Annotated in this window: 49 protein-coding genes, 1 tRNA gene and 1 riboswitch (1 of these 51 running past the window's edge); of the genes, 15 read left to right on the forward strand and 35 right to left on the reverse strand. The window is 71.9% G+C overall.

Going from position 1 to position 57,164, the window contains the following annotated elements; genetic code table 11:
* A protein-coding gene (gene hutU, locus E5082_RS14915) for a urocanate hydratase (protein ID WP_135791745.1) crosses the window boundary here: on the reverse strand, positions 1-1,273 show its 5' portion. It extends 392 nt beyond the left edge of the window; 1,273 of the gene's 1,665 nt are visible here — the first part of the coding sequence; it begins with the start codon at positions 1,271-1,273; its stop codon lies beyond the left edge, outside the window.
* Positions 1,274-1,419: 146 nt separating this feature from the next.
* Here hutU and E5082_RS14920 point away from each other — a divergent pair, with 146 nt between their 5' ends.
* From E5082_RS14920 to E5082_RS14940, 5 genes are all read left to right on the forward strand, one after another.
* A complete protein-coding gene (locus tag E5082_RS14920) occupies positions 1,420-2,820 on the forward strand; it encodes a type III PLP-dependent enzyme domain-containing protein (protein WP_135791746.1) in 1,401 nt (466 codons plus the stop codon).
* Between the two features lie 196 nt (positions 2,821-3,016).
* Positions 3,017-3,406: a hypothetical protein gene (locus tag E5082_RS14925; RefSeq protein ID WP_078858580.1), complete on the forward strand. Its 390-nt coding sequence runs from the start codon at positions 3,017-3,019 to the stop codon at positions 3,404-3,406.
* Positions 3,403-4,233 carry a transcriptional regulator gene (locus tag E5082_RS14930; RefSeq protein ID WP_135791747.1) on the forward strand — a complete coding sequence of 277 codons (831 nt, stop codon included), beginning with the start codon at positions 3,403-3,405 and terminating at the stop codon, positions 4,231-4,233. The genes E5082_RS14925 and E5082_RS14930 overlap by 4 nt, the downstream gene beginning before the upstream one ends.
* A gap of 31 nt (positions 4,234-4,264) precedes the next feature.
* Positions 4,265-4,765, forward strand: a complete 501-nt coding sequence (locus E5082_RS14935) for a roadblock/LC7 domain-containing protein (RefSeq protein ID WP_135791748.1) — start codon at positions 4,265-4,267, stop codon at positions 4,763-4,765.
* 23 nt (positions 4,766-4,788) lie between these two features.
* Positions 4,789-5,160, forward strand: coding sequence for a roadblock/LC7 domain-containing protein (locus tag E5082_RS14940; protein WP_135791749.1), 372 nt, complete (start codon positions 4,789-4,791; stop codon positions 5,158-5,160).
* Between the two features lie 120 nt (positions 5,161-5,280).
* Here E5082_RS14940 and E5082_RS14945 read toward each other — a convergent pair whose 3' ends face one another.
* Together E5082_RS14945 and E5082_RS14950 are read right to left on the reverse strand one after the other, a co-directional pair.
* On the reverse strand, positions 5,281-6,123 hold the full coding sequence (locus tag E5082_RS14945) for a MurR/RpiR family transcriptional regulator (protein ID WP_135787595.1): 843 nt from the start codon (positions 6,121-6,123) through the stop codon (positions 5,281-5,283).
* Positions 6,124-6,270: 147 nt separating this feature from the next.
* Positions 6,271-7,608, reverse strand: a complete 1,338-nt coding sequence (locus tag E5082_RS14950; protein ID WP_135791750.1) for an aminotransferase-like domain-containing protein — start codon at positions 7,606-7,608, stop codon at positions 6,271-6,273.
* 114 nt (positions 7,609-7,722) lie between these two features.
* Between E5082_RS14950 and E5082_RS14955 the strand changes: the two genes are divergently transcribed.
* Entirely contained in the window at positions 7,723-8,373 is a 651-nt protein-coding gene (locus E5082_RS14955; RefSeq protein ID WP_135791751.1) for a LysE family translocator, read from the forward strand.
* 331 nt (positions 8,374-8,704) lie between these two features.
* Here the strand turns inward: E5082_RS14955 and E5082_RS14960 are convergent, their stop codons facing one another.
* Complete coding sequence (locus tag E5082_RS14960; RefSeq protein WP_030814288.1) at positions 8,705-10,096, reverse strand: cystathionine beta-synthase; 1,392 nt, start codon at positions 10,094-10,096, stop codon at positions 8,705-8,707.
* A 161-nt stretch (positions 10,097-10,257) separates the two neighbouring features.
* Between E5082_RS14960 and E5082_RS14965 the strand changes: the two genes are divergently transcribed.
* The 3 genes from E5082_RS14965 to E5082_RS14975 all read left to right on the forward strand — a co-directional run bounded on the left by E5082_RS14965 (position 10,258) and on the right by E5082_RS14975 (position 13,745).
* Positions 10,258-11,277: an SGNH/GDSL hydrolase family protein gene (locus E5082_RS14965; RefSeq protein ID WP_190045334.1), complete on the forward strand. Its 1,020-nt coding sequence runs from the start codon at positions 10,258-10,260 to the stop codon at positions 11,275-11,277.
* A gap of 169 nt (positions 11,278-11,446) precedes the next feature.
* Positions 11,447-12,667 (forward strand): acetyl-CoA C-acetyltransferase, encoded by a 1,221-nt coding sequence (locus tag E5082_RS14970; protein WP_135791752.1) that lies wholly within the window; start codon positions 11,447-11,449, stop codon positions 12,665-12,667.
* A gap of 295 nt (positions 12,668-12,962) precedes the next feature.
* Entirely contained in the window at positions 12,963-13,745 is a 783-nt protein-coding gene (locus E5082_RS14975) for a hypothetical protein (RefSeq protein WP_135791753.1), read from the forward strand.
* Positions 13,746-13,771: 26 nt separating this feature from the next.
* On the opposite strand, the gene E5082_RS14980 is transcribed toward E5082_RS14975, so the two are convergent.
* Complete coding sequence (locus E5082_RS14980) at positions 13,772-14,053, reverse strand: hypothetical protein (protein ID WP_167514081.1); 282 nt, start codon at positions 14,051-14,053, stop codon at positions 13,772-13,774.
* Positions 14,054-14,181: 128 nt separating this feature from the next.
* Between E5082_RS14980 and E5082_RS14985 the strand changes: the two genes are divergently transcribed.
* Positions 14,182-14,412: a DUF4287 domain-containing protein gene (locus E5082_RS14985; RefSeq protein ID WP_086690129.1), complete on the forward strand. Its 231-nt coding sequence runs from the start codon at positions 14,182-14,184 to the stop codon at positions 14,410-14,412.
* Between the two features lie 73 nt (positions 14,413-14,485).
* Here the strand turns inward: E5082_RS14985 and E5082_RS14990 are convergent, their stop codons facing one another.
* The 5 genes from E5082_RS14990 to E5082_RS15010 all read right to left on the reverse strand — a co-directional run bounded on the left by E5082_RS14990 (position 14,486) and on the right by E5082_RS15010 (position 18,906).
* Positions 14,486-15,346, reverse strand: coding sequence for a Bax inhibitor-1/YccA family protein (locus tag E5082_RS14990; protein WP_130338584.1), 861 nt, complete (start codon positions 15,344-15,346; stop codon positions 14,486-14,488).
* Positions 15,347-15,592: 246 nt separating this feature from the next.
* A complete protein-coding gene (locus E5082_RS14995; RefSeq protein ID WP_135791754.1) occupies positions 15,593-16,264 on the reverse strand; it encodes a hypothetical protein in 672 nt (223 codons plus the stop codon).
* A gap of 86 nt (positions 16,265-16,350) precedes the next feature.
* Positions 16,351-18,291 carry a zinc metalloprotease gene (locus tag E5082_RS15000; protein WP_135791755.1) on the reverse strand — a complete coding sequence of 647 codons (1,941 nt, stop codon included), beginning with the start codon at positions 18,289-18,291 and terminating at the stop codon, positions 16,351-16,353.
* A gap of 124 nt (positions 18,292-18,415) precedes the next feature.
* The gene (locus E5082_RS15005) at positions 18,416-18,634 is read right to left on the reverse strand and encodes a hypothetical protein (RefSeq protein WP_135791756.1); all 219 of its coding nucleotides are present in this window, start codon (positions 18,632-18,634) and stop codon (positions 18,416-18,418) included.
* 56 nt (positions 18,635-18,690) lie between these two features.
* A complete protein-coding gene (locus E5082_RS15010) occupies positions 18,691-18,906 on the reverse strand; it encodes a hypothetical protein (protein WP_030814257.1) in 216 nt (71 codons plus the stop codon).
* Positions 18,907-19,145: 239 nt separating this feature from the next.
* Here E5082_RS15010 and E5082_RS15015 point away from each other — a divergent pair, with 239 nt between their 5' ends.
* Both E5082_RS15015 and E5082_RS15020 read left to right on the forward strand, forming a co-directional pair.
* A complete protein-coding gene (locus E5082_RS15015) occupies positions 19,146-19,553 on the forward strand; it encodes a helix-turn-helix domain-containing protein (protein ID WP_135791757.1) in 408 nt (135 codons plus the stop codon).
* A gap of 171 nt (positions 19,554-19,724) precedes the next feature.
* Positions 19,725-19,985, forward strand: a complete 261-nt coding sequence (locus E5082_RS15020; protein ID WP_229918912.1) for a hypothetical protein — start codon at positions 19,725-19,727, stop codon at positions 19,983-19,985.
* Positions 19,986-20,022: 37 nt separating this feature from the next.
* Here E5082_RS15020 and E5082_RS15025 read toward each other — a convergent pair.
* Positions 20,023-20,106, reverse strand: a tRNA-Leu gene (locus E5082_RS15025).
* Positions 20,107-20,495: 389 nt separating this feature from the next.
* On the opposite strand from E5082_RS15025, the gene E5082_RS15030 reads away from it, so the two are divergent.
* Both E5082_RS15030 and E5082_RS15035 read left to right on the forward strand, forming a co-directional pair.
* The gene (locus E5082_RS15030) at positions 20,496-21,266 is read left to right on the forward strand and encodes an ABC transporter ATP-binding protein (protein ID WP_135791758.1); all 771 of its coding nucleotides are present in this window, start codon (positions 20,496-20,498) and stop codon (positions 21,264-21,266) included.
* Positions 21,266-23,794 carry an ABC transporter permease gene (locus E5082_RS15035; protein WP_135791759.1) on the forward strand — a complete coding sequence of 843 codons (2,529 nt, stop codon included), beginning with the start codon at positions 21,266-21,268 and terminating at the stop codon, positions 23,792-23,794. The genes E5082_RS15030 and E5082_RS15035 overlap by 1 nt, the downstream gene beginning before the upstream one ends.
* 56 nt (positions 23,795-23,850) lie before the next feature.
* On the opposite strand, the gene E5082_RS15040 is transcribed toward E5082_RS15035, so the two are convergent.
* The 18 genes from E5082_RS15040 to E5082_RS15125 all read right to left on the reverse strand — a co-directional run bounded on the left by E5082_RS15040 (position 23,851) and on the right by E5082_RS15125 (position 44,092).
* Positions 23,851-25,146, reverse strand: coding sequence for a class I SAM-dependent methyltransferase (locus E5082_RS15040; protein ID WP_135791760.1), 1,296 nt, complete (start codon positions 25,144-25,146; stop codon positions 23,851-23,853).
* 209 nt (positions 25,147-25,355) lie between these two features.
* The gene (locus tag E5082_RS15045) at positions 25,356-26,738 is read right to left on the reverse strand and encodes an NAD(P)/FAD-dependent oxidoreductase (RefSeq protein WP_078858577.1); all 1,383 of its coding nucleotides are present in this window, start codon (positions 26,736-26,738) and stop codon (positions 25,356-25,358) included.
* Between the two features lie 476 nt (positions 26,739-27,214).
* Positions 27,215-28,156, reverse strand: a complete 942-nt coding sequence (locus tag E5082_RS15050) for a Ppx/GppA phosphatase family protein (RefSeq protein ID WP_135791761.1) — start codon at positions 28,154-28,156, stop codon at positions 27,215-27,217.
* A complete protein-coding gene (locus E5082_RS15055; protein ID WP_135791762.1) occupies positions 28,153-28,710 on the reverse strand; it encodes a DUF501 domain-containing protein in 558 nt (185 codons plus the stop codon). The genes E5082_RS15050 and E5082_RS15055 overlap by 4 nt, the downstream gene beginning before the upstream one ends.
* A gap of 46 nt (positions 28,711-28,756) precedes the next feature.
* Entirely contained in the window at positions 28,757-29,233 is a 477-nt protein-coding gene (locus tag E5082_RS15060) for an FtsB family cell division protein (RefSeq protein WP_130338602.1), read from the reverse strand.
* Between the two features lie 153 nt (positions 29,234-29,386).
* Positions 29,387-30,673: a phosphopyruvate hydratase gene (gene eno, locus E5082_RS15065; protein ID WP_135792113.1), complete on the reverse strand. Its 1,287-nt coding sequence runs from the start codon at positions 30,671-30,673 to the stop codon at positions 29,387-29,389.
* A 331-nt stretch (positions 30,674-31,004) separates the two neighbouring features.
* Entirely contained in the window at positions 31,005-31,715 is a 711-nt protein-coding gene (locus tag E5082_RS15070) for a LysM peptidoglycan-binding domain-containing protein (protein ID WP_135791763.1), read from the reverse strand.
* Positions 31,716-31,719: 4 nt separating this feature from the next.
* Positions 31,720-31,898, reverse strand: a riboswitch (cyclic di-AMP (ydaO/yuaA leader).
* Between the two features lie 194 nt (positions 31,899-32,092).
* A complete protein-coding gene (locus E5082_RS15075; RefSeq protein ID WP_135791764.1) occupies positions 32,093-33,115 on the reverse strand; it encodes a LysM peptidoglycan-binding domain-containing protein in 1,023 nt (340 codons plus the stop codon).
* A 123-nt stretch (positions 33,116-33,238) separates the two neighbouring features.
* Positions 33,239-34,594: a cytochrome P450 family protein gene (locus E5082_RS15080; RefSeq protein ID WP_135791765.1), complete on the reverse strand. Its 1,356-nt coding sequence runs from the start codon at positions 34,592-34,594 to the stop codon at positions 33,239-33,241.
* 122 nt (positions 34,595-34,716) lie between these two features.
* Positions 34,717-35,712, reverse strand: a complete 996-nt coding sequence (locus E5082_RS15085) for a nucleoside triphosphate pyrophosphohydrolase (protein ID WP_135791766.1) — start codon at positions 35,710-35,712, stop codon at positions 34,717-34,719.
* 138 nt (positions 35,713-35,850) lie between these two features.
* Positions 35,851-36,489: a SurA N-terminal domain-containing protein gene (locus E5082_RS15090; RefSeq protein WP_167514062.1), complete on the reverse strand. Its 639-nt coding sequence runs from the start codon at positions 36,487-36,489 to the stop codon at positions 35,851-35,853.
* Positions 36,490-36,640: 151 nt separating this feature from the next.
* The gene (locus E5082_RS15095; protein ID WP_135791768.1) at positions 36,641-37,234 is read right to left on the reverse strand and encodes a hypothetical protein; all 594 of its coding nucleotides are present in this window, start codon (positions 37,232-37,234) and stop codon (positions 36,641-36,643) included.
* A gap of 172 nt (positions 37,235-37,406) precedes the next feature.
* Positions 37,407-39,173 (reverse strand): peptidase M16 family protein, encoded by a 1,767-nt coding sequence (locus E5082_RS15100; RefSeq protein ID WP_135791769.1) that lies wholly within the window; start codon positions 39,171-39,173, stop codon positions 37,407-37,409.
* Positions 39,170-40,153, reverse strand: a complete 984-nt coding sequence (locus E5082_RS15105; protein ID WP_135791770.1) for a DUF4034 domain-containing protein — start codon at positions 40,151-40,153, stop codon at positions 39,170-39,172. The genes E5082_RS15100 and E5082_RS15105 overlap by 4 nt, the downstream gene beginning before the upstream one ends.
* A gap of 40 nt (positions 40,154-40,193) precedes the next feature.
* A complete protein-coding gene (locus E5082_RS15110; protein ID WP_135791771.1) occupies positions 40,194-41,312 on the reverse strand; it encodes a hypothetical protein in 1,119 nt (372 codons plus the stop codon).
* 218 nt (positions 41,313-41,530) lie between these two features.
* On the reverse strand, positions 41,531-42,007 hold the full coding sequence (locus E5082_RS15115) for a hypothetical protein (RefSeq protein WP_135791772.1): 477 nt from the start codon (positions 42,005-42,007) through the stop codon (positions 41,531-41,533).
* Between the two features lie 329 nt (positions 42,008-42,336).
* On the reverse strand, positions 42,337-43,053 hold the full coding sequence (locus tag E5082_RS15120; RefSeq protein ID WP_229918913.1) for an HNH endonuclease family protein: 717 nt from the start codon (positions 43,051-43,053) through the stop codon (positions 42,337-42,339).
* Between the two features lie 154 nt (positions 43,054-43,207).
* A complete protein-coding gene (locus E5082_RS15125) occupies positions 43,208-44,092 on the reverse strand; it encodes an SCO6745 family protein (RefSeq protein WP_135791773.1) in 885 nt (294 codons plus the stop codon).
* Between the two features lie 114 nt (positions 44,093-44,206).
* On the opposite strand from E5082_RS15125, the gene E5082_RS15130 reads away from it, so the two are divergent.
* Positions 44,207-44,800: a TetR/AcrR family transcriptional regulator gene (locus E5082_RS15130; RefSeq protein WP_135791774.1), complete on the forward strand. Its 594-nt coding sequence runs from the start codon at positions 44,207-44,209 to the stop codon at positions 44,798-44,800.
* A 113-nt stretch (positions 44,801-44,913) separates the two neighbouring features.
* Here the strand turns inward: E5082_RS15130 and mfd are convergent, their stop codons facing one another.
* The 6 genes from mfd to E5082_RS15160 form a co-directional block, all read right to left on the reverse strand.
* Positions 44,914-48,447, reverse strand: coding sequence for a transcription-repair coupling factor (gene mfd / locus E5082_RS15135; protein WP_135791775.1), 3,534 nt, complete (start codon positions 48,445-48,447; stop codon positions 44,914-44,916).
* A gap of 366 nt (positions 48,448-48,813) precedes the next feature.
* On the reverse strand, positions 48,814-51,393 hold the full coding sequence (locus tag E5082_RS15140; RefSeq protein WP_135791776.1) for an ABC transporter permease: 2,580 nt from the start codon (positions 51,391-51,393) through the stop codon (positions 48,814-48,816).
* The gene (locus tag E5082_RS15145; RefSeq protein WP_135791777.1) at positions 51,390-52,178 is read right to left on the reverse strand and encodes an ABC transporter ATP-binding protein; all 789 of its coding nucleotides are present in this window, start codon (positions 52,176-52,178) and stop codon (positions 51,390-51,392) included. The genes E5082_RS15140 and E5082_RS15145 overlap by 4 nt, the downstream gene beginning before the upstream one ends.
* Before the next feature lie 414 nt (positions 52,179-52,592).
* Positions 52,593-53,456: a cellulose-binding protein gene (locus E5082_RS15150; RefSeq protein ID WP_135791778.1), complete on the reverse strand. Its 864-nt coding sequence runs from the start codon at positions 53,454-53,456 to the stop codon at positions 52,593-52,595.
* 183 nt (positions 53,457-53,639) lie between these two features.
* Entirely contained in the window at positions 53,640-56,015 is a 2,376-nt protein-coding gene (locus E5082_RS15155; protein ID WP_135791779.1) for an SUKH-4 family immunity protein, read from the reverse strand.
* Positions 56,016-56,025: 10 nt separating this feature from the next.
* On the reverse strand, positions 56,026-57,027 hold the full coding sequence (locus tag E5082_RS15160; protein ID WP_135791780.1) for an SMI1/KNR4 family protein: 1,002 nt from the start codon (positions 57,025-57,027) through the stop codon (positions 56,026-56,028).
* Positions 57,028-57,164: the final 137 nt, after the last annotated feature.

Here is a 57,164-nt window from a genome sequence, read left to right on the forward strand (position 1 = left end):
TGGCCACCATGTCGTTGAACCGCTCCCCCGCCTTGTCCCGCTCCCCGTACCCGAGCCAGCAGATCCGGGCCGGAAGACCCTGGAAGTGCACCCGCTCGCCGGCCATCTTGATCCAGCGCGCGAGGGACTCGTTCTCGGGGAACAGCTCCAGCAGCGCACGGTCGGTCTTGGCGATGTCGGCCGGGTCGCCGGAGAGCGCGGCCCAGCGGAAGGGGCCCTTGCCCTCGCAGAACAGCGGCCGGATGTAGGCGGGGACGAAGCCGGGGAAGGCGAACGCGCGGTCGTAGCCCGCGAGCTGGGCCTCGCCGCGGATGGAGTTGCCGTAGTCGAAGACCTCGGCGCCCGCGTCCATGAAGCCGACCATCGCCTCGACGTGCCGGGCCATGGACTCGCGGGCGCGGGTGGTGAACCCGGCCGGGTCCTTCGCGGCGGCGTCGGCCATGTCCTCGAAGTCGACGCCGACCGGGAGGTAGGCCAGCGGGTCGTGCGCGGAGGTCTGGTCGGTGACGATGTCGATGGGGGCGCTCATGGCGAGGAGCTGCGGGACCAGTTCGGCCGCGTTGCCGAGGACGCCGATGGAGAGCGGGCGGCGGGCGTCGCGGGCCTCGGTGGCGAGTTGGAGGGCGTGCTCCAGGCTGTCCGCCTTCACATCGAGGTACTTGTGCTCGATGCGGCGCTCGATGGCGCGGGGGTCGACGTCGATGCAGATGGCCACGCCGTCGTTCATGGTGACGGCGAGCGGCTGGGCGCCGCCCATGCCGCCGAGCCCGGCGGTCAGGGTGATGGTGCCGGCCAGGGTGCCGCCGAACTTCTTCGCGGCGACGGCGGCGAAGGTCTCGTAGGTGCCCTGGAGGATGCCCTGGGTGCCGATGTAGATCCAGGAACCGGCGGTCATCTGGCCGTACATGGTGAGGCCGAGGGCCTCCAGGCGGCGGAACTCCTCCCAGTTGGCCCAGTCGCCGACCAGGTTGGAGTTGGCGATGAGGACGCGCGGCGCCCACTCGTGGGTCTGCATGACGCCGACCGGGCGGCCGGACTGGACGAGCATCGTCTCGTCCTGCTTCAGCGTCCGCAGCGTGCGCACCATGGCGTCGAAGGAGCGCCAGTCACGGGCGGCCTTGCCGGTGCCGCCGTAGACGACGAGCTTGTCGGGGTGCTCGGCGACCTCGGGGTCGAGGTTGTTCTGGAGCATCCGGAGGGCGGCTTCCTGCTGCCAGCCCAGGGCGCTCAGTTCCGTGCCGCGCGGTGCTCGTACGGGGCGGGGTCCCGACATCGTGTGCTCCTCCTGTTGCTGTCTCTATTCACATAGTCCAGTCGTGAATAGAGCTAGTCAATAGGTACCGGGTGCCATCGCCCGCGCGTCGGGAATGTTTGGCTGGAACCGTGAACGCGGGCGAGCGAGAGGGACGAGGGCACACCGTGGCACAGGAGACCGTGGAGCACGACGGCACCGACGCGCGGGAGCGGGAGGCCGCCGCGCGTGTCGCCCGGCGGGACGCCGCCGTGCGAGGCGCCGTGACCGGCGGCCTGCTCGGGCCGGACGCGCCGCTGGCCGCCCTGCTGGACGTGGCGGGCATCCGGGAGTCGGCGGCTGCCCTGCGCGCGGCGTTCGACGCGGTGGTGGCGCCGGGCACCCCGGTGCTGCACGCCTTCGCGGTGAAGGCGGCCCCGCTGGTCCCCGTGCTGAGCCTGCTGCACGCGGCCGGCCTGGGCGCCGAAGCGGCGAGCCCCGGCGAGCTGGCCCTCGCCCGCGCGGCCGGGGTGCCCGCCTCGCGGACCGTGCTCGACTCCCCCGCCAAGACGCCCGGCGAGCTGCGCGAGGCGCTGGCGCTGGGGGTCGCCGTCAACGCGGACAACCCGCAGGAGCTGGCCCGTATCGACGCCCTGATGGCGGCCGGGTCCACCCGGTCCCCGCTCGGCATCCGGGTGAATCCGCAGGTGGGCGGCGGGACCATCGGGGCGACCTCCACGGCGACGCCGACCTCGAAGTTCGGGGTGGCGCTGTTGGACGAGGGGGCCAGGGAGTGGGTGGTGCGGGCGTACCTGGAGCGGCCCTGGCTGACCCGGCTGCACGCGCACACCGGCTCGCAGGGCATCCCGCTGCCGCTGATGGCGCGGGGCGTGGCGGAGGCGTACGCGCTGGCGGAGGAGGTCAACGAGCGGGCCGGGCGGCGCCAGATCGACACCCTGGACATCGGCGGCGGGCTGCCGGTCGACTTCACGGCCGAGGCGACCGCGCCAGCGTACGCGGACTATGCCCGGCTGCTGGCCGCCGAGGTGCCGGGGCTGTTCGACGGGCGGTACGGCCTGGTGACCGAGTTCGGCCGGTCGCTGCTGGCCAAGCACGGCACGGTGCTGGCGCGGGTGGAGTACGCCAAGAGCGCGGGCGGCCGGCGGATCGCGGTGACGCACGCGGGCGTGCAGGTGGCCGCGCGGACGGTGTACGCCCCCGCGCAGTGGCCGCTGCGGGTCGCCGCGTACGACGCCGAGGGTCTGCCCAAGACCGGGCCGGAGGTGGTGCAGGACGTGGCGGGGCCGGCCTGCTTCTCCGGGGACCTGCTCGCCGAGGGGCGTTCGCTGCCCGCGCTGGAGCAGGGCGACCTGGCGGCCGTGCTGGACACCGGGGCCTACTACTTCGCCCACCACTACTCGTACAACTCCCTTGCCCGGCCCGGCATCTACGGCTTCGTGCCGGACGGGGCCGGGGGCGTGGAGTTCGCGGTGGTGCGCGAGCCGCAGACGGTGGCCGAGATCGTGGCCGAGTCCGGAGGGGCGCACGCGGACGCGCTCACCACGCTGGACGCGCCCGGGAGCCGTTGACACCGCACGTCCACGCGGAGGACAAAGGCCCACGGACAAAGGGCCCGACTTCCGCGCAACACAGTGCCAATCGGCCCACGATAGTGCGCCGGACGCACGTTCCAACGGAAAATGCCAAAGCCCTCACCCGCCACGCACACGTTGCGTAGTGTCAGTGTCACTGAGCCGGAGACCCAGGCGGGGAGGGGAGCCCACGGTGCCCGGAATCGACGAATGCTTACTGGAAGCCATGCGGCTGCCCGGCGCCCGGGGGGCGGCGCTGGTGGACTGGACCAGCGGACTGGCCCTCGGGACGGTCGGCGAGGCGCCCGGCGGTGACCACGAGACCACGGCCGCCGAGGCCGCCGAACTGGCCCGGCTGGCCGCCGAGCACGGCGCCTTCTCCGCCGGTGAGAGCGAGGACGGGCGGCCGCCCGTCGAGGACGTGATCGTCAGCAACCACGACAGCTATCACCTGTTGCGGTTCGTGGACACGTCCTTCGACAGCAGCGTCTTCCTCCATCTGTGGGTGGGTCGCGCGGAGGGCAATCTCGCCCTCGCCCGGATCAGGCTCGGCGAGATGGCCGACCGGCTGGTGCTGGGATGACCGTGGTGGACATACCCCCGCCGCTGCCCGTGCGGGACCGGAGCGACCAGCGCGACGTGGCGGCGGGCGCCCTGTCCCCGATGCTCAGACGGCTGGCGGAGGAAGAGGCCACCGGCGTCCTCGTCCGCGAGCACGGCACGCTCTACCTGGCCCAGGGCAGAGTGGTGCACGCCGAGAGTCCGCTCGCCCCCGGCCTCGGCGTGCTCCTCACGGCCCACGGCACCCTCGCGGCCACCGCCTGGCGGCGCGCCACCGAGCACTCCACGAGCCCCGCGGACGCTGCCCGCCTGCTGCTCGACGCCGGGCTGCTCCCCGAGGGCGCGCTGGAGCTGTGCCACCTGGACGCGCTGTACGACGCCGGGTACTTCGCCCTGGCGCCCAGCAGCACACCGGGCCGGTTCCGCTACGACGGCGCGCCCCGGCTGGGCCCGCTGCCCTCGGTGCCGGTGGTGTCGCTGGAGCGGGAGACGCTGCGCCGGCGCCTGCTGCTGCACCGGCTCTGGCCCGACCCGGCCGCCGACAGCGCCCCGCTGATCCGGGCCGACCCGGCGGGCGCGGCCCAGGTCCCGCCCCGCCGCCGGGCGGTGCTGGAGCGGGTGGACGGGGCCCGTACCGCGCTGCGGATCGCCCACGACCTGGGACGCCAGGCGTTCCACACCCTGGTGGACGTACGGCGGCTCACCGCGGACGGGCTGCTGGCGCCGATGCCGGTGCCGACCGCGCCCGACCCGCCGCCCGCGGGGTTCCACCCGCCCGCCCCGCTCACCGTCACCGACCCCGACATCGCGCTGCTGAAGAGGCTCAGGAATGCGCTGGAGGCGCTTTGAACGGCAACCGCCCGCCGAGAGGAGAGAGCTGATGCTGCCCGAATCGGACCTGGCCGCCGTGGTGGACGAGCTGCGGCGGCTGCGCACCCGCGTACCCCAGCTCACCGGCGCCCTGGCGGCGGGCGTGGACGGCCTGGTCGTCGCCCACGACACGCCCGGGATCGACCCCGACGGGCTGGCGGCGCTCACCGCGGCCTCACTGGGCGTCGCCGTCCGGCTCGCCGACGCCACCGGCAACGGCGGCTTCCGGGAGCTGCTGGTGCGCGGCGAGCGCGGCTATGTCGCCACCTACGCGGCCGGGCGCACCGCCGTACTGACGCTGCTCGCGCAGGACCGGGTCAACGTGGGGCGGCTGCACCTGGAGGGCCGCCGGGCCGGCGCCCGTGTCGGGGAGCTGCTCGACGCCGCCGAGGCCGAGGCGCGGCGCCGCCCGCCGGAGCGGCCCGCCCGGCCCGCGCCCGCCCGTACCCGCGCCGCCACCCGCACCCCGCGGGCCACGGTCACCGAAACACCTACCGCAACCGAGAGATGAACCTCCGAAAGGACAGCAGAACCATGGCGAACACCGAAACGGCACTGAAAGAGGCGCTCACCTCCATCGAGGGTGCCAGCGGCGTCGCGCTCGTCGACTACACCAGCGGCATGGCGCTGGGCACGCTGGGCGGAAGCAAGACGTTCGACCTGAACGTCGCCGCCGCGGGCAACACCGACGTGATCCGCGCCAAGATGCGCACCATGGAGCACCTGGGGCTCAACGCCGAGATCGAGGACATCCTGATCACCTTGAGCGACCAGTACCACCTGATCCGGCTGCTCAAGGGCCGGGGCGGCAACGGCCTGTTCCTCTACCTGGTGCTGGACGGCCGGGCCAACCTGGCCATGGCCCGGCACCAGTTGAAGCGCATCGAGCAGGACCTGGAGGTCTGAGCCACCCCGACGCCGTGGCACGGCGGCGGGCCCCGCCGGGGGCCGCGTCGCCCGCCGCGCCACCGTGTCCGACGTTCGCGCGCATGAGGCAACCGGAGACGGGCCTCAAGAGCGCGCCGGTCACTCCACGAAGAGCCCTCGGGCCGAGGCCCGCGCGTCGAACTCCTCCAGCCGGGCCTGCGCGTCGGGCAGCCCGTCGCACAGCGCCTCCAGCAGGACCCGGCCCAGCAGCATCGGCGCGCACGCGGTGTCGAAGGCGAGCCCGGTGCCGACGGCGGCGGGCAGCAGCAGGTCGGAGTACTTGGCGACCGGCGCGAACGCGGAGTCGGCCACCGTGACGATCGTCAGCCCGGCCTCCCTGGCGTACGCGAGGGTGTCCAGCACCTCGCGCGGGTGCCGGGGCAGGGCGAAGCAGAGCAGCGCGGACGCCCCGGCCCGTACGGCGGCGTCGATGCGGTCCTGCACCATCGAGCCGCCCTCGTCGAGCAGCCGGACGTCGGGGTGGACCTTGGCGGCGAAGTAGGCGAAGCCGAACGCCTGCGGGGCGGCCGCGCGCAGACCCAGCACCAGCAGCGGGCGGGAGGCGGCCAGGACCCGCCCCGCGCGCTCGACCGGGGCGGGGTCGGCGAGGAGTTCGGCGAGGTGGCGCAGGTTCTCGATCTCGGCCTCGACGGCCTGCTGGTACTCGTTGAACGCGCCGTTGTCCGCGGCAGGTTCGGCGGGTACGACCTCACGCAGATGGCGGCGGAGCGCCGGGTAGCCGTCGAAGCCGAGGGCGACCGCGAACCGGGTGACGGAGGGCTGGCTGACCCCGGCCAGCTCGGCCAGCTCCACGCTGGACAGGAACGGCACGTCGGCGGCGCGGCGCACCATGCTGTGCGCGATCCGGCGCTGGGTGGGCGTGAGCCGGTGCCCCTCGAAGAGCGCCTGCAACCGGTTCGCTGGGCTGTCGCTCGCGCTCATGCCGCGCTCCCCTCCAGATGTCGTCGGGTCCTGGACGCCCCCGCGCGGAAAGTACGGAGGGTACAGCGCCGGGGCAGGGTCGGGCACCGTCGCCTATTCAGACGCGATAGCCCTTGCATACCTTTATACAGCGCGGCGGGCGGCCCGTCAGTCGGCCAGCAGATCCTCCGGCGCGGACCGGGCGATACCGGCCAGGGTGTCCAGGGCGGGGCCGAGCACGTCGGCGGGCGGGGAGGCGAGGGCGAGCCGTACCGTGTGCGGGGCGCTGTCGCGGCGTACGGCGAAGGCGGCGGCCGGGGCGACGGCGATGCCGTGCCGCGCGGCGGCGGCGACGAAGGTGTCCGCGCGCCAGCCCTCGGGCAGCCGCCACCAGCAGTGGTAGGCGGCCGCGTCCCCGCGCACGTCGAACCCGTCGAGCCGCCGGGCCCTGCGCGCCTGCCGTTCGGCCGCGTCCCGCCGCTTGTCCGCCGCGAGCCTGTCGGCGGTGCCGTCGCGCTGCCAGCGGCGCATGACCTCCAGGGCGAAGCGCATCGGGGTCCAGCCGCCGGAGCGCAGCGAGGCGGCCAGGGCGTCGGTGCGGGCGGGGGGTGCCACAAGAAAGCCGAGGGTGAGGCCGGGGGCGACGCGCTTGGAGAGGCTGTCGACGAGCACGGTCCGGTCGGGCAACAGGGCCGCGAAGGGCGGGAGTTCGCCACGCAGGAAGCCCCAGACGGCGTCCTCGACCACGGGGAGGTCCAGCCGGGTCAGCACCTCGGCGAGCGCGGCCAGCCGGGCGGGCGGGGCGGTGAGCGAGAGCGGGTTGTGCAGGGTCGGCTGCGTGTAGACGGCGTGCAGCGGAGCGCGCCGGTGGGCCTGCTCGACGGCGCCGGGGACGAGCCCCTCGTCGTCCATGGCGAGCGGTACGAGAGTGACGCCGAGCCGGGCGGCGACCGTGCGGATGACGGGGTACGTCAGCTCCTCCACGCCGAGCCGGCCGCCGGGCGGGACCAGGGCGGCCACGGCGGCGGAGACGGCCTGGCGGCCGTTCCCGGCGAAGAGCACCTGGCCGGGGTCGGGGTGCCAGCCGCCCCGGGCGAGCAGGTCGGCGGCGGCTTCGCGGGCGGCGGGGGTGCCGGCGGCGCCGACCGGGCGGAGGGCGTCACCGAGGATGTCGGGGCGGGTGAGCGGGGCGAGGCCCTCGGCGAGGAGGGCGGCATGGCCGGGGAGGGTGGAGTGGTTCAGCTCCAGATCGACTCGGGCGGCGGCCGGTTCGGTGAGGGCGGGGGCGGCGGCCTGGGCTCCGGCGCGGACGTACGTGCCCCGCCCGACCTCGCCGACGGTGAGGCCGCGGCGGGCGAGTTCACGGTAGACGCGGGTGGCGGTGGAGTCCGCGATGCCGTGCCGCCGGGCGAACGTGCGCTGCGGGGGCAGCCGGTCACCGGGGCGGAGGGCTCCGCTGCGGATCTCCGCGGCCACCGCGTCGGCCACGCTCCGGTAATCGCTCACTCCGGGCCCCCTCCCACGACATTGCCCCGAGAACAATAGCGGCTATTGCACCGAGAGTTGACGGCTCATAGCCTCAAGGCAATACCGCTCACGCACCCAACGGGGGGACCTTCCATGCTCATCGAGCCGAGCGCTGCCCTCGGAGTGACGGTGGTGGCCCTCGGGATGGTCCTCACACCGGGCCCGAACATGATCTACCTGGTCTCCCGCAGCATCACCCAGGGCAGACGCGCCGGGCTCATCTCCCTCGGCGGGGTCGCCCTCGGCTTCGTGGCCTACCTGCTGGCGGCCAACCTCGGCCTCTCGCTGCTCTTCCTCGCGGTGCCGGAACTGTACGTGGCGGTGAAGCTGGCCGGCGCGGGATACCTCGCGTACCTGGCCTGGTCGGCGCTCCGGCCGGGCGGCGTCTCGGTCTTCGCCCCGCGCGAGGTGCCCCCCGACTCCCCGCGCCGGCTCTTCACGATGGGCCTGATGACGAACCTCCTCAACCCGAAGATCGCCATCATGTACCTGTCCCTGATCCCCCAGTTCGTCTCCCTGGACCGAGGCCACATCCTCACCCAGGGCCTCCTCCTGGGCACTTGCCAGATCGCGGTGAGCGTGGCGGTCAACCTCGCCATCGTCCTGGCCGCCGGCACGATCGCCACGTTCCTGTCCCGCCGCCCGTCCTGGCTGAAGATCCAGCGGTACGCGATGGGGACGGTACTGGGGGCGCTGGCCCTCACCTTGGCGACGGACACGTCGGGTCCGAGCGCCACGAGGTGAGGCCCCCGCGGAAAAGCCCTGTGAAAAACATCCGCGGGGACCGCCGCACCCCCGGTGAAGGGGGGCGGGACGACGGCGGTCCCCGCGGAGGACGCGGGTCGGGTCAGGCCCGTGCGCGTCCGAGGCGCCGTGGGAGGTCCGGGAGCCGCTCCGGAGGTTCCTGGGCGCCGTTCGGCGCCGGCCGGGGCGGGGAGCCTCCCCCAGTGCTCAATGCCTGGGAGGTACCCCCACCGCCCTGCCGGCACCCACCACTGTGCCGGGCCCGTGTTAAGCACGTGCTGCGCGCACGTGACACGCTCGTGCCGGTTGGACCACGGCCCGGTCAAACGCGTTAGTGCAGCCCGCCCTTGGCCAGGAAGGACAGCAGGTCCTGGCGGCTGACGACGCCGGTCGGCTTGCCCTCGACCAGGACGATCGCCGCGTCGGCCGCGCCGAGCACGGACATCAGGTCGCCCACCGGCTCGCCGGAGCCGACCTGGGGCAGCGGGGCCGACATGTGCTTCTCCAGGGGGTCGCCGAGCGAGGCCCGCTGGGAGAACAGCGCGTCCAGCAACTCGCGCTCCACGACCGAGCCGACGACCTCGGCGGCCATCACGTCCGGGTGACCCGCGCCCGGCTTCACGACCGGCATCTGCGAGACGCCGTACTCGCGCAGCACCTCGATGGCCTGGCCGACCGTTTCCTCCGGGTGCATGTGGACCAGGGACGGGATGACGCCGCCGGCCTTGTCCTTGAGCACGTCGGCGACGCGGGCGCTGGGGCCCTCGTCCTCGAGGAAGCCGTAGTCGGCCATCCACTCGTCGTTGAAGATCTTCGACAGGTAGCCGCGGCCGCTGTCCGGGAGCAGGACGACGACCACGTCGTCCGGGCCGAGGTCCTCGGCGACGCGCAGCGCGGCGACGACCGCCATGCCGCAGGAGCCGCCCACCAGCAGGCCCTCCTCCTTGGCGAGGCGGCGGGTCATCTGGAAGGCGTCCTTGTCGGAGACCGGCACGATGCCGTCGGCCACGTTCCGGTCGTAGGCGGTGGGCCAGAAGTCCTCGCCGACGCCCTCGATCAGGTACGGGCGGCCCGAGCCGCCGGAGTAGACGGAGCCCTCCGGGTCGGCGCCGATGACCTTGACCTTGCCGCCGCTGGCGTCCTTCAGGTAGTTGCCGGTGCCGGAGATGGTGCCGCCGGTGCCGACGCCCGCCACGAAGTGGGTGATCTTCCCGTCCGTCTGCTCCCACAGCTCGGGGCCGGTCGAGTGATAGTGCGAGGCGGGGTTGTTCGGGTTGGAGTACTGGTCGGGCTTCCACGCGCCCGGCGTCTCACGGACCAGCCGGTCGGACACGTTGTAGTACGAGTCCGGGTGCTCGGGGTCCACGGCGGTGGGGCAGACCACGACCTCGGCACCGTACGCGCGCAGCACGTTGATCTTGTCCATGCTGACCTTGTCGGGGCACACGAAGATGCACTTGTACCCCTTCTGCTGCGCCACGATGGCGAGCCCGACACCGGTGTTGCCGCTGGTCGGCTCGACGATCGTGCCCCCGGGCTTCAGCTCCCCGCTCGCCTCCGCCGCCTCGATCATGCGCAGCGCGATGCGGTCCTTCACGGAACCGCCGGGGTTGAAGTACTCCACCTTGGCCAGGACGGTGGCCTGGATGCCCTCGGTCACGTTGTTGAGCCTCACCAGCGGGGTGTTGCCGACGAGGCTGATCATCGAGTCGTGGAAATGCACCGTTGTCTCCGGTTGCTTGCAAAAAACTGTGGTCGTCGTGGTTGTGCCAGCCTACGGCCAGTGGGAGGGAATGCGGACGGGCCTTCACTCAGTGTGGAGATTGGCGCACATGCCGTACGGGGCAAGGAGTGGGTACGGCTACGAGGAGGTGGCGGCGACGCATGACGAGCTTGTCGAGGGCGAGAGTGGCCCGGCGCATCGCGGCCGGGGCGGCGTACGGCGGGGGCGGGATCGGACTGGTGGGCGCGGCCGCCGTCGGACTGCTGCTGACGGAGATGCGGATGGCGCGGCGCCATGTGAACAACGGCGGCGCCACCGGCCGGGTACCCCTGGCGGACGGTGTGTACGGCGCGGGGTACGGGCGCTTCGGCGAGCCCCCGCTGCGGCTGGCGATGCTGGGCGACTCCACGGCCGCCGGACAGGGCGTTCACCGGGCGGGCCAGACACCGGGCGCGCTGCTGGCCTCGGGCCTGGCGGCGGTGGCGGAGCGGCCGGTGTCGCTGCGCAACGTCGCCCTGCCGGGCGCCACCTCGGACGACCTGGAACGTCAGGTGGCGCTGGTGCTGGCCGCCCCGATCACCGCGCCCGACATCTGCGTGATCATGATCGGCGCCAACGACGTCACCCGCCGCATCCCGCCCACCCGCTCGGTCCGGCACCTGTCGGCCGCGGTACGACGGCTGCGCTCGGCCGGTGCCGAGGTGGTCGTCGGCACCTGTCCCGACCTCGGCACCATCGAGCCGGTGCGGCAGCCGCTGCGCTGGCTGGCCCGGCGCGCCTCACGGCAGCTGGCGGCGGCGCAGACCATCGGGGCGGTGGAGCAGGGCGGCCGGACGGTGTCGCTGGGCGATCTGCTGGGCCCGGAGTTCGCCGCCAACCCCCGCGAGCTGTTCGGCCCGGACCACTACCACCCGTCGGCGGAGGGGTACGCGACGGCGGCGATGGCCGTACTGCCCACCCTCTGCGCGACGCTCGGCCTGTGGCCGGCCGAGGAGGAGGCGCCGGACGCCTCGCGCCGGGAGGGCTTCCTGCCGGTGGCCCGCGCGGCCGCCGAGGCGGCGTCGGAGGCGGGTACGGAGGTCGCGGCGGCGATGCCGACCGGCCCGCGCGGCCCGTGGGCGCTGCTCAAGCGGCGCCGGCGCCGCCGGGTGCGGGAGACAGAACCGGTCACACCGTCCTGAAGGGCACACCGTCCTGACGGGAATGACGCCGGACGGGAATGACACTGGCCAAGCAAGCGCTTAGACAATTGCGGCCAGTGTCACACCGCCGCACCGGTGACCCGGACCATACGTACGGGTAACTTCCGACTCGGCCCTGCCCGAACTCCCGCAAGCCTCTGGAGCCGTGATGCCCGAAGCCGTCATCGTGTCGACCGCCCGCTCCCCCATCGGCCGCGCCTTCAAGGGCTCCCTGAAGGACCTGCGCCCGGACGACCTCACCGCCACGATCATCCAGGCGGCACTCGCCAAGGTCCCCGAGCTGGACCCGAAGGACATCGACGACCTGATGCTCGGCTGCGGCCTGCCCGGCGGCGAGCAGGGCAACAACCTCGGCCGGATCGTGGCCGTGCAGATGGGCATGGACCACCTGCCGGGCTGCACGATCACCCGCTACTGCTCCTCCTCGCTGCAGACCTCCCGGATGGCGCTGCACGCCATCAAGGCGGGCGAGGGCGACGTCTTCATCTCCGCCGGCGTGGAGATGGTCTCCCGCTTCACCAAGGGCAACTCCGACAGCCTGCCGGACACGCGCAACCCGTTCTTCGCCGAGGCCGAGGCCCGCACCGCGGCCGTCGCCGAGCAGGAGGGCACCACCTGGCACGACCCGCGCGAGGACGGCCTGGTCCCGGACGCGTACATCGCCATGGGCCAGACCGCCGAGAACCTGGCCCGGCTCAAGGGCATCACCCGCCGGGAGATGGACGAGTTCGGCGTCCGCTCGCAGAACCTCGCCGAGGAAGCCATCAAGAACGGCTTCTGGGAGCGCGAGATCACCCCGGTCACGCTGCCCGACGGCACCGTGGTCGCCAAGGACGACGGCCCGCGCGCGGGCGTCAGCCTGGAGGGTGTCGAGGGCCTGAAGCCGGTGTTCCGCCCCGACGGCCTGGTCACCGCGGCCAACTGCTGCCCGCTGAACGACGGCGCCGCGGCCCTGGTCATCATGAGCGACACCAAGGCCCGCGAGCTGGGCCTGACCCCGCTCGCGCGCATCGTCTCCACCGGTGTCTCCGGCCTCTCCCCCGAGATCATGGGCCTCGGCCCGGTCGAGGCGAGCAAGCAGGCGCTGAGCCGGGCCGGTCTCGGTGTCGGCGACATCGACCTGGTCGAGATCAACGAGGCGTTCGCCGCCCAGGTGATCCCCTCCTACCAGGAGCTGGGCATCGACCTGGACAAGCTGAACGTCAACGGCGGCGCCATCGCGGTCGGCCACCCCTTCGGCATGACCGGTGCCCGCATCACCGGCACGCTGATCAACTCCCTGCAGTTCCACGACAAGCAGTTCGGTCTGGAGACCATGTGCGTCGGCGGCGGCCAGGGCATGGCCATGGTCATCGAGCGCCTCAGCTGAGACCTCTCCTGATCGACCCTCGGTGACCGTCTCCGCACGGTCGGTCGCGAACGGCCCAGAACCCGGTAAAGCCCCCTGGTTCTGGGCCGTTTTGTGATCCAATCTCCCCCAGGGTGTGACCTATCTCGCTCACTGGGGGATCGATGCAGGTCAATGCCGGGGCCCGAGTGACACCCGAGGCCGCCGGGGCCAAAAGCCTGTCCGTTTCGTGACGTTACGCACTGACAGGCGGTCAGTCCACCCTTCAAGCTGAGGTAGGAAGTCGGGGGTCGACTTTGAACCTGGGAGTACGTCAGTGAGCGCCATGTCCATCGCCCTGCTGCTCACCACGGCCGCCACGGGCGCCGTGGGCGTCGCCGTCCTGTGCACCGTGCTGCGGCTGCGCCGCCAGATCGCCGAGCTGCACACCCAGCTCGCCGCGAACCAGGCGGCCGAGATCCGCGCACTGCTGCCCGCGGCCCGCACCACCGCCGACGCGGAGGAGATACGCGAGGCCGTGGCAGCCGCGCTCGCCGAGGAGCGGGAGCGCGAGCTGGCCGAGGCCCGCGCCTTCTGGGCCGCGCAGGAGGTCCGCGACCTCTCCGACGCGCCGCCCCCGCTGTACGGCCTGGACGCCGATACGTTCCTGCCCCGCCCGTCCGACTTCGCGGGCCTGGAGCCGGTGTCGGAGCCGGCCACCGAGCCCGACGACTTCGCCGGCGACTCCCCCGAGCTGGCCGCGGCCCGCCGCCGCCACCCCTCGCACCCGGACTTCGTCCCCGTGCAGTCGCCGGTCGGCGACGAGGAGGACCGCGCCGTCACCATCCTGGAGCGGCTCTCCGCGGAGGGCACCGCCCTGGCCGACGTCCGCCCCGGCCCGCTGGGCACGCTCGACGTCTACGTCTTCGCCGACGGCACCACGCTGTGCATGACGCCGGGCCACCGCGAGACCGCGGAACGGCTGGCCGCCGCGCTCCAGGAGGGCGAGGCCCCCTGCCTGCTGGGCGGCTCGGGCATCTCCGGCGCCTTCACCCTGACCTTCGCCTGCGGCGAGGAGACGGTGTACGTCCTCGCCGACCGGGTCATCGCCTCGCTCTAGCCGGGCGCCCGAAGACGCCTCGCACCTCAGACACCGGCCCGCTTGCGGGCCTCCTCGACCAGCTCGACGGCTTCCGCGAGCTGGTCCTCGTCCTGGAGCGCGAGCGCCAGGTCGTGCCCGGCCACCGTGATCTGGTCGGCCGCCGCGAACATCCCGGCGTCCGGCATCTCCCGCGGCTCACTGCCCGGCTCCTCCAGCTCCTGCGCCCGCCGGGCCAGCTCGCGCGCCACCGCCAGCGCCTCGGCGGCCGCGCCGCGCTGCAGCCGGCTCTGCGGGGCGGCCCGCAGCCGGTCGGCGAAGAGTTCCACTGCTTTGGTCAGGGGCGTCGTATCCAGCACGGGCCGAGCGTAACGCGGGCACTGTTGCCAAGCGGCCCGTGCTCGGGCACGGTGACCTGAAGGACCGGCCTTATTTTCCCTTGTGTCCGGAGGCGCCGATGTCCCAAGTCTTCTCCGAGGAGACCCACCGCAACCTGCTCGCCCGCATCCCGCACTGCACCGGCCGCGAAGTCACCGACTGGCTGCGCACCGTCGACGAGGGGCCGTCCCTCTTCCGCTTCGAGGACAAGGTCAACTGGCTCCGTCACGAGCACAACCTCGCGTACGGCCACGCCAAGGCGATCATCCACGAGTACGACCTGAGGAGGGCCGCGCGGAAGCTGGGCTGACCGGCCCGGCCCCGCACATGACGGAGGGCCCCCGGCGCGTGTGCACCGGGGGCCCTCCGTCGCGCCGGGGGCGCTAGTCGTTGTTGCTGAAGATGGCGACCAGGCGCAGCATCTCCAGGTAGATCCAGACCAGGGACACGGTGAGTCCGAAGGCGGCGAGCCAGGACTCCTCGCGCGGCGCGCCGTAGGCGATGCCGTCCTCGATCTGCTTGAAGTCCAGCGTCAGGAAGAACGCGCCGAGGATGATGGCGATGACGCCGACGATCGCGCCCAGCGGGCCCATGCCGCGCAGACCGCCGTCCGGGGCGACCCCGAACGCGACGAGCAGCAGGTTGACCACCATGGCCAGTACGAACGCCAGGGCGATGGCCATGCCGATCCGGGCGTACCGGGCGGTGACGCGAATCCAGCCGGCCTTGTAGACCAGCAGAGTGGCGGCGGAGACGGCCATGGTGCCGAGCACCGCCTGGAAGGGGGCGCCGCTCCAGCGGCTGTTGTACATCTCGCTGATGACCCCGAGGAAGACGCCCTCGAAGGCCGCGTATCCCAGGATCAGCGCGGGCGACGGCTTGCGCTTGAAGCTCTGCACCAGGCCCAGGACCATGGCGACGATCGCGGACCCGAAGGCCAGGCCGAAGCTGGTCGTGGAGACCGGCAGCAGGGCCCAGGCGAGCACCGCGCCGAGGACGACGACGCCCAGCGTGGTCGCCGAGCGGACGATCACGTCGTCCATCGTCATCCGGCCGGCCGCCGGCGGCGCCTGCGGCGGGGCACCCTGGCCGACGGTGGTCTGCGCGTAGGGGTTCTGCGCATACGGGTTCTGGCCGTACGGGTTGCCCTGCGCGTACCCGGCCTGCGGTGCGGTGTCGAAGCCTGCGTAGCCGTTGTCGCGGCCGAACCCTCGGCGCGAGAAGACCGGGTTGCTGCTCCTCATTTCACTCCTCCATGGCTGCCGTGCGCAGCCTTGGCTCAAGAGTAATGGATTGGCAAAGGATCGTCAGTGCTCCTCAAGGAGGATCTTTCCTTCGCCGTGCTTGACCAACGCACCACGCGGAAGCCATGTTCCCGGCCCGGTCCTTTTATATGCGCAGGCCCCCGCGGAAGAGGCCGGCCGCCGGTCCCCCGCGGGAGGCGCTCGCGGGAACCGGCGGCCGGCCGGGGAGGGACGGTCAGACCGGGGTCAGTGGCCCGGCCAGCCGTCCAGTCGGCGGTGCAGGGTGACGTCCGGCTTCTCGGTGCCCTTGGGCGCCTTGGCCACGGCTTCCTTCAGGACGCCGTTCACCTCGGCCGCGAGGGCGTCCACCCGCTTCTGCAGCTCGGTGGCGGGCAGCGTGGACCGGGTCAGCACGTCCAGCCTGCGGTGGACGTCGGCCAGCCGGCGCCGGGCCCCGGCGTCCAGGGTGAGCGCGTGGGGCGTGGAGACGACGAACTGGTAGGCGCCGGCCAGGGTCTGGCAGCCGTCGCAGTACTTGTTCGCCGCGTCGCTGACGTTGACCGCCTTCAGGTGGTGCGCGTCCCCGGCGACCGTGACGATCTGGAAGGACAGCGCGACCGAGCGGCAGTGGTCGTCCACCGAGCAGCCCGTGGAGACCGCGCGGGCCTGGTTACGGACGGAGGTCGCGTCGACCTTGCCGAACTGGCGGATGGTGAAGGAGTCGCGGGCCTGGGTGTGGTGGAGCCGGTTGGCGCCTGTGAACACGCTGTCCGACACCACCGCGGCCGACCGCGCGGGCCCGGTCGCGGCGTGCGCCGGAACGGCGGTGGCCACGCCCGCGGCACCGGCGGCGAGAAGGACGGTACGGACGGCCCGCCCGTTGAACGGACTGCTGCGTGGTTTCCGGTGACTGCTCATGGATTCTCTCCCGAGGAATGAAGGACGTGCTGATGAAGGGGCCCGGCACACGCACGGACGCGGCCGGGCCGGGGAGCCGCGACGGGTCAGGGCGTGGACGCCGGGGCCGGTGGATCGCTGGTGGGCGGCGGCGTCGTGGGCGCGGTCGAGGCCGTCGGCGTGGCGCTCTCCGACGGGACCGACGACGTCTCCGTGACCGGGGGCGGCGGCTGCTGCGGGGACGGATCGCCGCCCGCGGCCGGGCCGCTGGTCTCGCTCTGCCCGGGCCCGTCCTCGCCGCGCGTCGGCTTGTCCGGTGCCGTCGAGGAGGCGGCGGACGGCTGCGGCGCGGAGGCGGAGGCATCCGCCGAGGCCCCGGCGCTCGGGTCCCCCGGCCTGCCCTTGGCCGGTGCTCCCGGTGAGACCGAGGGGTCTCCGGAGGCCGTGCCCGGCCCGCCGGAGGTGCCCTCCGGACCGGCGCCCGGCACCGAGGCGTCCGGGGACGGCGGCGGTGTGGTGGGCACCCCCGGCTGGAGGATCGGCGCGATGGGCGGCTTCTTCGGCAGCGGCTGCGGGGTCACCCCGGACGTCCAGGCGTAGGCGAGCCCGCCGAGCCCGGCGAGCAGCAGCCCGCACAGTGCGACACGCAGGGTGGGCCGCCCGGCCGTGGAGCGCTTGGCGAGCCGGAACAGCCGGCCGCCGATCTTCACCGAGAGATAGAGGACACCGGCCATCGGGATCAGCAGCATCAGCGTGCCGAGCACCCCGACGAGGCCGGGCAGCACGTCCCCCGCCGCGAACGCCGATCCCGTGCCGGTGATCTGCTCGGTGAGCGAGCGGATCATCGTGCTGATGATCCGGGGCAGGTTCCACAGCCCGTAGCCCAGTTCGCCGATGATCAGCGGCACCATGGTCAGCACCCAGGTGGCGACGATGGTGCGCGCGGACTTCTTCAGCCCCGCGACCTCCTGGCGGGCCGCCCGGCCCCGCTCCCCCGGCACCAGGGAGAGCAGGATCGGCCTGATCTTGCCGTACAGGTCCGGGACGCCCGCGAGGTCGCCCAGGATGTAGTAGCCGTCCAGCCGGACGGCGGGCATGAGCTGTTCCAGGATCTCGAAGTGGCCGAGGTATACCGCGGCCAGGAAGAACTGCTCCCCGGTGGCGAAGTAGGCGCCGGCCATGGCCAGCATGAAGACGACGTTGAAGTACACCCCGCCGAAGTCGGTGCGGATGCGCCCGCCCTTGCCGATCCGGTAGACGTCGGTGACGTCGGTGTACATCGACGGCCAGATGAGGAAGATCCCGCAGCCGATGCAGCCGGGTCTCGCCCCGCCGTACCGGCACGCGGAGGCGTGGCCGAACTCGTGGAAGACGAGCGAGGCCACGGTGAGCACGAAGACCAGCAGGATGAGCACCGGCTGGTCCAGCACCTCCAGCACCGGCTCGATCGCGCCGAAGAAGCCGAACAGCCAGACGTCCATGACGACGGCCGCCAGCAGCACCGCCGCGACCACCACCGGCCGGTGCAGCCAGGCCAGCGACCTGGCGATCCGGGCGGTGCGCCGCTCGTCGAAGATGACCCGGTGGCCCTTGAGGGCGAGCAGCAGGTCGGAGCGCGGGGCGTCGACCTCGTCGCTCTCCTGACCCTCCGGGACCGTCACGCCCAGCGGGTCGAGCTTGTTCTCCACGAGGTAGCGGACGTTCTCCCCGCTGACCTCGCGGCCGAAGCGGGCGCTGACCCGGTGGGCGATCGTGTCGTCGTCGCGGACCCCGTCGACGGACGACGCCACCAGGTACAGCAGGCGTGAGAGCTGCACTACCTGCCCGTCCCCCCGACGGGCGATGTACTTGGGCTCGGTGAAGCCCGATCCCTGGTACTCACCGTGCAGCCGCAGCCCCGCGCTCAGCCGCGGGACGGGCCGGGCCGGCACCCCGGCTGCCGGCAGGCTGCCGGTCGCCACCTGCTCGTACGTCACCGGCCAGCCACCTGGTCCGGGCAGCGGTCCGGTGTCGTACAGCGTGGTCGTGCCGTTTCCCAGCACCGTCATCCGTGGTCTCCCCCCACATCGATGCCGCCTCACCGCCGCGCTTCCCCCCGGCATGGCCGCGGGGGCGGACCGCCCCGCACTGCAGGCGCGGTCCGCCCCCGTGGCCGCCGTCGCGGCGGTGGTGCTACTGCTTGACGCTGATCGTCTGTCCGGCGTGCGACTGGGCGTCCGACCACAGCGAGTGGTCGTTGAGCGCGGCGGACTGGTTGGCGGCCTCGATGTTGGCCACGTGCTTGGTGACGTTGACCGTCTTGTTGAAGCTGAACTTCAGCTTGCCCAGGGCCTCGCGGCCCGGCAGCAGCTCCGCGGACTCGGCGTCCAGGTCGCGCATGTCCATGCTCATGATGGTGTTCCCCTCTTGTCCTGCTTGACGTGCTTGCTGTTTCCCGACGGTCCGGACTACTGGCTGACGCTGATGGCCTGCGAGGCGCCGGAGCTGGCGACGGACCACGCCGAGTGGTCGTTGAGCGCGGCCGACTGGTTGGCGGCCTCGATGTTGGCGACGTGCTTGGTGACGTTCACCGTCTTGCCGAAGCTGAACTTCAGCTTGCCGAGGGCCTCGCGGCCGGGCAGCAGTTCGGCGGACTCGGCCTCGAGCTCGTGGGCGTCCATCATGATGTTTCCCCCTCGGGAAATGGGCATTTCCGGTCGGACCGAGTCAGGTTCCCCCCGGACTCTGTCCAACTTGGTCGGACGAGCTGTCCAACGAGATTGGACACTAGGCCCTCGCGGCGGCTGCCCGCAACCCTTTTGGGTAATCACCCCTTCGGCGGTTCAGCTACTCGCCCGTAGACTCCCTCCCGACAGGGACGTGCGGCCGAGCGGCGAGCAGGACGAGCAGGAAGTGACCAACGGTGGCCAACGCACTGCAGCAGTTGATCCGCGAGCGCCTGGACCGCGAGGGCTGGTCCTACGGCGAAGTGGCGCGACGCGGCGGCGTCCCCCGCTCCACCGTCCACCATCTGGCCACCACCGACCGCGTGGTGCGCATGCCGCAGGCCGGCACCCTGGAGGGCCTGGCCAAGGGGCTCGAAATCCCGCTGGACACCGTCCGCCGGGCGGCCGCCGAGGCGTGCGGCATCCATGTGTACGGCAGCCCGGCCGGCGAGGACGACGCCCCGGCCGCGCCCCGCTCCGGTGACCCCGAGGTGGATCTGCTGATCGCCAGCGTGCAGCGGCTGTCGTCCGACGACCGCAGACACGTCACCGCGCTCGTGGAGTCCCTGCTCGGCCGCGCGGCGAAGCCGGAGCAGCCGGACTGAACCGCGTACCGGGGCGCGTCGCGGAGTGTCCGGGCGGCGCCCCCGTCCGGCCACGCTTCCGTCAACTCGGAAAAAGAAAGCAAGTCCACCCGAACGGGCCAAGATCCCCCGCTAGTCTCTCGTCCTGCCCGAGGAGCGAGAGCCGCACGACCACGGGCCCTTGGGGGGAACGTGTTGTTGGTGCATGGCGGCCCGGCCACCGCGGTGGTCCGGGGCCCGGACGGCGAGTCCGTCGTCCTCCTGTCCGGCGAACTGCCCGAGGTCCTCACCGACCAGGCGGTCCATGAACTCCTCGACCTCGCCGCGGCCATCCTGGACACCGCCGAACTGGCCCTCTTCCGCACCTGCCTGGCCACCCTGCGCGCGAACGGCATGCGAGCGGGCCGCAGCATCGAGGTCGACGGCGCGGTACTGACGGTGTACGAGGGCTGAGCGGACCGCTCGGCCGGCCCGTCACGACAAGGGAATGTGCCCGGAGCCGGACTCGAACCGGCACGCCCGCGAAGGGGCAGCGAGGTTTAAGCTCGCCGTGTCTGCATTCCACCATCCGGGCAGGCCGTGGGCTCCGCATTCGAGATCCAGAGCCTATCGGGAGGGCTCACGCGGACAGCGGAAAGTACGGACCGACGTTGTCTTATTTTATTGATGTCTGAGGGTGCATCAGACCACGGAACGAGCCATCCGCACTTGCCAACAGCCTGCCGGGACACCCGCGCACCCGTACGCGGAATGACGGAATTTCACCTACCGAACAAGGGCGGTCCCCCTGTTCCTGGTGGTACGCCCCCTCAGGGTCGGCCGTCCTCCCCAGGTATGACACGAAGTGGCTCCGTCCGACCGGAGTCGCGGTAGGGAACGGGAACAGCGGCTGACCGAATGGCCGCCGGGAACGGGAACCATGGGAACAGACCCCCGAGACCCGTCCGACAGGAGCACCACCCCGTGACCACCACATCCACCACCGGCAGGACCACCGCCGTGGCCGCGCGCGCCGCGGAGCTGTCGAAGATCTACGGACAGGGTGAGACCCGAGTGGTCGCTCTGGACCGGGTCTCCGTCGACTTCCGGCAGGCCGAGTTCACCGCGATCATGGGCCCCTCCGGCTCCGGCAAGTCCACGCTGATGCACTGCGTGGCCGGGCTGGACTCCTTCTCCTCCGGTTCGGTGCGCATCGGCGAGACCGAGCTGGGCTCGCTGAAGGACAAGCAGCTCACGCGGCTGCGCCGGGACAAGATCGGGTTCATCTTCCAGGCGTTCAACCTGCTCCCCACGCTGACCGCGCTGGAGAACATCACGCTGCCGATGGACATCGCGGGCCGCAAGCCCGACAAGGAGTGGCTGGACCGGGTCATCGGGATGGTGGGCCTGTCCGACCGCCTGTCGCACCGCCCCTCCCAGCTCTCCGGCGGCCAGCAGCAGCGCGTCGCCGTGGCCCGCGCCCTGGCCTCCAAGCCGGAGATCATCTTCGGGGACGAGCCGACCGGCAACCTCGACTCCCGCTCCGGCGCCGAGGTGCTGGGCTTCCTGCGCAACTCCGTGCGCGAGCTGGGCCAGACGGTGGTCATGGTGACCCACGACCCGGTCGCCGCCGCCTACGCGGACCGGGTGGTCTTCCTCGCCGACGGCCGCATCGTGGACGAGATCCAGGACCCGACGGCCGACTCGGTCCTCGACCTGATGAAGCGCTTCGACGCGAAGGGCCGTACGAGCTGATGTTCCGCACCGCGCTGCGCAACGTCCTCGCGCACAAGGCCCGGCTGATGATGACGGTGCTCGCCGTCATGCTCGGCGTCGCCTTCGTGTCCGGGACGCTGGTCTTCACCAACACCCTCTCCCGCGCCTTCGAGAACAGCTCCGCCCAGGGTTTCGACGGCGTCGACGTGGCCGTACGGCCCAAGCACCAGGCGGCCAGCGGCGACCGGGTCGGCTCCACCCCGGACCTGACCCCGGCGCTGCTCGCCAAGGCCGAGAAGGTGCCCGGCGCCGCCTCCGCCACCGGTGTGGTCAGCGGCTTCACCGCGCTGGCCGACAAGCACGGCAAGCTGGTCGGTGACGGCTGGCAGTCCATGGGCGGCAACTACTGGGGCACCGAGGACCCCCGGTACAAGCTCGTCTCCGGTCACGCCCCGCACGGCAAGGGCGAGCTGCTGATCGACTCCGAGACCGCCCGCCGCACCGGCTACGGCGTCGGTGACACCGTCCGCCTCTCGGTCGACGGCCCGGTCCTCACCCCGCGCGTCGCCGGCGTCTTCACCACCGACGACGGCAACGTGGCCGCGGGCGGCAGCCTCACCCTCTTCGACACGCCCACCGCGCAGACCCTGCTCGGCAAGAAGGGCACGTACGACGAGATCGACGTGACCGCCGCACCCGGCACCAGTCAGAGCGCCCTCAAGGCCGCGCTGGACAAGGCCCTCCCGGCCGGCCAGGTCAGCACCACCACGGGTGAGAAGCTCGCCGCCGACCAGGCGGAGCAGATCTCCGCCTCGATGAGCGGGCTGCGCCAGGCGCTGCTGGTGTTCGCGGGCATCGCCCTGTTCGTCGGCACGTTCATCATCGCCAACACCTTCACCATGCTGGTCGCCCAGCGCACCAAGGAACTCGCCCTGCTGCGCGCGGTCGGCGCCTCGCGCGGCCAGGTCACCCGCTCGGTGCTCACCGAGGCACTCGCGGTCGGCACGGTCGCGGGCGCGGCGGGACTCGCCGCCGGTGTCGGCATCGGCGCCGGACTGCGCGCCCTGCTGAACTCCTTCGGCGCGAGCGTGCCGGACGGGCCGCTCGTGGTCACGCCGGGCACGGTCGTCGCCGCGCTCGCCGTCGGCATCGTCATCACCGTGCTCGCCGCCTGGCTGCCCGGCCGCCGGGCCGCGAAGATCCCGCCGGTCGCGGCGATGAGCAGCGTGCACGCGACCGCCACCACCCGCTCGCTGGTGGTGCGCAACACCATCGGCACGCTGTTCGCGGCGGCCGGAGCGGCCGTGGTGTTCGCGGCCACCACCATGAACACCGACACGGGCCAGGGCGCGATGGGCCTCGGCGCGGTCCTGCTGATCATCGGCGTGTTCGTGCTGACCCCGCTACTGTCCCGCCCGTTGATCGCGGCCGCCGCCCCGCTGCTGCGCCTGTTCGGTGTCTCGGGCCGCCTGGCCCGGCAGAACGCGGTGCGCAACCCGCGCCGTACGGCGGCCACCGCGTCCGCGCTGATGATCGGCCTGACCCTGATCACCGGCATGACGGTGATGGCGGGCAGCCTGCAGAAGTCGATCGACAAGATGGCCGCGGCCTCGATCCGCGCAGACTACGTCGTCTCGATGGCCAACCACACCCCGCTCTCCCCCGACGTGGCCACCAAGCTGGCCGCCACCGACGGGGTCACCGCCTCCAGCCCGCTGCGCAACGGCGCCTCCCGCATCGGCGGCGAGACCGAGTTCCTGACCGGTGTCACCGGCTCGGCGATCGGCGAGCTGACCGACCTGAAGGTGAAGCAGGGCAGGTTCGACGTGTCCGGCACCCGGATCGTGGTGGACGCCGACCGGGCGAAGGAGCAGGGCTGGAAGGCCGGTTCGAAGCTCACCGCGCACTTCGAGGACGGCAAGCAGACCACGCTGACCGTCGCCGGGGTGTACGAGGGCAACGAGATGATCCGGGGCATCATGATCGACGACAAGGTGCTCACCCCGCACCTGCGCGCCCCGGCCGACATGCAGGTCCTGGTCCGCACGGCGGACGGCGCCTCGGACGCGACCAAGGACCGGCTGGCCAAGGCCCTCGGCTCCAACCCGGCGATCCAGGTGCAGGACAAGCAGGACATCACCGACGGCATCGCCAAGGTCTTCACGCTGATGCTGAACCTGGTCTACGGCCTGCTCGGCATGGCCGTGGTGGTCGCGGTGCTCGGCGTCATCAACACACTGGCCATGTCGGTGTTCGAGCGCTCCCAGGAGATCGGGATGCTGCGCGCGATCGGCCTGGAGCGCGGGTCGGTGAAGCGGATGGTCCGGCTGGAGTCCCTGGTGATCTCGCTGTTCGGCGGGGTGCTGGGCATCGGGCTCGGCGTGTTCTTCGGCTGGGCGGCCGGTGAGCTGCTGGGCACCAGGATGGCGACCTACGAGCTGGTGCTGCCGTGGTCCCGGCTGGTGCTGTTCCTGCTGCTGGCGGCCCTGGTGGGCGTGCTGGCGGCGCTGTGGCCGGCCCGGCGCGCGGCCCGGCTGAACGTGCTCGGCGCGATCAAGGCCGAGTAGCGCTCGGCAGTCGTGGGGCCCCGTTCCGGGTTCGGAACGGGCCCCACTGCCGTTCGTCAGGCGTTCCAGGTGCGGGTGCGGGCCGGGAGGCCCGAGGTGCCGGTCTCCGGGGTGCGGACGGCGAGGACCTGGTTGACACCGATCTGGTTGCGCTCGAAGGCCAGCGCGGAGGCGGCCATGTACAGCCGCCAGACGCGGGCGCGGCCGAACCCGGCGAGCCGGGTGGCGCGGGCCCAGTCGCCCTCCAGGTTGGTCACCCAGGCGCGCAGGGTGCGGGCGTAGTGCTCGCGCAGCGACTCCACGTCCCGCACCTCGAACCCGGCGCGCTCCAGCATGGTGACGGTGGTGCCGAGCGGCGCGAGTTCGCCGTCGGGGAAGACGTAGGAGTCGATGAACGCGTCCACCTCGTACGCCGACTCGTCCTGCTGGGGGCGGCGGGCGATCTGGTGGTTGAGGAGGCGTCCGCCGGGCCTGAGCAGGCCGTACAGGTCGCGGGCGTAGTCCAGGTAGCGCTCCGCGCCGACGTGTTCGGCCATGCCGATGGAGGAGATCGCGTCGTAGGGGCCGTCGCGGACGTCGCGGTAGTCCTGGACGCGGATCTCGACGCGGTCGGTGAGGCCCTCGTCTGCGACGCGCTTGCGGGCGAAGGCGGCCTGCTCCTGGGAGAGGGTGACGCCGACGACGCTCACCCCGTGCTCGCGGGCGGCGTGCACGGCCATCGAGCCCCAGCCGCAGCCGACGTCCAGCAGCCGCTGACCGGGCTTCAGGCCGAGTTTCCGACAGACCAGTTCGAGCTTGTCGCGCTGGGCGGTCTCCAGGGAGCCGTCGTCCTCCCAGTAGGCGCAGGAGTACACCATGGACGGGCCGAGGACGAGCGAGTAGAAGTCGTTGCCCACGTCGTAGTGGTGGCTGATGGCCCGCTTGTCGGTGCGGCGGGTGTGCAGGTGGCGCCGCCGGCGGACCTCCTCGCGCGGCGGGGCGGGCGGCAGCGGCGGTCCGACCAGCCGGATCAGGTCGCGTACGGCGGCCCGCGCGGCGGGGTCGCGCACCGTGTCGGCGAGGGAGCGGCCGCCGCCCTCGTCGTCGTGCTCCCACAGCAGGCCGGCCATGGCGCCGAGGGCGGTGTACAGATCACCCTCGATGTCCAGGTCTCCGGCCACCCAGGCACGGGCCATGCCCAGTTCGCCCGGTTTGAACAGCATGCGGCGCAGGGCGCGCCGGTTGCGTACGACGATCACGGGAGCCCCCGGCGGCCCGGCCTGGGAGCCGTCCCAGGCGCGTACCCGCACCGGGAGGGGCGCTCCCAGCAACTGTTCGGCAACACTCAACAAGCGCGACGCGGCGTCGGCCATGACGCACACCTCCAAGACGACGATCCCGGATGTCCGTTACCACGTAAACACCGTGCCGTACCCGGCACAGTCCCGCATTGGGGTTACGACAGGGCAAAACAGGGGGCGTGGCCGGGAACGCCGAAGGACCTCCCGCACCACGGATGGCGGAAGGTCCTTCGGGTCGAGCTGTGTGAGGGTCGAGCCGGGTTGAGGGAACTGACCGGAGGTCAGCTCGCCTTGGCCTTCTCCTCGGTCTTCGGCGCGGCGGCGACCGGGGCGGGCTTGGCGGCCTCGTAGAACTCCTCGCGCGGGTGCTCCATGGCGCCGAGGGCGACGACCTCGCGCTTGAGGAACATGCCGAGGGTCCAGTCCGCGAAGACGCGGATCTTGCGGTTGAAGGTCGGCATGGCCAGACCGTGGTAACCGCGGTGCATGTACCAGGCGAGACGGCCCTTGAGCTTGATCTTCATCTTGCCCATGACGATCATCGCCACGCCCTTGTGCAGGCCGAGACCCGCGACGGCGCCCTTGTTGGCGTGCTCGTAGTCCTTCTGCGGGAAGCCCCGCATGCCGGAGACCACGTTGTCGCCGAGCACCTTGGCCTGGCGCAGCGCGTGCTGGGCGTTCGGCGGGCACCAGGCGTTCTCGTTGCCCGCCTTGCGGCCGACGAGGTCGGGCACCTGGGCGTTGTCGCCCGCGGCCCAGATGTAGTCGGTGCCGGTGACCTGGAGGGTCGGCTGGCAGTCGACGTGGCCGCGCGGGCCGAGGGGCAGACCGAAGCGGGTGAGGGCCGGGTTGGGCTTGACGCCCGCGGTCCAGACGATCGTGTCGGAGTCGACCTCGAGGCCGTTCTTCAGCACGACGTGGCCGTCGACGCAGGAGTCCATCGAGGTGGAGAGGTAGATCTCCACACCGCGGCTCTCCAGGTGCTCCTTGCCGTACTGGCCGAGCTTGGGGCCGACCTCGGGGAGGATCTTGTCGGCGGCGTCGACCAGGACGAAGCGCATGTCCTCGCGGGACACGTTCTTGTAGTACTTGGCGGCGTCGCGGGCCATGTCCTCGACCTCGCCGATGGTCTCCGCACCCGCGAAGCCACCGCCGATGAAGACGAAGGTGAGCGCCTTGCGGCGGATCTCCTCGTCGGTCGTGGAGTCGGCCTTGTCGAGCTGCTCCAGGACGTGGTTGCGCAGGCCGATGGCCTCCTCGATGCCCTTCATGCCGATGCCCTGCTCGGCGAGGCCGGGGATCGGGAAGGTGCGCGAGACCGCGCCCATGGCGATGACCAGGTAGTCGAACGGCAGCTCGTACGCCTCGCCCACCAGGGGGGCGATCGTGGCGACCTTGCGGTCCTGGTCGATGGTGGTGACCCGGCCGGTGAGGACCTCCGCCTTCGGCAGTACGCGTCGCAGCGGTACGACGACGTGGCGAGGGGAGATGTTGCCGGCGGCGGTTTCGGGGAGGAAGGGCTGGTAGGTCATGTACGACCGGGGGTCGACGACCGTGACGGTCGCCTCTCCGAAGCGCATCTTCTTGAGGATGCGCCGAGCTGCGTACAGGCCTACGTACCCACCGCCTACTACGAGGATCCTGGGACGCTCCGTGGTGCTCATGCCATCGAGTATCCACCCGCCCCAGGGGGGTGGCTCGTGCGCCCCTTCACAAGCTTGGGGAGGGGGTGTGTTATCCTCCGCCACTCGCGTGACGCAGGTCATGTTCACAAGGGGGAACCCCAGGTGATCCCGACCCGTTGTCAATGCCGCTTGAGCTGGCTTTCCGGCCCCTTCCACCCCTCACGCGACACCCCGCACAGGGCCTCCGGACATCGTCCCGAAACCCCGACGCAATACGGTCGTGATCATGCTCCAGGGGCCGTCCGGACCCCGAACGGGTCAATGCGGACCCTTGCGTCCCCCACGAGGGCCGATTTCCTTGTGAAGAACTTCACGAAGGTTGTGCCGAGAGCTCCGCGAAGCGGCGTGTCAGCCGCCCCGCGGAGGCGCTCAAACGTCGTCCCGGCTGCTCAGCCGCACACTACTCGACGGTAACAAGCCGTGCCAGTGCGGGCGTCGGAGCGGTCGCGCGCCCGTCAGGCGATGGACCACGCGATGCCGTCGAGGATGTCGTGCTCGCTGACGACGACCTCCTCGGCGCCGATGCGCTCCATGATCGAGAGCAGCACGAGGGCGCCCGCGCCGATCACGTCCACCCGGCCGGGGTGCATGCAGGGGATCTCCGCGCGCTCGGCGTGCGGGGCGCTGAGCAGCCACTCGGTGATCTGGCGGACACGGGCCCGCGAGATCCGGGAGTGGTGGATGCGCGCGGAGTCGTACTCCGGCAGCTCCAGCGCGATGGCGGCCACTGTGGTGACCGAACCCGCGAGCCCGACCAGGGTGCGCGCGTCGTCCAGCGGCACGGTCTCGGCGGCCAGGTCCAGCGCGGCCGCGATGTCGGCCCTCATGGCGGCGACCTGCTCGTGCGCCGGCGGGTCGGTGACCTTGCCGTCGTGCACCAGGTGCCGCTCGGTCAGCCGCACGCAGCCGATGTCCACCGACCGCGCGGCACGCACGTGGTCGTCGCCGACGACGAACTCGGTGGAGCCGCCGCCGATGTCCACCACCAGATACGGCTTCTCCAGATGGTCGCTCCCGGACAGCTCCCGGGTCGCCCCGACGAAGGAGAACTCGGCCTCCTGATCGCCGGTGATGACCTCCGGTTCCACGCCGAGGATGTCCACGACCCCGCGCGTGAACTCGTCCCGGTTCTCCGCGTCGCGCGAGGCGGAGGTGGCGACGAACCGCACCCTCGTCGCACCGAGTTCGCGGATGACCTCGGCGTACTCCCGGCAGGCGGCGAAGGTGCGCTCCAGCGCCTCGGGGGCGAGGCGGCCGGTACGGTCGACACCCTGGCCGAGCCGCACGATCCTCATCCGGCGGTCCAGGTCGGTCAGTTCACCCGTCTCGGGGTCGGCGTCGGCGACCAGCAGGCGGATGGAGTTGGTGCCGCAGTCCACGGCGGCCACGCGGGTCATCGCTGCTCCTCCGTACCGGACTCGGCCACCGCCGCGCAGGCGCCGGGCACCACGCAGGGGCCCTTCGCCCACCACTCGGGCAGCATGGCGATGGCCTCGTCGCCCAGCGGGTTCACGCCCGGTCCGGCGGCCAGCGAGTGGGCCACCAGGACATGCAGGCACTTCACCCGGTCGGGCATGCCGCCCGCGCTGGGGAAGCCCGCCAGCACCTCGATCTCGTCCCGGCGCCGGATGTAGTCCTCGTGCGCGGCCCGGTAGGCCGCGGCCAGCTCCGGGTCGGTCTGGAGCCGCTCGGTCATCTCCTTCATGACGCCGTTCGCCTCCAGCGTGCCGATGGCCGAGGCGGCGCGGGGGCATGTCAGGTAGTACGTCGTCGGGAAGGGAGTGCCGTCGGGCAGCCGGGGCGCCGTCTCCACGACGTCCGGCTGGCCGCAGGGGCAGCGGTGGGCGATGGCCCGCAGGCCGCGCGGCGGGCGGCCGAGCTGGAGCTCGAAGGCGGCGATGTCCGCCTCGGTGGGCTCGGTGCGCGGAGTGTGGGGCGGGGGCGTTTCCATGACTGCTTCCGTAAGTGGCTTTCTCTCGGTCACCGGCGGGTGCCGGTCACTGGTCGGAGGCGTCGGACTTGTCGACGCCGTCCCAGACGTTGGCGTACCAGGGCCGGTGGGCGGCACCCCGGTCGGTGCGGGACTGCTGGGCGGCGCCCGGGTCGATCACGACGTACCCGGTCTCGCCGGGCATCACATAGTGCAGCCTGCGCCGGATCTGCTGTTCGGCGTAGGCGTCGTCCTGCCAGCGGGCCTTGACGTCCCTGAGCTGCTCGACACGGGCGCGGGCCTGTTCCTGGCGGTGCTTCAGGTCCGCGATCTCGGCGCGCTGGGAGACGTACTGCCGCATCGGGTAGGCGAGCGCCACGATCATCGAGCACAGGACCAGGGCCAGCAGGGCGGCGCGGCCGGTGAGGCGGGAGCGGCGGGCCTGCCGTTTGGTCTGGGAGCGGTAGACGCGGGCCGCCGTCTGCTCACCGAGCAGCCGCAGCCTGGTCGTGGTGGAGAAACGGTCCCGGTCCCTCGCGGCCATCTGGCTCTCCGCCTCCACTGTGCCTGTGCGTCTTCTGCTGCACGTCTCGCGCCGTGCTCATACGCGCGTACGTCCCCGGACACGGTACGGGACCGGGTCCGGGGACGTAGGTACGACGGGCGGGACCGGCTCGCGCCGGGCCCCGCCGGGGTGTCAGCCCTTGAAGCGCGGGAAGGCGCTGCGGCCGGCGTAGACCGCGGCGTCGTCGAGGATCTCCTCGATCCGCAGGAGCTGGTTGTACTTGGCGACGCGCTCGGAGCGGGCCGGGGCACCGGTCTTGATCTGGCCGCAGTTGGTGGCGACGGCGAGGTCGGCGATGGTGACGTCCTCGGTCTCGCCGGAGCGGTGGGACATCATGCACTTGTAACCGTTGCGCTGGGCCATCTCGACGGCGTCCAGGGTCTCGGTCAGCGAGCCGATCTGGTTGACCTTGACCAGCAGGGCGTTGGCGACACCCTCCTCGATACCGCGGGCGAGGCGCTCGGGGTTGGTGACGAACAGGTCGTCGCCGACGATCTGCACCTTGTCGCCGATGCGGTCGGTGAGGGCCTTCCAGCCCGCCCAGTCGTCCTCGAACAGCGGGTCCTCGATGGAGACCAGCGGGTAGGCCGCCACCAGCTCCTCGTAGTACTCCGTCATCTCGGCGGCGGAGCGCTCCTTGCCCTCGAAGAGGTACTTGCCGTCCTTGTAGAACTCGGACGCGGCGACGTCGAGCGCGAGGGCGATCTGCTCGCCGGGGGCGTAGCCGGCCTCCGTGATGGCCTCGAGGATGAGGTCGAGGGCCTCACGGTTGGAGCCGAGGTTCGGCGCGAAGCCGCCCTCGTCGCCGAGGCCGGTGGAGAGGCCCTTGCTCTTCAGGACTTTCTTCAGGGTGTGGTAGACCTCGGTGCCCCAGCGCAGGGCCTCGGAGAAGGACTCCGCGCCGATCGGGGCGATCATGAACTCCTGGATGTCCACGTTGGAGTCGGCGTGCGAGCCGCCGTTCAGGATGTTCATCATCGGCACCGGGAGCAGGTGCGCGTTGGGGCCGCCCAGGTAGCGGAAGAGCGGCAGGTCGCTGGCCTCGGAGGCGGCGTGGGCCACGGCGAGGGAGACGCCGAGGATGGCGTTGGCGCCGAGCGAGCCCTTGTTGTCGGTGGCGTCCAGGTCGAACATGGCCTGGTCGATCAGGCGCTGCTCGGTGGCGTCGTAGCCGACCAGCTCCGGGCCGATCTGCTCGATGACGGCGAGGACGGCCTTCTCGACACCCTTGCCCTGGTAGCGGTTCGGGTCACCGTCACGCAGCTCGATGGCCTCGAAGGCACCGGTGGAGGCGCCGGACGGGACGGCGGCACGACCCGTGCTGCCGTCGTCGAGGCCGACCTCGACCTCGACCGTGGGGTTGCCTCGGGAGTCCAGGATTTCCCGGGCTACGACGACGTCGATGGACGGCACGAGCATCTCCTTCATGGATGTGACGCGGTGAGTGCGGGGCGTGCGCCGGATGGCATGCCTTGCCTCTAGAGCCTAACCGTCCCAGGGGCGCCGGACGTCGACCGACCGCCTCGTGGACGGGGTGGGACAGGGAGACGGTACCCATTGTTCCCGTCCGGAACAAAGGGTTCTGGGCAAAGGTTCCGGGCGTGCGGGCCGGTGCGCCGGGCGGGCCGGCCGCGGAACGCGCACCGCCCCGGCGCGCGGGGGGAACGCGCACCGGGGCGGGGGGTCCGTCAGGGGACCGGAAGCTCGGGGGCCGGACGGTTCGGGGACCGGGCCGCCGAGCGGGTCGCGGTTACTTCAGGTGGAGCATCTGGCCGGGGAAGATGAAGTCGGCCTTCTCGACGATGTCCTTGTTCAGGTCGAACAGCTTCTTCCAGCCGCCCTCGACCTTGTGCTTCGCGGCGATGGTGCTGAGCGTGTCGCCCTTGACCACCTTGTACTCGCCGTCGCCCTTCTTGACCTTGCCACCGGTCGGCGTGGTGACGGTCTTGCTCGCGTCCGGACGCTCGGTGGAGCGGGAGGCGGCCTGGTCGTCAGCAGCGCGGTCGGAGGTGTCGGCCGCGGCCTTGTCCTCCGTCTTGGTGTCCGTGGACGGAGCCGGGCTCGCCGGGGCGGCGGAACCGCCGTACGACGCGCTGGACAGACCCGTGCCGCAGACCGGCCAGGCGCCCTTGCCCTGGGCGGAGAGCACCTTCTCGGCGACGGTGATCTGCTGTGCCTTGCTCGCCTTGTCGGCGGTGGCGGCGTACTGCGTGCCGCCGTACGCGGCCCAGGTGGAGGCGGAGAACTGGAGCCCGCCGTAGTAACCGTTGCCGGTGTTGATGGACCAGTTGCCGCCCGACTCGCACTGGGCGACGGCGTCCCACTCGGAACCGGTGGCGGCGGAGGCGCTGCCCGACGCCATCACCGGGCCCGCGACGGCCGCGCCGGCGACACCGGCGAGCGCGAGGACACGGACGGTCTTGGACGGGCGACGGTGCTTGCCCTTGCTGGAAAACAGCATGGATCGATCCCCTCACCGACGCCTGCGAGGTGAGCTGTCGGGTTCGGGCCGGTTGAGTTGCCCGGCCACCCCTCCCCGGTACTTCCGGAAGGCGTGGCTCCACCCCAAGCCCGTCCCGGTGTCAGACACCGGTTCGGGCACCTACCTTGGGTCCCCCGCTCCTGCCTACGGCGCTTGACGCGACGGTTGTCCCCGACGGCCGCTGGCAGGATTCGGCGTTGCGGCCACGGGGGCTCGTGGTGACGAGCGGTCCCGACCGTAGACATGCCGCGCGGCGAAATTCAAAGACGATCGGGTCTTCTGAGAGTCATCCCACACTTTCGCCAAATAGGACATATAAGAATATAGCGGGGCGTCAAATGCCGCCGCACGACGTCCTATTCGCCCGGCACTTTCAGGGTCTGACCCGGGTCGACATGGTTCGGGTCGGCGCCGAGGGCCTGCTTGTTCGCGGAGTAGAGAGCCTCCCAGCCGCCGTCCACGTCCAGGGAGTCGGCGATGGAGCCGAGGGTGTCACCGTCGCGGACGGTGTAGGTGCTCGGAGAGGTGGCGTGGCGGCCCGTGCCGGCCGTGTGCTGACCTTCCGTCACGCTCTCGTCGGCGCTGCCGCCGCGGTGACGGCCGCCGCCGAGGTCGCCGGTGTCGACGAGGCTCCAGGAGCCGCCGTCCTCCCACGACTCGTCGTCCTCCGCCGCGGGAGCGCTGGAGGGTGAACCGCCGTCCTGGTACCCGTGACCGGCGGCCGGGGGCGCGGACGCGTCGGAGCGGGAGGCCCCGGTGTCCTTCTTGGCGTCGCCGGCGGTGCCCTTCTCGCTCGCGCTCGAGGACGGCTTGCCGGTCTCCTTGCCGGACGAGCCGGACGAGTCGGACGACGGGGAGGAATTACCCAGTCCGGACGAGCCGGACCCATCGGACGAAGCGCTCGCCTCAGGGGTCTCGCTCGACTTGCCGGCGTCCTTGCCCGGGGCGCCCTGGCCGGCGGACGGGGACTCGCTCACGCCCGTGTCGACGTCCACCGAACCGGAGTTGGAGGTCAGTCCGGCGAGCAGGGCGCAGGTGGCCCAGTGGGTGGTGCCCTGGTCGGCCAGGATCTTCTCGGCCACCGAGATCTGCTGCGAACGGCTGGCTTGATCGGCGCTGGCCGCATACTGCGTGCCGCCGTACTTGTCCCAGTCGTCCTGGGATATCTGGAGGCCGCCGTAGTAACCGTTGCCGGTGTCGGCGCTCCATGAGCCACCGCTCTCGCACTCGGCGACCTTGTCCCAGGTGGTGCCGTCGGCCGCGTTGGCGCTCGCCGCCCCGAGGAGCGGGATGGCGATGGCGGACGTGGTCACGCCGGCCGCGACGAGGAGCGCCGGAGCCTGGCGGGGGCGACGGTGCCTACCGTTCCCGGAGAGCATGCAGTTGCCTTTCGTGCGACAGCAGTACGGCGTGGCGAGTGGTGCTCGGCGCCACGCTGATGGGTGAACGTAGCGTCAGACGAACACTTGTCACAAGTTCATGCCGCAGAGATCACGTGAAGATCACATAGTTGAACGTCCGTCATATGTGTTTTCACGACTGGGACCGACCGGTGTGAACTCCACCGGCAGTGTGCGCAGCCCACGCATGATCAGCCCGCCGCGCCAGCGGAGTTCTGCCGGATCTGCCGCCAGGGCGAGGTCCGGCAGCCGGGTGAGCAGGGTGGCCAGCGCGGTCTGCCCCTCCAGCCGGGCGAGCGGCGCGCCCACGCAGTAGTGGATGCCGTGTCCGTATCCCAGGTGCTGGTTGTCGCGGCGGCCGAGGTCCAGCAGGTCCGGGTCGGCGAACCGCTCCGGGTCCCGGTCCGCCGCCGCCAGGACCACCAGCACCGGGTCGCCGGCCGCGATGTCCTGGCCGCCGATGCTGAGCGGCTCGGTGGCATAACGCCAGGTCGCGAGCTCCACCGGCCCGTCGTAGCGCAGCAGTTCCTCCACCCCGGTCTGGAGCAGACCGGTCTCCCCCGCCGCCAGCGAGAGTTCGAGCCTGCGGCGCTCCCCGGGGTGGGTGAGCAGCGCGTAGGTGCCGTTGCCGATGAGGTTGACGGTGGTCTCGAAGCCCGCGAAGAGCAGGATGAAGGCCATGGCGGCGGCCTCGTTCTCGGTGAGGTGCTCGCCGTGGTCGGAGGCCCGGATGAGCGCCGAGATGAGGTCCTCGCCGGGCGCGGGCTCGGCGGGGAGCGCCTGGCGCTTGCGGTGGATGAGGTCGGCGAGATAGCCCCGCATCTTCTTCACCGAACGCGCCACCCCGCCCCTCGGCCCGCCGCCGTGCCGGATCATCATCCCCGCCCAGTCCCGGAAGTCGTCCTGGTCCTCGCGCGGGACGCCGAGCAGGTCGCAGATGGCGTAGATGGGGAGCGGGAAGGCGAACTCGTGGATGAGATCGGCCGAGCCCTTCCCGGCGAACCGGTCGATGAGCTCGTCCGTCAGCTCCTGCACCCGGCCCGCGAACTCGGCGACCCGGCGCGGGGTGAACGCCTTGCTGACCAGCCGGCGCAGCCGGGTGTGGTCCGGCGGGTCGATGTTCAGCAGGTGGGTCATCAGGTCGGCCTTGCGCTCACCGGGGATACCGGTCTTCCCCTTGGCCTGCGCGGTCTCGGCGTGGTGGGCCGGGTTCTTGCTGAGCCGCTGGTCGGCCAGGGCCTGCTTGGCATCGGCGTACCGGGTGACCAGCCACGCGTCCACCCCGCTGGGCAGCTTGGTCCAGCGCACGGGAGCGTGCTCCCTCAGCCAGGCGTAGGCGGGGTAGGGGTCGGCGGCGAACTCCCAGGTGAAGAGGTCCGGGGCGGGTCCCCGGGCGGGGGCCTCGGCCGGGGCTCCGGGGGTGGGGTCGTCGGGGGTGGGCTGGTGCGGCTGGGTCACTCCCCGACGGTATCCGGCGGGCGGGGGTGGGGGCGGGTCGGCTCCTTTCACCCGGGTCTGCCGGCGGCCGGGGCTCTGTGCCGGCGGGGAAACCCGCGCCGGGGTGGGCCCGCCCGGCTGGGCTACGCGGTGCCGTGGTCCGGGGCGGACACGCCCTCGGCGGTGCGTATCGCGTCCCGGTAGGTGCGCGCGGCCGCTCTCAGGGCCGCTTCCGGGTCGACGCCCGCCTGCTCGGCGCGGGCGGCAAGCTCCAGCAGCTCGTATCCGATGCCGTCGCCCTGGGGCAGCGGCACGTCCAGGCCGGCGGTGCGGACGCGGGAGGCCAGCTTGGCGGCAAGGGCGAGGCCGGGCTGGCCGAGGGGGACGCCCTCGGTGACGGAGCTGCGCTGCTTCTCCTCGGCCTTGGTGCGCAGCCAGTGCGCCTTGACGTCCTCGGGGGTCTCCGCCTCCTCCTCCCCGAAGACATGCGGGTGACGGTGGATCAGCTTGGCGACGATGCCCCCGGCGACGTCGTCGATGGAGAAGGGGGCGTCCGCGTCCTCCTCGGCGATGCGGGAGTGGAAGACGACCTGGAGCAGCACGTCGCCCAGTTCCTCCCGCAGCTCCTCGCGGTCGCCCGCCTCGATGGCCTCGACGAGTTCGTACGCCTCCTCGATGCCGTACTTGGCCAGGCCCTCGTGGGTCTGCCGGGAGGACCAGGGGCACTCGGCGCGGATGCGGTCCATGACCTGGACGAGGTCGAGGAGGCGGGCGCCGGGCAGGTCGTAGGAGGCGGGGAGCAGCTCCAGTTCGGGCATCTGCACCCGGCCGGACCCGGCGAGCCGGGCGAGGCCGTCGGTGAGGGCGGGCTCTCCCTCACCGGTGGCGACGACGACCACCGTGCGGCCGCCCGCGCACGCGTCGACCAGTTCCTCGGCGGTGGGTGACGCCTCCGTCACCGCTGTCCCGGCCTCGCGCAGATACGGCACCTGCGGATGCGCGCCGTCCGCGCACAGCACGGCGTCGGCGGAACGCAGCGCCTGCCAGGCGGGCCAGGACAGCAGACCGGGGGCGACGCGGTGACTGGTGGTGAGCAGGACGATGCGGCCGGGGGCGGATGCGGAGCTGTTTGCGTTCACGATCCGAACGTAACCCAGGACGCGGAAGGACGGGCCGGGTTGTCCACAGGGGTGGAGGAGTCTTGTGATCGTATGACCGACACGCCGTGCGGGGCCGGAAGCCAGCAGGTCACCAGCCCCGCACCGGGCGTATCGCGCTCAGGCGCTCTGCGCCGCCGAGGCGTCCCGCAGCCAGGGCGTACGGGCGTCGACCCGGCTGCTCTTGGCCACGTCCCAGGCGCCGTAGCGGGGGTTCACGTCGATGTGGAGTTCCTTGGACGCCTTGGCGAGGGCGTTCCAGAACGGGGGCTGGCTGGTGTCGGTGCCGAGCTTGGCGGCGAGCTTCTGCGCCTCGATCTGGAGGCCGAGGTTGTCGTCGAGCCGCTCGGGGGCGATGCCGTACTTCTGGAGCCAGGCGGACTGGAGCTGCTTGGCCCCGCCCGCCTGCTTCTCCAGGTCGGCGTGCATCCGCTGGATCTCCTTGCGGGTGACCGTGACGCCCTGGTCGCGCGCGGCGCGGTGCAGCACCTGGTCGAGGACCATGTTGTGCAGGGTGTCGCGGGTGAGGCTGCCGGTGGAGGCGAGGACCTGCTGGTACTGGGCCTGGTCGGTCACCTCGGCCCGCTGTGCCGCCCGTACCTCGTTCACCCGGCCCTCCAACTGCGACACGGTGATCCGCTGCCCGCCGACGACGGCCGCCGCGCCGGGATGCGCGTCGTTTCCGCAGGCGGTGAGGAGCGGGGCCGCGGCGGCGATCGCGGCGGTGAGGACTAGCGCGGTGCGACGGCGGCGGAGCAAGGGGAACCTCCTGAGGAGATTGTGCGACGGTGCACAAAGTCTTGCGGTGATCGATGTTAGGCAGCCGTACTGCTCCGGCCAACCCATTGGACCAACGATTCACCACGAGTTCGGGCACCGCCGCCGGTGTTTCCCGCGTCGCGTGGTTCTGTCAGCTCCTCGCGTCGATCGCCCGCTCGACGGCGCCCGCGACCTCGCTCCGCAGACCGTCGCCGGTGTGCAGGAGGGACACGTTGCCCCCCCCGGGTGGCCGCCACCGATCAGCACGAAGCCGGTCCTGGCGTACTTCGGGGCCGCCGACCGCGACGACGACCTCGCAGGACCCCTGGAGCATGCTGTTGAGGAAGGGCCGCGCGTTGCCGGCGCTCTGCTCCCCTATCACCTGCTGGTAACTGACCCGCGCGTGCGTCTTGAGAGAGGCGTCCTGCATGCCCTGCCAGACGGTCGCGGCGGGCGTGCCTGCCGTGATGCCCTGCTTGCCGGTGAGCAGGCAGGCGCCGGTCTCGGTGTAGTGCCGCGCACGGATGTCGGGGACGGGCGGCCGTTCGTCACCACCGGACAGGCAAGCGCACACCACCACGACCGCGGCAACGAGAGCCAGAGCACCCGCGGCGATCGCGATCGTGCGCCGGCTGAGAGCACGCAGCCAGGCGACGACAGCGCGGCCGAAGCGGGTGACTCCCGTCTCCTGCTGCCGCGTCAGCGACGGACGCGACTGCGTCACCTGTCGGACCTGCTTGGTCACGGACTACCTGCTCTCCTGCTCGGCACGGGTCCTACGGCTGCTGACACGTATCCACGATGCCGAAACCGGTCGGCACCGTAGCCGACGGCCGTCCGACGCCCAGGAAAGGGGCCGCCATGAAAATCACAAGAGCCACTTATGCAGCAGCAAAACCTGCGTGCGCGAGCCGTACTCACCTCCGGCTGGTGCGCCGCAGAATCCGTACGGCGGGCCACACCAGGAGCGCGGTGACCCCCCAGAGGAACCCCGATATGGCGAGCCACTCGCCGACGCTGGTCTCCGGATCGTCCGCGCCGAAGACCGTGAGCATGAGGGCGAGCAGGCCGAAGCAGCCGCCGAGGGCCCCGAGGAGGACCATCGCCGCCATCTGGCCCCCGGTGCGCCGGGGCCGGTCGGCCAGGACGGTGCCGGTGGCGGGAGGGGCCGCCGTGGGGCGTGCGGACGTGGTGGTGCTGGACGCCGGTGCCCTGTCCAGGCGCGGCGGATGCGGCCGGGGCGGCAGCGGCACCACCGCGTGCGGCGGTACCGCGGCGTCGATGACCGCCATGGTGCTCGGCTCGACGCCGTACACCGCGGGCTCCACGTCGACGGTGAGGCCGTCTGCGCCGATGAGGCGACGGCCACCGTCGGGCCAGCTCAGCATGGCGGCACAGGAGCGGTAGAGGACGGTCGCCACCCGCGTGCCGTCGGGTCCGGGGGACGATCGTTCGGTGAGGCTGACGCCGTCGTCCCCCACGGTCAGCTCGGCGTCGCCCGCGCGTCCGGTGATGAAGCGCGGGCCGGTGACCGTACGGTCCGAGGCGGTCGGGGCCGCCGTGTACCCGGCCCAGTCCGCCGAGTGTCCGGAGGGCACTTGCAGGAGGGCCGTACCGGCGGCCTCCAAGGCCACCTCGTGCAGGTGGCCGGGCGTCACCGCCCACAGTTGGGAGCGCAATTCAGCGGCGTCACGCCACGGGCGCCCCGCCAGCAGGTCCTCCGCCATACCGGGCAGCCGTCGCGCCGCCGCCTCGGGCGAGGACAGCGCCGCGTCGGCGCGGCCGCGCACCGCGTCCAGGTCGGCCTGGGTGATCCGCCCCGCCTGGAATCCGGCGAGCACGTCGACGAAACCGCCGAGCACGGCGTCCTGCTTGGCGGGCAGCGCGTCCGCGAACGCGGCGAGGACGGTGAATCCGTCCCGGCGGGGCGTGAGGTCGGTCGCGGTCGTGTACGAGTAACCGCCCTCCTGGCGCAGGGCACGGGTCAGTTCGCGCTCCAGAACGCCCGAGTACAGCCAGGCGGCGGGCGTGTCGGCGACGACAGCGTCCAGCAGAACCCCGCCGGTGCCGTGCGAGAAGTACGCGGGCGTGGTGGGGAGGGCCGAGGTCACCGCGGGCATCGGACGCCGGTCGCCCGCGGGCAGCTTGAGGCAGATGCCGGGCGGGATGCGCTCACCGGCGATCCAGAGCACCGCGTTGTCCGACGTGAACCAGCTCTGCGCCCACTGCCCCACGTCTTGGGCGCTCGCGTTGCGCACACCCCACTCCGGGTAGCTGACCAGGCCGTACCCCTGAGCGCCGTACCGCCACAGCGGGAGCGGACCCGGGTCGCGGCGGGACTCCTCGGTGCGCAGGACCTCCTTCTCCGTCTCCAGCCGGTCCATGGGCAGGTCGGTCAGGGAGGCGCAGACCCCGGTGAGGTAGGCGGCGATCTCGTGCTCGGCGCCCTCCACGTGGAAGTGGGTGAACGCGGCCTTGGTCGCGCCGTTGTAGTGGTAGTCCGCCACACCCTGGCGGTACAGCGCGAGGTGCTCGACGAGATGGGTGAGCCCCGCCCGGCCGAGGGTTTCGTCGGCGATCCCGGCCCGGAAGACGAGCCCGGCGCGCATCGGCCCGGCGACGTACGTGAAGAGGGTGGGTATGCCGTCGACCTCGGTGCGGTGGACGGCGGACTGCGGGTTCATCTACGGCCTCGGTTCGGCGCGGTGGCGGGGGACGTGAGCGCTAGGGCCGTGTCCCGGTGCCGGGTGTAGGCCTCGGCGGGTTCGCCGAGATAGCTCCAGGGGAACTGCGACGCCAGGTTGCCCAGCGCGCGGAAGTGTGCGGCGGCGCGGGCGGTGTCGCCGATCAGCGAGAACAGGGCCGCGAAGCAGCCCGCGACGGTGACCCAGCCCGGCTCGCGCCGGAACTCCGGGTGGAGTACCGACCGCCCTGCGGCCTCGACCAGTTCCGCGTGGACGTGGGACTGCCCCAGATACGCGTGCCGTTCCTCGCCCGCGTCCAGGCCCAGCCAGTGCTCGAGGTGCGCCTCCGCGACCAGGCCCGCGTTCAGGGCGCCTTCGGGGGCGGCGAGCATGCGGTCACGGGCGAAGGAGTGGGCGGCGTCCCAGCTGCCGCTCCACTTGGGACACAGTTGCTGGAGCAGCCGGGACTGAGCCGTGAAGTGGTGGGGATGGGACTTCGCCAGCCGGTCGTAGCGGCGGCGCGCCTCGTTCTGGCCGAGCTGGAGTCCGCGGGCGGTGTTGAGCCGTTCGGCCCAGGCGGGGGCGTAGGACGGGTCGAGGGCGGTGGCACGTATGAGCAGTTGCTCGGCGGTGCGCAGGTGCGCGTGGAAGGTGGCGAACTGCTCTCGGGTCACGCTCTCGGCCCGGGCACCCGTACGGACCTTCCAGCCGATCTGGACCTCCCGGGCGCCGAGGAGGGTCAACGCGAACACGTCGTCGGGGGCGGCCGCCACCAGATCGCGCAGGACCTGCTCGACGCCCTCCGTCCCGGCCACCGTGCTGAAGACCTGGGACGTGTCGCTCCCCCGCGGCAGCCCGGCGAGGTACTGGCGCACCGCCGTCCAGTCCCACGCGGCCACCGCCTGCCGCAGCCAGGCGACTTCGGGGTAGGCGGACGTGATCTCGAAGTCCGGGGGCGGGAGCGGGGAGGCGAGCGACATGCGCGGATCTTAAGTGAGGGGTCGGACAACCAGGTTCGCGTCAGCGGGCGGCACGGGCCGGCGGCGCCGGGCGGCCCTCCTTGTCCCATCCGATGAAGGTGTTGGTACGGGCGTGGACGAACGCCTTGACCGGGTCGCCGGAGTAGCTCCACGGCACGCTGCCGACGTAGGCGCCCACGGCTCGGAACTGCTCGACGCCCTCGGCGAACCGCTCGGTGCGGAACAGCGCGTGGGCCAACAGGTGGCGGACGGTCGGGAGGCGGTGGTGGCCGGCCGGTACCTGGCCGACCGCGTCCAGGGTGGCGTCGATGGCCGTGGTCATGAACGGCTTCTGGTAGACGGACAGGTCGTTCACCCGGAACTGGTGCTCGAACGCGGCGTACAGGCGCAGTACCGGGAGCAGGCTGCCCCGGGGCGCGGAGGCGACGGCCTCTTCGGCGAAGGTGAACATCAGCTCGTCGGAGCCGCGCCACTTGGCGCACCAGTACTGGAGGGCCGACACGTGGGCGCCGAAGTGGTGCGGGTCCCGTGCTGTGATCTCGGCCCACAGTGCCCGGAAGTGGTCGTGCGGCCAGCCCAGACCCAGGGCGATGGTGATCTGGGCGACCCAGGGGGTGGGGTCGTCGGGCGCCATCCGGGCCGCCTCCTCGCACGCGGGGAGCGCCTGTGCGAGCAACTGGTGGAAGGAGTCGAACTGTTCGGCCGTGGTGTGCTTCGCGCTCTTCGCCCCGCGGGCCTCGCCGGCGAATGCCACCAGCGCGTCGGCGTGGACGAGGGCGGCGGCGGGGTCGTGCGGATACTCCCTGCGCCACTCCAGCAGCCAACTGTCGTCCTTTACGGCCGCGTGCCCGAGGATGCCGAGCCGGTACCACCGCAGATCCCAGTCCCGCCCGGCCCCCGCCAGGTAGTCGGCCGCGACCCGCCAGTCCCCGGCAACAGCCGCCGCGGCAACAGCGTCCGCCTCCGGATCGGGCCCGGCATACCGCGCATCAAGCTGATCCCCCGGCACGAGCCCGAACTCAGCGGGATCAATGACGACCCGCTTCGCCCTGCCCCGCTGCTCGGCCCGCTGGGCCCGTGCCTTACGGGCGTTCCGGGGGATGGTGACGGCGGCGTAACCGAGGGCGCTTACGCCGGCTATGGCTATGAAGGGGTTCACGAGCGCTCAGGCTACGACTCCGTGATCACTTCCTGCGCCTCAGTGATCCCTTCATTCACTCCTCTTACCGATTCGATATGCGGCGGTTACCTGTCACCACCACACGCCACATAGACGTCAGAGCCCCCATCACGAGTCGCAGCGGGGGCTCTGATGTCCGATGGCGTGGCCGTCAGCGTTGCCGTCAGGTGGCCTTGGGCGCTTGGCCGGCAGAGGCATCAGCCGAATCGTTCGACCGCCAGGTCAAGCCATTTCCGTCCCACTACGGCAGACCGTTCCCGCAGTTCCGTTCTCTGCACATCTCCGCTCCCAGCAACTGTTGACAAGTCAGCAATGTCCCGCCGCTGAATGTCATCCTCTTCGTCCAACAACCGCGCGTTGCACCGACGCTCGAGCCGGAAAGAGGAATTACGGAGTGTTGATGAACAGTCACGCAGGACTCCGGCCCCCAGTCCCGCAGGAGCACCCAACGCCGTATATAGGGCGACAGCTCCCTGATACGCGAATGCACGAGCCCCGGTGACGTCGTCACCAAGAGCGAGCTCTCGCTTCGCAGCAATCCCTTTTCGCTTTTCACGGAATTGTTCAGACGTAAACTTCTCGTGCGGATCGGTGAACCAGGAAGCCCATGAGGACAGACTGGCGCTCGGCAACTTCACGCGACCGAGTTCCAGGCCCTGGTCGGTCGTGAACACCAGTGCCAGCGCGGTGAGTACGACAACGGCGACAGAGCGACGCAGACGTTGAGCACGCCGTGCGGACCTAGGTCTACTGAGTGGCCTGGTAGGCACGGGTGCGACTTCAGCGATCAGTAAGCGACAGATAAGCCCACTAATCTTGCCGTTGTGAACACCCTGCGGACAGGCGCGAGGGGTGATCTTGCGAAGTCCTTGAATGGCCCTTGCTCAACCAGACCGGTTTGTCGATAAAAACTCCTTTGCTGCTTGTGAACGTCTTTGCCGTCACATGATCGAGTGCAGGCCAAACCAACACACGAATGAGCCTGTGGTGATGACGAACGGTCCTAGCGGGCCCGGAAGCGGGACGGGGCGTTGGTGGGGTTGCCGCCCGTGGGGAGTTTCTGGGCGGGGCAGGAGGTGAGGATCTTCTTCATCGCGGACTTCTCGGCCGAGGTGACCCAGAGGTCGTACTTCCTCTTCACGGCGACCTGGGCGGCGACGTAGGTGCAGCGGTACTTCTTCTGCGGGGGGACCCAGCTAGCGGTGTCGCCGTCGCCCTTGCCGCGGTTGGTGCTCGCGTCGACCGCGATGAGGTTCAGCGGGTCGTTGGCGAGGGCTATGCGCTTGCTGCTGTCCCAGTACTTGGCGCCCTTCTGCCAGGCGTCCGAGAGGGCGACGACATGGTCGATGTCGACCAGGCTGCGGCCGCGCCGGTAGGTGACCGTCTTGCCGGAGTACGGGTCGGGCTCCAGTACGCCGAAGGTGACCTTGCACTTGCCTCCACTGAACTTCACCTCCTTCAGGTCGCGTTTGAGGATGTCGTCACGGGTGTCGCAGGAGTTGGAGTCGGTGTCGGCCCAGGCGCTGCCGAAGCGCTCACGGGAGTAACCGGTCTTCGGCGCCCGGCCCTTGACGTCCAGTTGGTCGACGGCATTCAGGGCGGCGCCCCTGGCACCCGTCGGTTCCGCGCCGGACGAGCCGTTGACTTCTTCGGCCTTGCAGCCCGTCACGGCGGTCATCACGGCCATGGCGGTGACAGCCCCGCCCCACAGACGCTTCACGTGCGTCCCCCTCGTACGCCCTGGTCCGTCCGCGGACGCGGGCGGAGAGATCCGCCCTCCACCGTAACGGCCACGCCGCGCTTGATGGAGAGGAGCAGAAGGGGTGTACAAGGTTATTCGGGGCCCTGAGCGTCGGCCGGTCCGTGCGCCTTGCTCAGACCTTGCCTATCCCCAGTGTCGATTCGGAAGGCAGCAGGCCGGAGGAGAGGACCGCGACCCAGTGGTCGCCGAGGAGGTCGCCCAGGCGGTCGGCGTCCGCCCGGCCGAGGGACTGCCACGGGGCGGCGGCCAGGCGGTCGGTGTGCTCCTCGACGCGGCGGCGCAGGGCGCGGCCCTCCCGCGTGGCCGTACCGTCCGGCTCCAACAGGCCGCGTGCCGACAGGCGTTCGCGGGCGGCCGCCCATTCCTCGCGGCTCCAGCCCCGGCTTTCGAAGCGCTCCACGGACGCGGCGCCTATCGCCGCGAAGGACACCAGGGATTCCACGGGATCGAGTCCGGCGACGAGCAGGGCGGCCAGGTGGCCGTCGCCGCGGTGCTCCCGCAGGATCGTGGCCGCGTGCCACAGCTGGAGGTGCGGGGCCTCGGGCCACGGGAGTTCGACGTTGGCCGCCGCGAGGGGGCGGCCCTCGGCGCCGGCCGACTCCGCCGCACGGCGGGCCAGGGCGGCGGCTTCGGCCAGACTCGGCCCTTCGACAGCGGCGCCGAGTATGGCGCGGTAGGCGCGGTCGATGCCCCGCAGACGGGCCGCCAGCACTTCCCGGGGCCCGGCGATGCCCCACGCCCCCTCCATGTGCCGGGCGACCATGCGCGGGCTGAAGCTGTAGAAGGCGGAGGCCACACGCTCGGCGCCAGCCTCTCCCAAGGGAGCGGCGCGCAAAGGGAAATACGTGGGCCAGCGGTCCTCGGTGCCGTACCCGAGGGCGGCCATCTCCTCTTCCACCTCGGGTGCGTAGTAGAGCAGAGCGTGGAACGGCTCCAGCAGGTGCCAGAGCTGGCGTACGCGGGCCGTCTCCACCGCTTCCAGTGTCTTCCCGGACATGCCGGTCTCCTCCCCCGGACGCGACCGTCGGCCGGCCGCCTTCGACTTGACACTGACTAGATTGCCGGAGCCGAAAGAACTTGTCAATGACTAGATTCCGCGTATTCTGGTGCCATGAGCCCCTCGAACTCCACGTCCACCGACCGGCGGACGTACCACCACGGCGACCTGCGGCGGGCCGTGCTGTCCGCCGCGCTCGACGTCATCGCCGCCGAAGGACCCGGCGCGCTGAGCCTGCGCGACCTCGCCCGCCGCGCCGGGGTCTCGCACGCGGCGCCCGCGCACCATTTCAAGGACCGCACCGGACTGCTCACCGCGATAGCCGCCGAGGGGTTCGGCCTGCTCGCGGACGCCCTGCGGGAGGCTCCCGGCCTGCGCGAGGCCGGTGTGCGGTACGTCCGCTTCGCCCGCGAACACCCCGCGCACTTCCAGGTGATGTTCAGCCCGGAGCTGCTGCGCGCCGAGGACCTGGAACTGACCACGGCCCGCGCCCTGGCCGGTGACGCGCTGACCCAGGCCGTCACCACCGTCGACCCCGGCGAGCGGGGCCCCGACGCCCGGCTGGCCGGGATGGCCGCGTGGTCGCTGGCCCACGGCTACGCCACGCTGCTCCTAGGCCACAACCTCGACCACCAGCTGGGAAAGGAGGACCCCGAGGACACGTTCCGCGCCCTCACCGCGATGCTGTTCCACTCGGCGGCCGACTGACAGCGGGCCCGGCTCCGGGCAGCCCCGGCAGCAGTCAGACATCCGAGAGGGCCGGGAGAACCACCGCTCCCCCAGCCCTCTCGACCAGTCCGTGCCCTCTGGAGCCAACCGCCTCAGGAGCCCAGGATCGACGCCAGGAACTCCCCGACCCAGCCCAGGAGTTCCCGGCCCACCAGCGGCTTGCCGCCGACCTTGGCCGTCTTGGGACGCGGCACCAGCACCTGGTGCGCGGTCGGCTTGATGACCGAGCCCGGGTACAGCCGCTTCAGCCGCAGCTCCTGCGACTCGCGCAACTCCACCGGCGCGAAGCGGATGTTGGGGCCCTGGAGGACGATCTCGCCAACCCCGCAGGCCCGCGCGAGCATGCGCAGACCGGCGACGAGCAGCAGGTTCTCCACCGGCTCGGGCAGCTTGCCGTAGCGGTCGGTGAGTTCCTCGCGGACGGCCTTGATGTCCTCCTCCGAGTTGGCGGAGGCGATGGAACGGTACGCCTGGAGGCGCAGCCGCTCGCCCGGCGCGTAATCGTGGGGCACGTGCGCGTCGACCGGCAGCTCGATCTTGACCTCGAGCGGCGCTTCCTCCTCGATCTCGCCGGTCTTCAGCTGGCGCCGGTAGTCGGCCACGGCCTCGCCCACCATGCGCATGTAGAGGTCGAAGCCGACCCCCGCGATGTGGCCGGACTGCTCGCCGCCGAGCAGGTTGCCCGCGCCGCGGATCTCCAGGTCCTTCATGGCGACATACATGCCGGCGCCCATCTCGGTGTGCTGGGCGATGGTGGCGAGCCGTTCGTGCGCGGTCTCGGTGAGCGGCTTCTCCGGCGGGTACAGGAAGTAGGCGTACCCGCGTTCGCGGCCGCGGCCGACACGGCCGCGCAGCTGGTGCAGCTGGGAGAGGCCGAAGTTGTCGCCGCGCTCCACGATCAGGGTGTTGGCGTTGGAGATGTCGATGCCGGACTCCACGATCGTGGTGGAGACCAGGACGTCGAACTTCTTCTCCCAGAAGTCCACCACGACCTGTTCCAGGGCCTGTTCGGACATCTGGCCGTGGGCCGTGGCGATGCGCGCCTCGGGGACGATCTCGCGGAGCTTGGCGGCCGCGCGGTCGATGGACTCGACCCGGTTGTGGATGTAGAAGACCTGGCCCTCGCGGAGCAGTTCGCGGCGGATGGCGGCGCCGATCTGCCGCTCCTCGTAGGGGCCGACGAAGGTGAGGACCGGGTGGCGCTCCTCGGGCGGGGTGGTGATGGTGGACATCTCGCGGATGCCGGTGACCGCCATCTCCAGGGTGCGTGGGATGGGCGTGGCGGACATGGTGAGGACGTCGACGTTGGCGCGCAGCTTCTTGAGCTGTTCCTTGTGCTCGACGCCGAAGCGCTGTTCCTCGTCGACGATGACCAGGCCGAGGTCCTTGAACTTGGTCTCGGAGGAGAACAGCCGGTGGGTGCCGATGACGATGTCCACCGAGCCCTCCCCGAGCCCTTCCAGGACGGCCTTGGCCTCGGTCTCGGTCTGGAAGCGGGACAGGGCGCGCACATTGACCGGGAACTGGGAGTACCGCTCGGAGAACGTACCGAAGTGCTGCTGCACCAGCAGGGTGGTGGGCACCAGGACGGCGACCTGCTTGCCGTCCTGGACGGCCTTGAAGGCGGCGCGGACGGCGATCTCGGTCTTGCCGTAGCCGACGTCGCCGCAGATCAGGCGGTCCATGGGGACGGACTTCTCCATGTCCTCCTTGACCTCGGCGATGGTGGTGAGCTGGTCCGGGGTCTCCGCGTACGGGAAGGCGTCCTCCAGCTCGCGCTGCCAGGGGGTGTCGCCGCCGAAGGCGTGGCCGGGGGCGGCCATGCGGGCGCTGTAGAGCCGGATCAGGTCGGCGGCGATCTCCTTGACCGCCTTCTTGGCGCGTGCCTTGGTCTTCGTCCAGTCGGCGCCGCCCAGGCGGTGCAGGGTGGGGGCCTCGCCGCCGACGTACTTGGTGATCTGCTCCAGCTGGTCGGTGGGGATGTACAGCCGGTCACCGGGCTGGCCGCGCTTGGCGGGGGCGTACTCGACGACCAGGTACTCGCGGGTGGCGCCCTGGACGGTGCGCTGGACCATCTCGATGTAGCGGCCCACGCCGTGCTGCTCGTGGACGATGTAGTCGCCCGATTCGAGGGTGAGCGGGTCGATGGCCTTGCGGCGGCGGACGGGCATGCGGGTGCCCTCGCGGCCGGCGGACTTCTGCCCGGTCAGGTCCGTCTCGGTGAGGACGGCCAGCTTGAGCGCCGGGTCCACGAAACCGTGGTCGATCGAGCCGCAGGAGACGTGGACGACGGACGGGCTCAGCTCGTCGAGGTCGGCGTCCAGCCGGGCCGCGATGCCCTCGCCGCCGAGCACCTCGACGATGCGGGAGGCCGGGCCGTGGCCCTCGGTGAGGAACACCGTGCGCCAGCCGTCGGAGAGCCAGCCCTTGGTGTCGGCGAGGGCGCGGGCGGTGTCACCGCGGTAGGTCTCGGGGGCGCGCATGCCGAGCTTGAGGGTGTCGCCGCCCAGCTCCTCGTCGGCGGCGAACGGCGAGACGGACCACCACATCATGTCCAGCTCGCGCGCGCGGTCCCGTACGTCCGCGATGGACCACAGGGAGGCCGCGCCGATGTCGATGGGCGCCTCGCCGCCGCCCGCGCTGGCCGCCCAGGACGCCTGGAGGAACTCCTGGGAGGTGGCGACGAGGTCGGAGGCGCGGGTACGGACCCGCTCCGGGTCGCAGACCACGGCCATCGCGTTCTTCGGGAGCACGTCGAGGAGCAGCTCCATGTCGTCCACGAGGACGGGGGCGAGGGACTCCACGCCCTCGACCGCGATGCCCTCGGCGATCTTGCCGAGCAGTTCGCCCAGCTCGGGGTGCTCCTCGGCGAGGGCACGGGCGCGGGCACGTACGTCGTCGGTGAGGAGCAGTTCGCGGCAGGGCGGGGCCCACAGGCCGTGGTCGGCGACCTCCAGGGAGCGCTGGTCGGCCACCTTGAAGTAGCGGATCTCCTCTACCTCGTCGCCCCAGAACTCGATACGCAGGGGGTGTTCCTCGGTGGGCGGGAACACGTCCAGGATGCCGCCGCGTACGGCGAACTCGCCGCGCTTCTCGACCAGCTCCACGCGCGCGTACGCCGCGGCGGCGAGGGCTTCCACGATCTCGTTCAGGTCGGCGGTCTGGCCGGTGCGCAGGGAGACGGGTTCCAGGTCGCCCAGGCCCTTGACCTGCGGCTGGAGTACGGAGCGCACGGGGGCGACGACGACGGAGACGGGGCCGGTCTCGGGGTCGTCGGGGCGGGGGTGGGACAGGCGGCGCAGTACGGCCAGACGGCGGCCGACGGTGTCGCTGCGGGGACTGAGGCGTTCGTGCGGGAGGGTTTCCCAGGAGGGGTACTCCACCACGCCCTCAGGGGGCAGCAGCGAGCGGAGGGCCGCCGCCAGGTCCTCCGCCTCGCGGCCCGTCGCGGTCACGGCGAGCACCGGCCGGGCGGTGTCGCGGGCGAGGGCGGCGATCGCCAGGGGCCGGGCCGCCGGGGGGCCTACGAGGTCGATGTGGGGGCGGTTGCCGTCCGTGGCCGCGGTGATCGCTTCTGCGAGGGCGGGGTCCTTGACGACGGCGTCGAGCAGACCGTGCAGGCTCATGGAGGGGCTTTCCGTCCTGGGGGTGGGAACGCGAATCGCCCGACTCGTCGTACGGGCCGGGGGTCTTCCAGCGTACGACGCTGCGCTACGGCTTGGCGGGGGCTGTGGACAACGTCTGCTTCCTGGGGGCTGTGCTGCAGTCGGCGTACCAGGGGGCTCTGCCCCCTGGACCCCCGATTTCCCACCCAGCCCACCGTCTCTGTTGGCTGAGAGGCGGGCGTCTCGGTCGGTCTCGGTTGGCTGTGAGGCGGACGTCTCGTCGGGTGGGCGGGCACGTTCCCGGAGCTGCCCGGACACACACGCCACCCCGGACACGCCGGTGCCGGGAGCTCCCGAGCTCCCGGCACCGGCCCCCGCCACTCCCCCCTACTCCGTGGCGATGGCGCTCAGCACATTCATCCGCCCCGCCCTGAACGCCGGGATCAGAGCCGCGAACAGGCCCACGAAGGCGGAGGCGACGAAGACGGTGATGATCGTCGGCCAGGGAATGTCCAGGACCTTCAGCCCCTGGAGGGCGAGCAGCTTCTGGGCGGTGGCGCCCCAGCCCATGCCCAGGCCCAGGCCGAGCAGCGCGCCGAAGAGGGCGATCACCACCGACTCCAGGCGGATCATGCGGCGGAGCTGGCGGCGGGAGAGGCCGATGGCTCGCATGAGGCCGATCTCGCGGGTGCGTTCCACCACCGAGAGGGCGAGGGTGTTCACGACGCCGAGGACGGCGACGATGATGGCCAGGGCCAGCAGGCCGTAGATCAGGTTGAGGAGCTGGCCGATCTGGTCCTTCAGGGCCTGCTTGTAGTCGGTCTGGTCGCGGACGGTGTACTGCGGGTAGTCGTGCAGGGACGCCTTCAGCGCCTTGTACGCGGCGTCCTGCTGACCTTCCTTGGCGGTGGCGAAGAGGAGCAGGTCGAGCGGCATCCTGTCGGCCGGTACGTACTTCTTCGCGGTGGCGATGGAGACGTACATGGCGCCCTTGTCGACCACGACCTCGTCACTGGTGATCGCGCGGACCGTCAGCTCCGCGGTGCGGCCGCCCTTGAAGGCGACGTCGACCCGGGAGCCCAGCTTGATGCCGTGGTCCTTGGCGAAGCCGGCGAAGACGGACATGGAGTCGGCGCCGTAGGCGTCGGCGAGGTCGCCCTGGACGGTCTTGGTGCGCAGGTCCTCGGCGTAGCTGGGGTCGGCGGCGTTGAGGGACTCGTTCTTGGAGACCTTGCCGTCCGGCGTGGTCATGGTCACCGGGAGAACCTTGTACTCGGTGACCCGCTGCAGGCCCGGCGTGCCCTTGAGGGCGTCGACGGCCTGCGGGGTGATGACGGAGCCGTTGTCGTTCTGGACGATGAAGTCCGCGCCCACCGTCTTGTCGAGCTGGTCGGTGGCGGAGGCCACCATGGACGAGCCGACCACGGACAGGCAGGCCACCAGGGCGAGGCCGATCATCAGGGCGGCGCCGGTCGCGCCGGTGCGGCGCGGGTTGCGCAGCGCGTTGCGCTCGGCCATGCGGCCGACGGGGCCGAAGACCCTGAGGACGATCGCGCCGAGGACACGGACCACGCCGGAGGCGAGCAGCGGGCCGATCACGACGAAGCCGATCAGGGAGAGCACGATGCCGAGGCCCAGCCAGGCCGAGCCGGTCGTGGCGTGGTCACTGGCGGCGGCCGCGGCCAGGCTCGCGGCGCCGGCGCCGGTGAGGACCAGGCCGATGACCGCGCGGATCACGCCGGCCCGGGCGTCGGCCGGGGCCCCGGCGTCGCGCAGGGCGGCCATCGGGGAGATCTTGCCCGCGCGGCGGGCCGGCAGATAGGCGGCGAGGACGGTGACGACGACGCCGAGCACCACACCGGCGACCGGGGTGGTCCAGGCGACCGTCAGGTCGTCCGTGGACAGGTGCATGCCTATCTGGCCCATGAGCTTCATCAGGCCGACGGCGATCCCGACCCCGGCGCCCACGCCGAGCACGGAGCCGACGACGCCGAGCAGCAGGGCCTCGATCAGCACCGACCGGTTGACCTGGCGGCGGGAGGAGCCGATGGCCCGCATCAGGCCGATCTCGCGGGTGCGCTGGGCCACCAGCATCGAGAAGGTGTTGATGATCAGGAAGATGCCGACCAGGAAGGCGATCCCGGCGAAGCCGAGCATCGCGTACCGCATGACGTCGAGGAAGCTCTTCACGTCCTGCTGGTTGGCGTCGGCGACCTCCTTGGCCGTCTGCACCTTGTAGCCGGTGCCGAGCGCGGTGCTCACGTCCCGCTTGAGGCGGGCGTCGGTGACGCCCCGGTCGGCGGTGACGTTGACGTTGGTGAAGACGCCGGTGCGGCCCACCAGGGCCTGCTGGGCGGTCTTGGTGTCCAGGTAGAAGATCGCCGCGCCGGGGTTGGTGACGGTGAAGGTGGCGATGCCGGACACGCGCGCCTGGTGCGTGCCGACAGCGGTGATGACCCCGATGTCGTCGCCGAGCTTCAGCTGGTGCTTCTTCGCGGTGTCGGCGTCGACCATGATCTGGCCGGACCCCCGGGGCGCCGCGCCGGTGGTGATCTTCATGGTGCGGGCGTCGTTGGCGTTCCAGTTGCCGACGATGGTCGGGGCGCCGCTGGTGGGCGACAGCTTCTCCTTGTCGCCGTCGACCACGGTGACCGAGGTGGAGAAGACGGTGCCCTCGGCCGACTTCACGCCCGGTGCCCGCTCGATCTTTCCGACGACCGCGGCGGGAAGCACCGGCGGCTTGCCGGTGTCGGAGGTGGTCTCCCCGGTGTCGGAGGCGCCCTTGGGGCTCACCGTGACGTCGGAGGACGTCACCTGGAAGAGCTTGTCGAAGGTGGTGTTCATGGTGTCGGTGAACACCAGGGTGCCGCAGACGAACGCCACCGAGAGCAGGACCGCGATCGCGGAGAGCGCCATCCGGCCCTTGTGCGCGAGGAAGTTGCGCAGCGAGGTCTTCAGGACGGTCATGATGTGCGCCCCCGCGCGTCGAAGTCCTTCATCCGGTCCAGGACCTGCTCGGCCGTGGGCTTGAGCATCTCGTCCACGATCCGGCCGTCGGCCAGGTAGAGCACGCGGTCCGCGTAGGAGGCGGCGACGGGGTCGTGGGTGACCATGACGATGGTCTGGCCCAGCTCGTCCACCGAGCGGCGCAGGAAGCCGAGGACCTCGGCGCCGGCGCGGGAGTCGAGGTTTCCGGTCGGCTCGTCACCGAAGATGATCTCGGGGCGGGCGGCGAGCGCGCGGGCCACGGCGACGCGCTGCTGCTGGCCGCCGGAGAGCTGGGTGGGCCGGTGCCTGAGCCGGTCCTTGAGTCCCACGGTCTCCACGACCCGGTCCAGCCACGCCTTGTCCGGCTTGCGGCCCGCGATGTCCATGGGCAGCGTGATGTTCTCCAGCGCGTTCAGCGTCGGCAGCAGGTTGAACGCCTGGAAGATGAAGCCGATCCGGTCGCGGCGCAGCCGGGTGAGCTTCTTGTCCTTGAGGCCGGTGATCTCGGTCTCGTCCAGGTAGATCTGACCGCTGGTCACGGTGTCCAGACCGGCGAGGCAGTGCATCAGGGTGGACTTGCCGGACCCGGAGGGGCCCATGATCGCGGTGAACTGGCCGCGGGCGATGTCCACGTCGACGTGGTCGAGGGCGACGACGCGGGTCTCCCCGGCCCCGTAGGCCTTCACGACCTGCCGCGCTCGTGCGGCGACGGCCGTAGGCCCTCCAGTACCCCCGTGCCTGGGAATGGTCACAGCCGATGTCACGGTATTTCTCCTATGCGGGTCGATCGCGGGCACCCTGGATCGCGGTGCGATGCGTGGGTTCAGTGGTGCGGGCCGGTACGTCCGTGCGCTACGCCTGAAGTCTGGCCGTGGCGGGGGGTGCCGCACGCTGGTGCGAACCCCCGTTTCCCGGGGGGAAATCCCTACCCCCCGGGGTCCGGCCGACCGCCCCCCTGGCGGCATAAGGACAGACTAAGGACGAGGCACGCCCGCCCTCGTCCTCCGCGGGAACGAACCCTCCCCGAGCCCTTGTACGGAGATACCCCTAGGGGTGCTCCACCGACGGGTGGAGCACTTCTCAGGGTCGTGTCCACCCCCGACCCCGGTCAGCCTCCACCCTTACGCCGCGTCAGGGTCAACCCACCCCCCCTACGGGCACCCCGACATGACCCCGGGTCACCTCGCGGCGGCCCGCCCCGTCAGCTCGGTCAGGCGGTCGCGTACGCGGCTGGTCTGGGCCTGTACGTCGTCCCAGGTGTCGCCGTGTTCGCGCAGGACGCGCTCGGTCTCGCGGGCGGTGCGCTCCGTGTGGAGGCGGGCCCCGGCGAGGATCTCGGCGGCACGCGCGCGTGCCTCGTCCTGGCAGTGCCGCGCCCGCACGGCCGCCTCCTCCAGCGCCCGTCCGGCGGCCGCGAGTCCGGCCTCCGCGCGGGCGGTCCGCTCGGCGAGGCTCGCCTTCGCTGCCGACTCCCGCTCGGCGTCCGCGCGTTCGGCCGCCGCCCGGCGCTCCGCCCGTTCGGTCTCCAGTACGCCGGGCAGCGCGGCGGCATGGGCGCGCGCCTCGCGCAGGACCGCGAGGGCCCGGCCGCGCAGTTCCCGCACCTCGCGCCGGGCGCCCACCCGGATCCGGTCCGCCTCGGCACGCGCCGCGAGCAGCAGCCGCGCGGCCTCCTCCTCGGCCTCGGCGCGCCGTGCCCGCGCCGCCTCCCGCGCGGCCCGTTCGACACCGGCCGCGTCCTGTTCGGCCCGTGCCACCTCGTGCCGGGCCTCCTCGTGGGCCGCCTCGCGCACCGCGCGGGCCTCCTCCCGGAGCAGCCCGAAGGCGTACCGGGCGCGCTCGCCGAGGGTGCCGTACTCCTGCGGGGCCAGCCCCGCGGCCGTCTCCCGCAGGCGCGCGGCCTCGGTCTCCAGCCGCCCGGCCAGCACGGTCAGCCGGGCCGCGCGCTCCCAGGCGGCGTCCCGGTCGCGGGAGAGCGCCGCCAGGTACGCGTCGACCTGGTCGGGACGGTAGCCGCGCGGTGTCCTCGCCGTACCGCTCACCTTCTGACCCCTCTCCGCCGGACCTACCCGACAGGACGATTTCCCGCATATCCTGCCGGTCGGGTCACATCTGTCCATAACGCGACACTCCGCGGACAGGACTTGGCCGGAAGTGGGCAGGAAACGCCAAAGGGCCCTTCACCCGAACCGGTGAAGGGCCCTGTGTGTGAGCGGCGGTGTCCGCTAGAGCAGGCCGTCCCACATCTGCTCCAGCAGCACCGACCACCAGCTCTCCGGCGACGCCAGCGCGGCCGGGTCCAGGGCGGCCAACTGGGCCTGGAAGTCGACGGTCCAGCGGGCCGCCTGCTCCTGGTTCAGGCCGTACCGCAGCCGCCACATCCGGCCCAGCAGGGCCAGGCAGCGGGCGAACTCGGGCAGCCCGGAGTTGACGAACTGCGGCGGCACCGGCGCCCCGCCCGGCCCGCTCTCCACCGGCACGGCCACGATGTTCGCGGTGCCGTACTGCACGCAGATCGCCTTGCCGAAGTCCGTGCCCATCACCAGGTAGGACCCCGCGTCCGAGGCCGGGGCCACCCCGCGCTCGGCCGCCAGCTCGGCCAGCGTCGGCACCGGACGGCCCGGCTGGGCCTGCGCCCAGAAGAACGGGCCCATGTCCAGCGGGAGTCCGGCCACCACCAGGGTGTGCGCGACGACCGGCGGCACACCCTGCCGGGCCACCGCCTGCTGCTCGAACCGGTAGACGCCAGGACCGAACACCGCGGCCAGCTCCTGCGCGACGCCCTCCGGCGGGATCGGCGGCACGGGCGGCACCGGCGGCAGCGGCGCCCGCACCGGCGCGGGCCGCGCGGGACCGTCCGCGACCTGGTGCAGCTCGCCCTGATGGGCCAGCAGCTCCCGCATGCCCTCCTGCCGGCTCGCGTGGTCCGTGCCGTACGGCGCGATGGACGCGATCCGTGCCTGCGGCCACTGCTCCCGGATCATCCGCGCGCAGTACGCGCCCGGCAGTTCACAGGACTCCAGCTCGGTGTGCAGCTCCAGCACCTGGTCCGGCGGCACGTTCATCGCGCGCAGCTCGTGGAAGATCTGCCACTCCGGGTGCGGGGTGCCCGGCGCCGAACGCCGGATGAGCTGCTGCTCCGAGCCGTCGTGGGCGCGGTAGCGCAGCACCGCCTGGTAGCCGGGCCCGACCATGGGCTGCCCCTGCTGCGGAAACCCGTACGCGCCCGGCTGCCCCGGCATCGGCGCGGCCTGCGGAGGCATCGCGCCGGGGGGCGGCATGGCACCGGCCGGGGGCGGCATCGCTCCCGGCGGGGGCATGGCACCGGGCGGCGGCAGGGGCGCGCCCTGCGGCGGCGGACCCGCGTGCGGCATCGGCTGCGGCGCGGGCGGCGGGCCGGGCGGCATACCGGGCACGGGCGGTATCCCGGCCGTCGGCTGGGTGCCGGGGGCGGGGGGCGTGCCGGGGGCGGACGGCGGCGGGGGCACGCCGGGGCCGCCGGGCGACGGCGGGGACAGCACGGTCTCCGCGTGGTGCACGGCACCGGGCGCTCCGGCGGGCCGGGGCGGGGCCGGGGCGTTCGGCGGCTGCGGCGCCCCCTCCGGCCCGGAGGGGCTGTCGAGCGAGGACACCAGCTGCGTCGGTACGTACCCCTCGGCGCCCCCGCCCGGCTGCGCGCCCGGAGTGCCGGGGGCGCCCGGCGGGTGCGGAAGGGCACCCGGACCGCCGCGCGGCTTGCGGGGCGGCGGGGCGGCCTTGCTGGTGGCGGCGTCGGCGATGTCCCCGGCGTGCGGCGGCAGCGGCCGGGCCGGAGCCGGAGGCGTACCGGTGCCCTGGGCAGGCGTCCTGGCGTCGTCCACCGCGGGCGCGACCGCCGTGGGCGGGAGCTGGCTGCCGCCCGACATCAGGGCCGTCTTGGCGTCCGGCGCGGCGGCGGGCGGGGGCGGGGGGCCGTCGTGCACCGGCGGCGCGAACACCGTCGCGGGCAGCGGCACCGAACGGTCCTCGCCGTCGCCGTTGGTGTCCGTACCGGCCCACGGGGTGTCGCCGTCCCGGCGCTCCTCCTCCGTGTCGCCCTTGGCGGCGGGCCAGGCGGCCCCGGTGTCCGGGGCGGCGACGGGGATGCCGGCCTGCGTCCGGGCGAGCCCGGGGGAAGAACCCTGGGCCGGGACCGAGGGCGCACCCTGACCGGACCCGGTGTCAGCACCCGCACGCCGGTCCGGGATGCCCAGCTTGTCCGCCGCCTCCTGCAGCCACTCCGGCGGACTCAGCAGGAACGACGTCTGGTTGAGGTCCACCCGCGCGGCGGGCGGCACCGGCACCGCGTCCTCGACGTCGTCGGGGCGGCCGTACAGCTCCTCGTACCGGCGGACGAGCTCGCCCACCGGCAGCGCGGGCCACAGCGTGGCCTCGCCGCTGTCCCGCGCGATGACCAGCCGCTGGCCGCCCGCGTCGGAACGCGGGCCGTCGGCACGGTCCTCGCCCCACACCACGAACCCGAGGTCGAACTCCCGCACCCGCACCTCCCGGTGCTGGTACGCCGGGACGTCCCCGTTGATCCACTCCTCGCCGCGCTCCTGCGCGCGCGCAAACGTCACCATGACCCGGACCTCACTCCCCCGCCGGCGCCGGCGCCGCGGACACCGGGACGGCGTGCGCGAAGCCGCCGTCCACCATCAGACTCGCCACCGTGTCCAGCTCCGGCGGATCACCGGCCAGCCGGGACAGGAACGCGTCGAAGTCGTCCCCGCAGGGCAGCAGCAGCCGCTCCACGCGCTCCGCCGCCGACCACGACGGGTCGGTGTCCCGTACGTCGTCGTACGCGCAGAACCACACCGAACCGGCCCGCTCGCCCTTCACCTTCACCGCGAGCAGACCGCCCTGGACGAACGCGACGCCCAGGTAGTCCTTGGTCAGGTGGTCGCGCAGGCACTTGTTCACGTACACCAGGTCGTTGACCGCCGCCTCGTCGCGGACCGTGAAGAACGGCTGGTCCAGCAGCAGGCCCAGTTCGGCGTCGAGCGCGGCGCCCACCGGGGCGCAGCCGCCTGCCGCCTTCAGGAACGACCGGTAGGCGCCGGGCAGCCGGTAGCCGAGGTCCTCCTCGACACCCTGCACCTGCGACTCCGTCACCGCGACCCCGGACTTGGGGAGCGCGAAGTGCGCCGGACGCGTCTCGTTCAGCGGACGGGTGCCGCGCTTGGCGTGGTCCACCGCCGCCGTCGCCACCCCGCCGTGGTGCCGCAGCAGCGCCTTCACCTCCACCGGGATCAGCTCGAGCCGCCGGGAGTTCGCCACGTGGTGCCACGTCCAGCCGTGCGGCGTCGCCACCTCCGGCACCGTGTCCCACAGCTCGTGCCCCGACGCCGCGAGCACCGCGTTCGCCGACACGTAGTCCGTGAGCCGTAGTTCGTCGACGCCGAACCCCTCCGGAGGCTCCGCGATCTCGGCCGCCGCGCGCGCGTACGGCGCGAAGTCGGGATGACCGTGCTCGTCGATCCGCACCCCGCGCGGATGGCGGGCCGCCCGCACCGGGTCCGGGAAGTGCACGACCTGCCCGGCATAGGCCGCGTTCGGCGGCGCGGCTTCCTGCCCGAGCCGACCTGTCGTCATGGCGGTTGCCCCCTGCGGCACTCTGTACGAGCCAAGACGCCCCGACCCGTATCCGACTGTCTTCAACGTCACCGACGCCCTTGCCCGCGCCCCGGCGCGGTGCCGACAGCCTATGCGGTACACGTGTGCCGGTCACC

It is taken from the genome of Streptomyces griseoluteus, assembly GCF_004784465.1.
Lineage (GTDB): Bacteria > Actinomycetota > Actinomycetes > Streptomycetales > Streptomycetaceae > Streptomyces > Streptomyces griseoluteus.

What these genes read in the sequence shown, in the direction of transcription:
- E5082_RS15100 (WP_135791769.1), bottom strand. Translation starts at nt 39,173, where the DNA reads ATGAACCCGCAGTCCGCCGTCCACCGCACCGAGGTCGACGGCATACCC.
- E5082_RS14995 (WP_135791754.1), bottom strand. Translation starts at nt 16,264, where the DNA reads ATGAGCAGTCACCGGAAACCACGCAGCAGTCCGTTCAACGGGCGGGCC.
- E5082_RS14970 (WP_135791752.1), top strand. Translation starts at nt 11,447, where the DNA reads ATGCCCGAAGCCGTCATCGTGTCGACCGCCCGCTCCCCCATCGGCCGC.
- E5082_RS15040 (WP_135791760.1), bottom strand. Translation starts at nt 25,146, where the DNA reads ATGGCCGACGCCGCGTCGCGCTTGTTGAGTGTTGCCGAACAGTTGCTG.
- E5082_RS15055 (WP_135791762.1), bottom strand. Translation starts at nt 28,710, where the DNA reads ATGGAAACGCCCCCGCCCCACACTCCGCGCACCGAGCCCACCGAGGCG.
- E5082_RS14955 (WP_135791751.1), top strand. Translation starts at nt 7,723, where the DNA reads ATGCTCATCGAGCCGAGCGCTGCCCTCGGAGTGACGGTGGTGGCCCTC.
- E5082_RS15010 (WP_030814257.1), bottom strand. Translation starts at nt 18,906, where the DNA reads ATGATGGACGCCCACGAGCTCGAGGCCGAGTCCGCCGAACTGCTGCCC.
- E5082_RS15070 (WP_135791763.1), bottom strand. Translation starts at nt 31,715, where the DNA reads ATGCTGTTTTCCAGCAAGGGCAAGCACCGTCGCCCGTCCAAGACCGTC.
- E5082_RS15155 (WP_135791779.1), bottom strand. Translation starts at nt 56,015, where the DNA reads ATGGTGACGTTTGCGCGCGCGCAGGAGCGCGGCGAGGAGTGGATCAAC.
- E5082_RS15075 (WP_135791764.1), bottom strand. Translation starts at nt 33,115, where the DNA reads ATGCTCTCCGGGAACGGTAGGCACCGTCGCCCCCGCCAGGCTCCGGCG.
- eno (WP_135792113.1), bottom strand. Translation starts at nt 30,673, where the DNA reads ATGCTCGTGCCGTCCATCGACGTCGTCGTAGCCCGGGAAATCCTGGAC.
- E5082_RS14945 (WP_135787595.1), bottom strand. Translation starts at nt 6,123, where the DNA reads ATGAGCGCGAGCGACAGCCCAGCGAACCGGTTGCAGGCGCTCTTCGAG.
- E5082_RS15005 (WP_135791756.1), bottom strand. Translation starts at nt 18,634, where the DNA reads ATGAGCATGGACATGCGCGACCTGGACGCCGAGTCCGCGGAGCTGCTG.
- E5082_RS15000 (WP_135791755.1), bottom strand. Translation starts at nt 18,291, where the DNA reads ATGACGGTGCTGGGAAACGGCACGACCACGCTGTACGACACCGGACCG.
- E5082_RS15160 (WP_135791780.1), bottom strand. Translation starts at nt 57,027, where the DNA reads ATGACGACAGGTCGGCTCGGGCAGGAAGCCGCGCCGCCGAACGCGGCC.
- E5082_RS14990 (WP_130338584.1), bottom strand. Translation starts at nt 15,346, where the DNA reads ATGAGGAGCAGCAACCCGGTCTTCTCGCGCCGAGGGTTCGGCCGCGAC.
- E5082_RS14965 (WP_190045334.1), top strand. Translation starts at nt 10,258, where the DNA reads ATGACGAGCTTGTCGAGGGCGAGAGTGGCCCGGCGCATCGCGGCCGGG.
- E5082_RS14930 (WP_135791747.1), top strand. Translation starts at nt 3,403, where the DNA reads ATGACCGTGGTGGACATACCCCCGCCGCTGCCCGTGCGGGACCGGAGC.
- E5082_RS15050 (WP_135791761.1), bottom strand. Translation starts at nt 28,156, where the DNA reads ATGACCCGCGTGGCCGCCGTGGACTGCGGCACCAACTCCATCCGCCTG.
- E5082_RS15125 (WP_135791773.1), bottom strand. Translation starts at nt 44,092, where the DNA reads ATGTCCGGGAAGACACTGGAAGCGGTGGAGACGGCCCGCGTACGCCAG.
- E5082_RS15130 (WP_135791774.1), top strand. Translation starts at nt 44,207, where the DNA reads ATGAGCCCCTCGAACTCCACGTCCACCGACCGGCGGACGTACCACCAC.
- E5082_RS15045 (WP_078858577.1), bottom strand. Translation starts at nt 26,738, where the DNA reads ATGAGCACCACGGAGCGTCCCAGGATCCTCGTAGTAGGCGGTGGGTAC.
- E5082_RS14940 (WP_135791749.1), top strand. Translation starts at nt 4,789, where the DNA reads ATGGCGAACACCGAAACGGCACTGAAAGAGGCGCTCACCTCCATCGAG.
- E5082_RS15060 (WP_130338602.1), bottom strand. Translation starts at nt 29,233, where the DNA reads ATGGCCGCGAGGGACCGGGACCGTTTCTCCACCACGACCAGGCTGCGG.
- E5082_RS14935 (WP_135791748.1), top strand. Translation starts at nt 4,265, where the DNA reads ATGCTGCCCGAATCGGACCTGGCCGCCGTGGTGGACGAGCTGCGGCGG.
- E5082_RS15140 (WP_135791776.1), bottom strand. Translation starts at nt 51,393, where the DNA reads ATGACCGTCCTGAAGACCTCGCTGCGCAACTTCCTCGCGCACAAGGGC.
- E5082_RS14985 (WP_086690129.1), top strand. Translation starts at nt 14,182, where the DNA reads ATGTCCCAAGTCTTCTCCGAGGAGACCCACCGCAACCTGCTCGCCCGC.
- mfd (WP_135791775.1), bottom strand. Translation starts at nt 48,447, where the DNA reads ATGAGCCTGCACGGTCTGCTCGACGCCGTCGTCAAGGACCCCGCCCTC.
- E5082_RS15105 (WP_135791770.1), bottom strand. Translation starts at nt 40,153, where the DNA reads ATGTCGCTCGCCTCCCCGCTCCCGCCCCCGGACTTCGAGATCACGTCC.
- E5082_RS15035 (WP_135791759.1), top strand. Translation starts at nt 21,266, where the DNA reads ATGTTCCGCACCGCGCTGCGCAACGTCCTCGCGCACAAGGCCCGGCTG.